Consider the following 56,857-nt stretch of genomic DNA (forward strand, 5'->3'; position numbering starts at 1 on the left):
GGCGGCTGCCGCACCGCCGGATCAAGGTCCGCCCGGCCGACGAGTCGCAGGCGGTGCTGCCGGACCACGACCGGCTGACCGACCGGGACCGCGCGCTGCTCAAGGCGCTCAAACGCCTCTCCCGCCCGCAGCGCCGGGCCCTGGTGCTGCACGACGGTCTGGGGCTGCCCGCAGCCGCGGTGGCCGTCGAGGTGGAGTCCACGATGGCGGCCGCCGAGGGCCGGGTCTGGGCCGCCCGAGCGGCGCTGGCGCAGTGGGTGCCGGAGCTGGCCGGGCCGGACCCGACGGCGGACGGCTTCGCGGACCGGCTCAGCGGGCTGCTGCACCGGGCGGCGGTCCGCGGCTGCCCGGAGCCGCACCGGCCGCCGGTGCCGGTACTGCGGGCCCGGTACGGACTGGCCAACGCGACCCGGACGGGGGCGGCGGCGCTGATCACGGTGGCGGTCGCCGGGGCGGCGGTGGCGACGCTGGCCGGTGGCGGACCGCGCGAGCTGTTCCGGCACGGCGGGGTGCCGCCCGCCCCGGCCGTCTGCGCTTCGGCACCGAACGACGCCGTCCCCGCGGCGCCGGACGCCCCGCCGACGGGCATCGTGAGCCTCTGGTGCAGCACGGCCCCGGGCGTCGAAGCGGTGGTGGTCGACCCGCCGCCGCCCGGGTCCCGCCCGTGGGAGCTGCCGGCCGCCGCCCGCGCCGGGGAGGCGCTGCCCCCGCCCGGTCCGGCCGCGACGGGGCCGGTGTCCTGCACCCGCTGGTCCCTGCACCCCTGCGCGACCGACCGCTGAACAGGCCCGACGCCGAACGGCCCGGGCCCCGGCAGCCCAAGTCCCGAGCGGCCCGGGCCCGAACAGCCCGCGCCCCGGCAGCCCGCAAACGCGAGCGCCCCCGCCCGGAGATCCGGACGGGGGCGCTCGACGAGCGGCTGGCGTCAGCCGATGAGCTCGCGCGCCAGGCGGGCGGTCTCGGACGGCGTCTTGCCGACCTTGACACCGGCGGCCTCGAGGGCCTCCTTCTTCGCCTGGGCGGTGCCCGAGGAGCCGGAGACGATGGCGCCGGCGTGGCCCATGGTCTTGCCCTCGGGGGCGGTGAAGCCCGCGACGTAGCCGACGACCGGCTTGGTGACGTGCTCGGCGATGTAGGCCGCGGCACGCTCCTCGGCGTCGCCGCCGATCTCACCGATCATGACGATGAGCTCGGTCTCCGGGTCCTCCTGGAACGCCTTGAGGGCGTCGATGTGGGTGGTGCCGATGACCGGGTCACCGCCGATGCCCACGGCCGAGGAGAAGCCGATGTCGCGCAGCTCGTACATGAGCTGGTAGGTCAGGGTGCCCGACTTCGAGACCAGACCGATCTTGCCGGAGGTGGTGATGTCGGCCGGGATGATGCCGGCGTTCGACTGTCCGGGGCTGATCAGGCCGGGGCAGTTCGGGCCGATGATCCGGGTCTTGTTGCCCTTCGAACCGGCGTACGCCCAGAAGGCGGCGGTGTCGTGCACCGGGACGCCCTCGGTGATGACGACGGCCAGGCCGATCTCGGCGTCGATGGCCTCGACGACGGCGTCCTTGGTGAACTTCGGCGGCACGAAGATGACGGTGACGTCGGCACCGGTCTTCTCGATGGCCTCGGCGACGGAGCCGAAGACGGGCACCTCGGTGCCGTCGACGTCGACCGTGGTGCCGGCCTTGCGCGGGTTCACACCGCCGACGATCTGGGTGCCGGAGGCGAGCATGCGGCGGGTGTGCTTCATGCCCTCGGAGCCGGTCATGCCCTGGACGATGACCTTGCTGTCCTTGGTAAGGAAGATAGCCATGGTTAAGTCCCCTTCCTTACTTGGCGTTGGCCAGCTCGGCGGCGCGGTCGGCCGCACCGTCCATGGTGTCCACGCGCTGGACCAGCGGGTGGTTCGCGTCGTCGAGGATCTTGCGACCCAGCTCCGCGTTGTTGCCGTCGAGGCGGACGACGAGCGGCTTGGTGACGGCCTCGCCCTTCGACGAGAGCAGCTCCAGGGCCTGCACGATGCCGTTGGCGACGGCGTCGCACGCGGTGATGCCACCGAAGACGTTGACGAAGACCGACTTGACGTCGGGGTCGCCCAGGATGATCTCCAGGCCGTTGGCCATCACCTCGGCGGAGGCGCCGCCACCGATGTCGAGGAAGTTGGCGGGCTTGACGCCGCCGTGCTTCTCGCCCGCGTAGGCGACCACGTCGAGGGTGCTCATGACGAGACCCGCGCCGTTGCCGATGATGCCGACCTCGCCGTCGAGCTTGACGTAGTTCAGGCCCTTGGCCTTCGCCGCCGCCTCGAGCGGGTTGGCGGCGGCCTTGTCCTCGAGCGCCTCGTGCTCGGGCTGGCGGAACTCGGCGTTCTCGTCCAGGGAGACCTTGCCGTCGAGCGCGATGATCTTGCCGTCGCCGGACTTGATCAGCGGGTTGACCTCGACCAGAAGGGCGTCCTCCTTGATGAAGACGACCCAGAGCTTCTGCAGGACGTCGGCGACCTGGTCCGCGATCTCGGCCGGGAACTTCGCGGCGGCGACGATCTCGGCGGCCTTCTCCGGGGTGACACCCTCGTTGGCGTCGACCGGGATCTTGGCGAGCGCGTCGGGGTTCTCCTCGGCGACGACCTCGATCTCCACACCGCCCTCGACGCTGGCCATGGCCAGGAAGGTGCGGTTGGTGCGGTCCAGCAGGAACGAGACGTAGTACTCGTCCTTGATGTCCGCGGTCTGGGCCAGCATCACCTTGTGAACGGTGTGGCCCTTGATGTCCATGCCGAGGATCGCCTCGGCCTTGGCGACGGCGTCCGCCGGGTCGGCGGCGAGCTTCACGCCACCGGCCTTGCCTCGGCCACCCACCTTCACCTGAGCCTTGACGACGGCGCGGCCGCCGAAGCGCTCCGCGATGGCGGCAGCGTCTGCGGCGGTCTCGATGACATCACCGTCAAGCACGGGCACACCGTGCTTGGCGAAGAGGTCCCTCGCCTGGTACTCGAACAGGTCCACGTGTTTGTCCTTGTTCGTGGTCGCGGATTGTGTCTCTACGAGCGTGCCACGGCAGGATCTTCGCTGCGGGTCGTCGGGGCGGTGCGGGTACGCAGAAGTACGGCCTTGCGGCCCACACAGCCACGGGCGCACACGTCAATCAACACGCGCGTCACGTCCGTCTGGCAGGTTATCCCCGGACGACGGGCGTGTTTCGCCCGGGACCGGCCCGTCTTGGGTGAGAACCGTCACAGAGAGCCTGCGACCGTGTGCCGCGCGCCCTGCTCAGCGGGCGGGCGGATCCGGGGCTGCGGGCGGGCGTGGGTTCGCTCGTTCGGGTGAACCCGAGCCCGGGTTGATCACACGCCCTGCTCCGGTACCGGGATCGGCCGCTTCTCGATCGCCGCCGCCATGACGTCCGGGAAGACGTCGGGGGTGCAGGCGAACGCCGGGGCTCCGAGCGCGGCCAGCGCCGCCGCGTGCGCGTGGTCGTACGAGGGCGCGCCCTCGTCGGAGAGCGCGAGCAGCGCGATGAACTGGACGCCGGCCGCCTTCATCGCCGCCACCCGCTTGAGCATCTCGTCCCGGATGCCGCCCTCGTAGAGGTCGCTGATCAGCACCACGATCGTCTCGGACGGGCGGGTGATCCTCGACTGGCAGTAGGCGAGCGCGCGGTTGATGTCGGTGCCGCCGCCGAGCTGGGTGGCGAACAGGACGTCCACCGGGTCGGCGAGCTGCTCGGTGAGGTCGACCACCGAGGTGTCGAAGACGACGAGCCGGGTGTCCAGCGACTTCATCGAGGCGAGCACCGCGCCGAAGACCGCCGAGTGCACGACGGACGGGGCCATCGAGCCCGACTGGTCGATGCAGAGGATGACGTCCTTCTTCACCGCGCGCTGGGCCCGGGCGTAGCCGACCAGCCGCTCGGGGACGACGGTGCCGTGCTCGGGCAGGTAGTTCTTCAGATTGGCCCGGATGGTGCGGTCCCAGTCGATGTCCCGGTGACGGGGGCGGTTCACCCTGGCGCTGCGGTCCAGCGCACCGCCGAGAGTGGCCCTCGTGCGGTCGGCGAGCCGGCGCTCCAGCTCGGCGACCACCTTGCCGACCACCGCGCGGGCGGTCTCCCGGGTGGTCTCGGGCAGTGCGTGCTTGAGCGAGAGCAGGGTGCCGACCAGGTGGACGTCGGGCTCGACGGCCTCCAGCATCTCCGGCTCCAGCAGCAGCCGCTCCAGCCCGAGCCGGGTGACGGCGTCCTGCTGCATCAGCTGGACGACGGTGGACGGGAAGTACTCGCGGATGTCGCCCAGCCAGCGCGCCACCTGCGGCGCCGAGCCGCCCAGGCCGGCGCTGCGGCGGCCGGGCCGCCCGGCGCGGCCCTCCTCCGGTGCCCCGCGGTAGAGCGCGGCGAGGGCGCCGTCCATCGCGGCGTCCCTGCCGCGCAGGGCGCAGCCCGTGCCGTCCGCCTCGCCGCCGAGCACCAGCCGCCAGCGGCGCAGCCGCTCCTCGGCGGCGGGGGTGGTGGTCACTGCCATCGGATGCTCCTTCACGAGGTCGGGGTCGGGTGTCGCGGCCGGGCGCCATGGTCGGGGGCCCGGGGCCGGGTGTCGCGGCCGGGGCCGGGCTCAGGTGTCGCGGCCGGTGGCCTGTTTCGGGATGCGCGCCGGGCCGCCGCCGGGGTGGGCCTGGCAGCCGGGCAGGCCGAGCAGGGTGGCGACCACCGGCAGGGCGGCGTCGGCGCGGCCCCGGTCGAGTGCCGGGCCGGCGCTCTCGTCCGCCGCCGGCCCGGTGCCGAACGGGCCGGCCGCGACCCGGCTGCCGATGGTGGTCCGGACACCCGCCTCCAGGGCGGAGAAGGTGCGGCGCAGCAGCGGCAGCACGTCGGTGAAGGCCTCGGCCGGCACCTCCGTCAGCCAGGCGTCGAGCAGGCCCAGCAGGCGAGGGTCGTGCAGGAGCAGGGCGCCGCCGCCGGTGAGGAAGCCCTCGACCCAGCCGGCCGCGTCCGCCGGGGCGCCGGCGGCGGAGAGGACCAGGCCCATCCGGCGGCCGGCCTCCTCGGAGTCGAGCCGTCCGTCGTCCAGCAGCAGCCGGACGGCGCGGCCGCGCAACACGCCGGGCACGCCGGTGGCGGGGCCGCCGTCCGGCTCGCGGCGGGCGAGCGCCCGCAGGGTGGCGGCCCACCGGTCGGCGAGGCCGCCGTCCGGCGCCAGCAGGCCGATCGCGCCGTGCACCTCGTCGAGGTGACCGCGCATCACCGCCGCGCCTGCCGCGTCCAGCCCGGTGCAGGCGGGCGGCAGGCCGACGCAGATCCGGTCGGCGAGGCCGGCCGCGACCTCGCCGAGCGCGCCGTCGTCGGTGCCGCGGACGTCGCCGTAGCGCAGGACGCGGACCAGGGCGGGCAGGGCGCCGGCGAGGTGGGCGACGTCGGTGTCCAGGGCGGCGCAGTCGGCGAGCACCCGCATCACCGCCGGCAGCGCGCTGCCGAGCCCGGCGAGCAGGCACGTCTCCACCAGCCCGGTCAGCTCGGCGAGCTCCGTCGCCGCCCGGGCCGTGCCGACGGCCTTCGCGCCGGCCGCGTCCTCGACCGTGGTGCCCCACTGGGCGGCCTCGGCGATCCGGACCGCGAACTCCGGCTGCCAGCAGAGCCGCCAGCTCTCCCGGAAGGTGCCGGTCGAGTTCACCGCGGACCGGCTGGGCACGCCCCAGTCGATGCCGAGCAGCCGCAGCCGGTGCAGCAGCCGGGAGCGGGCGGCGCCGGTCTCCTCGCGCAGGTCGAGGTCGAGCTCGCGCGGATCCGCCCCGGGCTTGAGCCGAAGCGAGCGCTGGAGGCGGGTGAGGTCCCGCTGGAGCGGCACCGCCGGGGCGCCCTCCGGGACCTCGCCGAGCGCGTCGCCGATCACCAGCCGGTCCTGCACGAGGGCGAGGGCGACGTCCGAACCGTCGCACATCACCGAGCGGACGGCGTCCAGCGTCTCGGTGAGGCCGGCCAGCGGGCGGCCGCGCATCACGGCGAGCGTGCGGGCCAACCGGACGGCCTCGATGACGTGGGCGGAGGAGACCGGGTGGTCCTCCGCCCGGAGCAGCTCGGCGGCCCTGGTCAGCCACTTCGGCAGCGGGTCGCCCGGCTCCGCGAACAGGTGGCGGTACCAGCCCGGCGAGACGATCCCGGCGCCGTAACCGCTCGACTGCGCGAGCCGCCGGTGCGTCCAGGGCACCCAGGTGATGTCGGTCCTGACCTTCTTCGGCAGGCCGGCCAGCAGGGCGCGGTCGTGGGCGACGGTCGGCATGCCGGCCAGCGCGGGGACGTGGAAGGCACCGCAGACCACCGCGATCCGCCGGTACCCGGCCCGCTTGGCGGCCCGGATCTGCCGGCGCATGTACGCCTCCCGGAGGTCGTCCCGCCGGGCGGTGCTGCCGACGGCCACCCCGGCCTCGCGCAGCGCCGTCATCGCCTCGGCGACCGCGGCGAACGGGGCCAGCGCGTCGGCGCCGGGCGAACGGTGCTCGATCACGTCCTCCCACCAGCGCTCCGGGTCGTCGTGGCCGGCGGCCTCGGCGAGCAGCGCGATCGGGTCACCCGGCCGCTCCTCCGCCGCCTCGCTCCCGCCGTCCGGCTCCCCCGGCTCCGAGGCGCCCTCGGCCTCGGCTGCCCCCTCGGCCCCCTCGGTCTCCGCGGCGAATCCGTACGCCGCCGGGAGGTCGATGAAGTGCACCGGCAGCCCGGCGTCGACGGCGTAACGGATCGCCACCCACTCCGGGGAGAACTCCGCGTACGGCCAGAACGCGGCCCGGGCCGGGTCGTCCACGGCATGGGCGAGCAGGGCGACCGGGGGCACCATCTCCTTCTCCGCAGCCAGCCCGATGATCGGATCGGCCTCCGGCGGGCCCTCGATCAGCACCACGTCCGGCTCCAGCAGCTCCAGCGCGGCCGCCACCGCACGGGCCGAACCGGGGCCGTGGTGCCGTACGCCCAGCAGCGTCACCTCTGCGCTGATCCGCTCACTCATCGCGCCCTCCCTCCTCCAACCTCGAACTGCGGTGCAATCAGCGGGCGTTCTCGCGGGCCGCGCGGTAGAAGTCCTTCCAGCCGTCGCGCTCCCGCAGCACGCCCTCGACGTACTCGCGCCACACCACCCGGTCGGCCGCCGGATCCCGGACGACGGCGCCGACCACACCGGCGGCGACGTCGCCGGCCCGCAGCACGCCGTCCCCGAAGTGCGCGGCCAGCGCCATCCCGTTGGTCACCACCGATATCGCCTCCGCCGTCGACAGGGTGCCGCTCGGCGACTTCACCTTCGTCCGGCCGTCCAGCGTGATCCCGGCCCGCAGCTCGCGGAAGACGGTGACCACGCGCCGGATCTCCTCGGCGCCGCCGGGCAGTTCGGGCAGCTCCAGCGAGCGGCCGAGCTGGTCGACCCGCCGGGTGACGATGTCCACCTCCTCCTCCAGCGAGCCGGGCAGGGGCAGCACCACGGTGTTGAACCGTCGACGCAGGGCGCTCGACAGCTCGTTCACGCCCCGGTCCCGGTCGTTGGCGGTGGCGATCAGGTTGAACCCCCGCACCGCCTGCGTCTCGCCGCCCAACTCCGGCACCGGCAGCGTCTTCTCCGACAGGATGGTGATCAGACTGTCCTGCACGTCGGCCGGGATGCGGGTCAGTTCCTCGACCCGGGCGATCTTCCCGTCCGCCATCGCCCGCATAAGCGGCGACGGCACCAGGGCCTCCCGGCTCGGCCCGTCGGTGAGCAGCCGGGCGTAGTTCCACCCGTAGCGGACGGCCTCCTCCGGCGTCCCGGCCGTGCCCTGGACGAGCAGCGTGGAATCACCGCTGATCGCGGCCGCGAGGTGCTCCGACACCCAGGTCTTCGCCGTCCCCGGCACGCCGAGCAACAGCAGCGCGCGGTCCGTCGCCAGCGTCGTCACGGCGACCTCGACGACCCGGCGCGGCCCGATGTACTTGGGCGTGATCACCGTGCCGTCGGACAGCTCGCCGCCCAGCAGGTAGGTGGCCACGGCCCACGGGGACAACCTCCATCGTTCGGGGCGCGGACGGTCGTCCTGCGCGGCCAGGGCGGCCAGCTCCGCCGCGAAGGCGTGCTCCGCGTGCTGCCGCAGAACGTCGGTCATAGGGGGGCTCCTTCGGGCCGGCCGCCGGACACACCTGTGGCAGGCGGCGAAGTGATCGGGGGGAGCCAGGCCGGCGTCCCGGCCTGCGAGAACAAGCCTGCACCGAGCCACTGACAATCCTGACCGGACCTCAGTTCGCCCACCGGGACTGTCAGTCCCTGCCCCTACCGTCGTCGCCATGGAGGAACGCTGGAGCACCGAACACGTCCTGTCCCTGGCGCCCGACGCCGCCTCGCAGAAGGCCGCGGGCAAGCTCTCCTCGCCCGCGCCCTGGTCGGCCACGGGCACCGACGGCGGCGCGCTCTGGGGCGAGTGCCGGGGCAGCGGCAGGACGCCGTACCGCACGGTCGTCGAGCTGGCTACCCCCGCCTACACCTGCACCTGCCCGAGCCGGAAGTTCCCGTGCAAGCACGCCCTCGGGCTGCTCCTGCTCTGGAGCGGCACCCCCGAGGCCGTCCCGGCCGCCGAGCCGGCCGACTGGGCCTCCGCGTGGCTGACGGCGCGCCAGGAGCGGGCCGGGCAGCGCGCCGCCGCGCCGGTGCCGCCCGCCGACCCGGCCGCCGCCCGCCGCCGCGCCGAGAAGCGCTCCGCCCGGGTCGCCGCCGGCGCCGCCGAGCTGCGGCTCCGGCTGGCCGACCGGATCCGCCACGGCCTGGCCGACCAGTCCACCGCCGGCCCCTGGGAGGAGGTCGCCGCCCGCATGGTCGACGCCCAGGCGCCCGGCCTCGCCGCCCGCGTCCGCGCCCTCGACACCACCCCCCAGCAGCACCTCCTGGAGGAGTACGCCATGCTCCACCTGCTCGCCACCGCCGCCACCCGGGTCGGTGAACTGCCCGCCCCGCTCGCCGCCACCGTCCGAGCCCGGATCGGCTACACCACCGACACCGCCGACCTCCTCGCCGGCCCCACCGTCCGCGACCGCTGGCACGTCCTCGGCAGCCGCACCTCCCCGCTGGAGGGCGGCGCCGACGACCGCCTCACCACCCGCCGCCTCTGGCTGCGCGGCGCCAAGACCGGCCGCCCCGCCCTCCTCCTCGCCTTCGGCCGCCCCGGCCAGGCCCCCGACCTCGCCCTCCCGACCGGGCACGTCCTCGAGGCCGAGCTCGCCTTCCACCCCGGCGCCCGCCCGCTGCGCGCAGCGCTGGGCACCCGCTACGGCGCCCCCGAACCCGGCCCCGCCACCCCACCGCCCGGCCTCACCGCCGCCGAAGCCGTCGCCGCCTACGGCACCGCCGTCGCCGACGACCCGTGGCTCGACGCCTGGCCCACCGTCCTCACCGACGCCGTCCCCGTCCTCACGCCCGACGGCTGGCACCTCACCGACGGCCGGCACACCCTCCCGGTCCACCGTGCCGCCACGCCCGAATCCGCACTCTGGCGTCTCGCCGCCGTCTCCACCGGCCGCGCCCTCACCGTCTTCGGCGAACACGGCCACCAGGGCTTCACCCCCGTCACCGCCTGGGGCCCGGACCACCGCCCGATCAACCTCACCACCCCGTAGCCCGGCGCCCCACCGCACGCCCGCACCGCCCACACCACAACCTCAGGAGCCCACGTGTCCGACCCCTGGGAGTCCCTCCACACCACCGCCCTCCTCGGCACCGACCGCCGCCCCCTGCCGCAGCCCACCGGCGAGTCCCCCGCCCACCGGGCCGTCGACCGCACCGACCCGGCCACCGCGCTCCTCGAACTCGCCGCCCTGGAGACCGTCCGCCGCCGCGCCGGCGCCCTCCCCGCCCCCGTCAGCGAGCCCCTCGCCGCCCCCGCTCCCGAGGACGACCGCCCCGAACTCCCCGCCCCCGCCGCCCGCCGCCTCTCCCTGCTCCTCGGCACCCGCGGCGGCGGCACCACCCTCGCCAACCTCACCGAGCTGCTCCCCCAGTGGCTCACCACCGCCCGCGCCCGCGGCTACCGCCCGCCCGCCGTCCTCGTCCCTGCGCTGCTCGACGCCGCCCGCGCCCGCAGCGAACTGCGCCCCGACGCGGTCGCCCTGGCCGGCCCGCTCGGCCGCTGGCTCGCCCCCCGCAACCCCGACTGGCGCTTCGTGCTGCGCACCACCGCCGGGGAGCCCGCGGAAGCGGCCGGCCCCGGCGACGACCGCCTCTGGCACGAAGGCCTCTTCGCCGAGCGCGTCACCCACCTGACGCTGCTGCGCCGCACCGACCCGGCCGCCGGTCTCGCCCTCCTCCGCAGCACCTGGTCCACCGAGCGCGCCGAGGACCGCCTGCTCTTCCTGGACGCGCTCCAGGACGGCCTCTCCCCCGCCGACGAGCCCTTCCTGGAGGCCGCCCTCGGCGACCGCAGCAAGAACGTCCGCGCCACCGCGGCCGAGCTGCTCTCGACGCTCCCCGGCTCCACCCTGGCCGGCCGCATGGCCGAGCGCGCCCGCGCCGCCGTCCGCCTCTCCGACCGCGGTACGCACCTGCTGGTCACCCCGCCCGCCGAATGCGATCCGGCGATGCAGCGTGACGGCATACCGCTCAAGTCGCCCACCGGGCGCGGCGAGCGGGCCTGGTGGTTCGGCGAGGTGATCGCCGCGGCACCACTGGCCCTCTGGCCCGAGTCCACCGGCCTGACGCCGGACCGGCTCCTCGCCCTGCGGGTCGGCGACAGCATCGACGAGACCAACAGCAGCTGGGCCGACGACCTGCGCGAGGCCTGGGCCCGGGCAGCCGTCCGCCAGCAGGACGCCGACTGGGCGCGGGCGCTCCTCGGCCCGGCCCCGGCCCCCTCCCCGGAAAGCCGGCGGGCCCGCCCGCCGCGGACCACCGGCGCCCCCGCCAAGCTGCTCTCCGTCCTGCCGCCCGCCGAACGCGCCGCCTGGACGGCCGCGTTCATCGAGGTGCACGGCCTCGGCGAGGCCTTCCAACTGCTCGGCGCCTGCGCGACCCCGTGGACGCCGCCGCTGTCCACCGCCGTGGTCGCCGCCCTCGCCCGGGCGGCCGCCTCCGGCGCGTACCCGTGGAGCCACAGCGGGGTGCTCGGGATGACCGAGCGTGCGCTCGCCCCCGAGACCGCCGCCGCCGTCGAGGCGCTGGTGGCCGACACCGCCCCCGCCACCGCCTGGGCCGAGACCTTCACCCGCCTCGCCGGCACCCTGCGCTTCCGCGAGGCCATGCTCGCCGAACTCGCCTCCTGACCCGTGACGCACCCGCGCCGGTACGGGAGAGACCCGTGACGCACCCGGGCCGGCACGGGAGGAGACCCGTACCGGCCCGAGAAGATGCAGACGTACCAGGGCTTTCTGACAATCCCTAGCTGGCGACCCGCAGGTTCGCCTCGACCCAGGCCACCACGTCCCGGGTCGGCGTGCCAGGGGTGAAGATGTCCGCGACGCCCATGGCCTTGAGCTCGACGATGTCCTCGTCCGGGATGATCCCGCCGCAGAAGACCTTGATGTCCTCCGCCTCGCGCTCCTTCAGCAGCTCCAGCACCCGCGCGCAGAGCGTCATGTGTGCGCCCGAGAGGACCGACAGCCCGATGCCGTCCGCGTCCTCCTGGATCGCGGTGTCGACGATCTGCTCGGGCGTCTGGTGCAGGCCGGTGTAGATGACCTCCATACCGGCGTCGCGCAGAGCGCGCGCGATGACCTTGGCGCCGCGGTCGTGACCGTCGAGCCCGGGCTTCGCGACCACCACACGGATCGGCCCTGACACACCCATCACTGCCTCCTGGACTTCGTCGTCCACCACCCCAGACCTCGTCGGGCACGGGCGCGGTTAACCAGCAATAACCAACCTGAGGGGAGGTTAGCGTCACCCGGCCCCCCTGGCCGTGCCGCCCCTCAAGAGGAGGGGAAAATCACAGCCCCGCCCCTTGCTACCAGTCGGTATACCCCGCAATTCCCACCCACAGCCCACCAACTCACCTCTTGACTTACGGACTTTTGTCCGCATGTCGGCGTTGCGGCTACAGTCTCGGCAGTTTTCCCCTCGTCTTTCCCCTCGCCCGACGACGTGCCGAAGGCCCACCGAGGAGGCAGCCCCCGATGGCTCCCGACGCAGCCGCCCGCCCGACCCGAGCGGAGCTGCGCATGGCCGCCCGCGAGCAGTCGCGTGCCCAGCGGCGCGGTGCCGCCAAGGCCGCCACCAGGACGGCGCTGCTGCGCGTGGCGCTGCCGTCGGTGGCCGCGCTCGGGGTGGCCGCGGCGGCCGCCGTGACCGTCCAGGGCGAGGCCGGCCAGCAGCGCCTCGAGGCGGCCGGCCGGGTGCCGCAGCAGGCCACGGCCGCCGACGCGCCGGACAACGCGGCCGCCCGGGCCTCCGCCCAGCAGGCCCTCGCGACGGACGGTGCCGGCCAGGCCTCCCGCAGCGACGCCCGCCAGCCGCTCTCCGGCGGCCAGCCGACCGCCGAACAGACCGCCGAACCGACGGCCGAACCGGCCGCGCCCAAGGTGGTCATGCCGGTCGCCGAGCACGGCCTCGGCGAGCTGTTCGGCGAGGCCGGCACCCACTGGGCCAACCGCCACACCGGCATCGACTTCCCGGTGGACGGCGGCTCGCAGGTCATGGCCGTCGCCGACGGCACGATCCGTACGCAGTGGAACCCGTCGTACGGCTACATGACGATCCTGAAGATGGCCGACGGCACCGAGGCCTGGTACTGCCACCTGCGCTCGTACAAGATCCGCAAGGGCACCGTGAAGCAGGGCGACGTCATCGCCTTCGTCGGCAGCAGCGGCAACAGCACCGGTCCGCACCTGCACTTCGAGATCCGGCCGCCCGGCAGCGGGCCGGTCGACCCGCTGCCGTGGTTCCTCTCGAACGGACTCGACCCGCGCTGAGCGGTCAGAGCTTCTCCACCGGCGCGTACCGCAGCAGCAGCTGCTTGCGCCCCTCCGTCCCGAAGTCGACGGTGGCCTGCGCCTTGTCCCCGACACCCGTGGTGGCCACCACCGTGCCCAGGCCGAAGGTGTCGTGGGTGACCCGGTCCCCGACCGCCAGCGCCACGACCTCCCGCTCGACCGCCGTACCGGACCGCCGCGCCGACTGCCCCCAGCCCGCCTTCGGCGAGGCCGCCGCGCCGCCGCGCGCGGAGCCGCCCGAACCACCCGAGCCGGCGGACCTCCCGCCCCAGGACGACCCCGAGGAGTACCCGCGCGAGGCCGGCACCGAGGCCGCCCCCGTCCGCTTCCACTCCACCAGCGTCTCCGGGATCTCCTCCAGGAACCGCGAGGCCGGGTTGTACGAGGGCTGCCCCCAGGCGCTGCGCAGCACCGAGCGGGTCAGGTAGAGCCGCTCCCGCGCCCGGGTGAGCCCGACGTACGCGAGGCGCCGCTCCTCCTCCAGCTCCTTGACCTGGTTGAGCGCCCGCATGTGCGGGAAGATCCCGTCCTCCATGCCGGTCAGGAAGACCACCGGGAACTCCAGGCCCTTGGCGGTGTGCAGGGTCATCATCGTGATGACGCCCTGCCCCTCCTCGTCCTCGTCCGGGATCTGGTCCGAGTCGGCGACCAGCGCGACCCGCTCCAGGAAGTCGGCGAGCGAGCCGACCGGCGGTGCGCCGTCCTCGCCGGCGTCGGGCCGCTCGCCCGGGTCCTGCTCGTACTCCAGCGCCACCGAGGCGAGCTCCTGGAGGTTCTCCACCCGGGTCTCGTCCTGCGGGTCGGTCGAGGACTGGAGCTCGGCGAGGTATCCCGTCTCCTCCAGCACCGCCTCCAGCACCGCGGCCGGCCCGGCGCCCGACTCGACGACCTGCCGCAGCCCGGCCATCAGCTCGTTGAACTTCCTCACCGCGTTCGCCGAGCGCGCGGCCATCCCGTACGCCTCGTCCACCCGCCGGAGCGCCTGGGCGAAGGAGATCCGCTCGCGCGCGGCCAGCGCGTCGATCATCGCCTCGGCGCGGTCGCCGATGCCGCGCTTGGGCACGTTGAGGATCCGGCGCAGCGGCACGGTGTCCTCCGGGTTGGAGAGCACCCGCAGGTACGCCAGGACGTCCCGGACCTCCTTGCGCTCGTAGAAGCGCACCCCGCCGACCACCTTGTACGGCAGGCCGACCCGGATGAACACCTCCTCGAACACGCGGGACTGCGCGTTGGTCCGGTAGAAGATGGCGACGTCGCCGGGCTTGGCGTCGCCCGCGTCGGTCAGCCGGTCGATCTCGTCGGCGATGAACTGGGCCTCGCCGTGCTCGTCGTCCGCGACGTAGCCGACCACCTTCTCGCCGTGGTCCCCGGCCGTCCAGAGCTTCTTCTCGCGGCGGCTGGTGTTCCGCTCGATGACGGCGTTGGCGGCGGTGAGGATGGTCTGCGTGGAGCGGTAGTTCTGCTCCAGCAGGATGGTGGTCGCGTTCGGGTAGTCCTCCTCGAACTGGAGGATGTTGCGGATCGTCGCGCCGCGGAAGGCGTAGATCGACTGGTCCGCGTCACCGACGACGCACAGCTCGGCGGGCGGCACCTCGGCCAGCCGCCCGGCCGCCGGGTTGACGAACTCGCCGTCCACGGTGCGCTTCGGCGCGGCGGCGACGGCGCCCCCGCTGAGCTCGCGCACCAGCATGTACTGGGCGTGGTTGGTGTCCTGGTACTCGTCGACCAGGATGTGCCGGAACCGGCGCCGGTAGTGCTCCGCGACGTCGGGGAAGGCCTGGAGCAGGTTCACCGTCGTCATGATGATGTCGTCGAAGTCGAGCGCGTTGGCCTCCCGCAGCCGCCGCTGGTAGAGGAAGTACGCCTCGGCGAGCTTCTTCTCCATCGGGTTGGCGGCCTGGTCGGCGTACGTCTCCTCGTCGATCAGCTCGTTCTTCAGGTTGCTGATCTTCGCGGTGAAGGACTTCGGCGGGAACTGCTTGGGGTCGAGGTCCAGGTCCCGGCAGACGAGCGACATCAGCCGCTGCGAGTCCGCCGAGTCGTAGATCGAGAACGACGAGGTGAAGCCGAGCAGCTTGGACTCGCGGCGCAGGATCCGCACGCAGGCGCTGTGGAAGGTGGAGACCCACATCGCCCGGGCCCGCGGGCCGACCAGCTGCTCGACGCGCTCGCGCATCTCGCCGGCCGCCTTGTTGGTGAAGGTGATCGCCAGGATCTCGCCCGGCTGCACCCCGCGGGCGCCCAGCAGGTGGGCGATCCGGTGGGTCAGCACCCGCGTCTTGCCGGAGCCGGCGCCGGCCACGATGAGCAGCGGCGAACCCGCGTGCAGCACCGCCTCGCGCTGCGGGTCGTTCATCCCCTCCAGCAGCTGCGCCGGGTCCACCACCGTCCGGGCGGCGCCGTTGCGGTACCAGGAGTCCCGCTCCGTCTCGGCGGCGTGGTCGGTGTGGAACAGCCCCTCCGGGATCGCCTCCTCGTACACGTCGTACGGGACGTCGTCCTCGTACGGCGGCGGCTCCTCGTCGATGGGCGCGGCGGCGTGCGGCTGCTTCGACCCGGCGGCGGGCCCGGCGGCGGGGGCCTCGAAACCGGGGAGCGGGAGGTCGTCAAAGAGGCTACTCATGGCACTCCGAGTCTATGGCCCCCCACCGACAAGCCCGCCCGGACCGGAGGGATCCGGACCGGGCGGGCGGGTGCGCGGGGCGTCAGACCAGGCGGCGGGCGGTGGCCCAGCGGGTCAGCTCGTGCCGGTTGCTGAGCTGGAGCTTGCGCAGCACCGCCGAGACGTGGCTCTCCACCGTCTTCACCGAGATGAAGAGCTGCTTGGCGATCTCCTTGTACGCGTAGCCGCGCGCGATCAGCCGCAGCACCTCCCGCTCGCGCTGGGTCAGCCGGTCGAGGTCCTCGTCCACCGGCGGGGTGTCGGTGGCGGCGAAGGCGTCCAGCACGAAGCCGGCCAGCCGGGGCGAGAACACCGCGTCGCCGTCGGAGATCCGGAAGATCGCGTCGACCAGGTCGGTGCCGGTGATGGTCTTGGTGACGTAGCCGCGGGCACCGCCGCGGATCACGCCGATCACGTCCTCGGCCGCGTCGGAGACGGAGAGCGCGAGGAACTTCACGCCCTCCCGCCGACCGCCGCCGCCCTTGTCCGAGCCGCTCCGCGCCGCCCCTCCCGACTGCTCACCCATCAGCCCGGCCGAGCGGCGCAGCACCTCGACCCCGCCGCCGCCGGGCAGGTGGACGTCGAGCAGCACCACGTCCGGCCTGGTCTCGGCGACCACCCGGACCGCCGACTCCACGTCGTCGGCCTCGCCGACCACGTCGATCCCGGTCACCTCGGTGCGCCCGATCTCTGCCCGGACCCCGGTGCGGAACATCCGGTGGTCGTCGACCAGGACGACGCGCGCGACCCTCCCCCCGCCGTCGGCCGGGACCCCCATCGGCGCTGCCTCAGTCATTCGTTCTCTCCATCTCCAGCTCGACCTCGGTCCCGCCGTCCGGCGCGGGCCGCACCCGTGCGGTGCCGCCGTTGCGCTTCATCCGGCCGAGGATCGACTCGCGGACACCCATCCGGTCCTCCGGCACCGTGTCGGGGTCGAAGCCGGGGCCGTGGTCGCGGACGAACACCATCACCGTCTTCCCCTCCACCTCGGCGTAGACCTGGACCGGTCCCCCGCCACCGTACTTGGCCGCATTGACCGTCGCCTCCCTCGCGGCCTGCATCTGGGCCGCGATCCGCTCGTCCATCGGGCAGTCGCCGACGATCACCAGCTCGACCGGCACCCCGTGGCGGTCCTCGACCTCGGCGACCACCGCGCGCAGGCTCTCCGCCATGGTGTCCGGCGCGGCCTCGGCGGCGGCCTCCGGGCGGTACAGCCAGAGCCGCAGCTCACGCTCCTGGGCACGGGCGAGCCGCAGCACCTCCTTCGGGTCCTCGGCCCGGCGCTGGATCAGGGTCAGCGTGTGCAGCACCGAGTCGTGGACGTGGGCGGCGATCTCGGCGCGCTCCTGGGCGCGGATACGGGCGGTCCGCTCGGCGCCGAGGTCCTGCCACATCCGCAGTGCGTAGGGGCCGACCAGCACCAGCACGCCGGCCAGCACCGCGAGCGAGGCCTCGATCACCGAGCCGAGCGTGGAGCCGCTGCCCTGCATCGCGAGGAAGGCGATGGTGCCGGCCACCACCAGCAGCACACCGCCGCCCACCCTGGTGTAGGCGCCGCGCCGCTTCTCGCCCTCCTCCAGGCCGAACCAGCGCTGCCAGCGCGAGTCGTCGGCCTGCCGCCAGACCAGCGCGACGCCGACGCCGATCGCCAGCAGCGGCCAGGTGTACGGCCGGGCGGTCTGCACGCCGAGCGCGTTCAGCAGGGCGATCAGGCCGATCACCACCATGACCAGCGCGGCGAGCTGCCCCAGGCCGCCCTGGCGCTTCGCGGCCGACCGGACCGGCGCCGTCTCCGTCCCCGGCACCGCGCCGGGCTCCGCGGCGGGCTCGCCCTGCAGCGCGTGCTGGAGCAGCTCCCGCAGCCGGCCGATCCGGCCGCGCCGGCCCTTGCTCAGCTCCGCGCCGAACGCGCCGGAGGCCTGCCAGGACCCGGCCGGAACGAAGGCCCCGTCGACGTACACCCAGTGCGCGCCGCCGCGCTGCGCGGGCTCGCCGATGCCGATCGGCACCACGAACCAGAACGCCGCGTACAGAAGCGCGCCGATCCCCTGCGCGAAGAAGAGCAGGACGAACGCGACCCGGACCCAGGCGACCGGCAGGCCCAGGTGCACCGCGAGACCGTGCGCGACACCGCCGAGCATCCGGCCCTGCGGGCTCCGGTAGAGCCGCCGGTACGGCGGCCGCCCGTCGCCGGGGACGGACGGGTCGGCGCCCGCCGACGGCGGGGCGTCGGGGACGAGCGGACGGGGATCGGTACCGGGGGCTGCCACGCCACCGATGGTTCCACGCGGGCGGGCCCGGACGCATCAGGGTGGAGCCCTACCCGTTCTCAGGGACAAGTCAGGGTACGGACAGGGACGGCACCGGTTGGGTGGGCGCGCCGGAGCCACCAGGATGGTGGGCATGACCGAGGACCACCGCACCCAGGAGGCCGGGCCGAGCGCCCCGCCCGAGCCGGACCGACCCCCGCTGAACCGGACCGAGCACCACCGCGTGGTCGCCGGCGTCTGCGGCGGACTGGGCCGGCACCTGGACATCGACCCGGTGGTCTTCCGCGTGGTGACGGTGGTGCTCTGCCTCTCCGGCGGGCTCGGCCTCTTCCTGTACGGGCTGGCCTGGCTGGTCGTCCCGACCGAGCCCGTCCCGGACGGCAAGGGCGGCAGCCGGTCGGGCCGGACCGAGCTCCAGCGGGTGCTCACCGGCCGGGTCGACGGCCAGTCGGTCGGAGCGGTGCTGCTGACCGTGATCGGCACCGGTGTCTTCTTCTCCTCGATGGGCGACGGCGACCAGCTGTTCCCGCTGCTGCTGCTCGGCGGACTGGTCTTCCTGGCCGTCCGCTACGACCCGGAGCGCCACCACAACCGGCTGCGCGGGCGCCGGCGCGGCCGCAACCGCCACGAGGGCCCGTACGACCGGTACTTCCCCGGGTCCGGGCCGGCCACCGCCTACTCCTGGCCGCTGACGGACGAGCAGCCGCCGCCCGGTGACGACGAGTCGGCCCGCGAGCGGCACGCCCGGGAGCGGGCGGCCGGCACGGTGCCGGCCGACACCCCGCACGCGGGCCCGAGCGGCTACCTCTGGGACCCTCGCCACCCCGAGCGCAACCCGTACGGCGACACCGGCGCCGCCCCGCACGGCGCCGCGGCCCCGCCGCCCGGCGGCCCGGCCCAGCCCTGGTGGCAGCGCGCCGACCTGCCGGAGGGGGACCCGCTGCGCAAGGGAGGCCCGGCCCGCCGGACCCGGCCGCCGGTGGCGGTGCGCCACCACCGCGAGCGCTCGCCGCTCGGCCTGATCGGGCTGCTGCTGGCGGTCGGCGCGGCCAGCGCGGTCTGGGGGGCCTCCGCCCACGGCGACACCGACGTGCTGACCGGCACCGTGCTGGCGACCGCCCTGCTGGTCATCGGGCTGACATTGCTGGTCGCCGCCAAGTTCGGCCGGGCCCGCAGGCTCGTCGTGCCGGGCCTGCTGCTCACCCTGGCGCTCGCGTTCACCCACGGCTCGTCGATCTCGGTGCACAACGCGTTCGGCGACCGCGACTGGAGTGCCGCCTCGGCCGGCGAGCTGCAGCCGCGGTACACGCTCGGGCTCGGCAACGCCCGGCTGGACCTCAGCCGGATCGACCCGGCCGGCAGCACCCTGCACAGCACCGTCGAGCTCGGCGCCGGCGAGCTGACCGTCCTGGTGCCGTCGAACGTGACGGTCGACCTGGAGACGAAGATCGGCCTCGGCAACGCCGCCGTGCCGGGGCAGGACGAGGTCAGCGGCAACAGCTCCCGCACGTTCCGGCTGGCCCCGGTGAACGGTCAGGCATCCAAGGGCACGCTCGACCTCAAGCTGATGGTCGGGCTCGGCAACATCAAGGTGGTCCAGTCGTGAGGAAGCACCAGCTCGATCTCTTCTCGCTGATCGCCGGGGGGTTGTTCACCGTCATCGCGGTGCTCTACCTGGTGGCGGCCGTGAACGACATCTCGGTGAACGGCCGGATCGTCATCCCGGTGACCTTCATCGTGCTGGGCCTGGGGGGCCTGATCGGGGCGGTCGCGGCGGCAGCCCGGCGCGGCCGGACGGACGCGCCGGACTGAGGCCGCGGCGTCAGCTCTGCAGCGGCCCGAGGTTCAGCTTGTCGCCGTCCTTGGTGACGCCGTACTTGGGCAGCGGCTTGGTGGCCGGGCCGTTGACCACGGCGCCGGTGGCCGCGTCGAACCGGGAGCCGTGGCAGGGGCAGTACAGCTGACCGTTCTTCGGTGCGTCGACCGCGCAGCCGGAGTGCGTGCAGACCGCGGAGAAGGCGCAGTACTGGCCGGCCTTGGGCTGGACGATGTAGACCGCGTCGCCGGTGGCCGGGTCCTTGACCTGGGCGGAGCCGCCGACCGGGACGCTCGCGGCGGCCACCGAGACGGGCGGCCCGGCGGGCGCCCTCCCGGCCGGGGCGGCGGACGGCCCGACCGCCTTCTTGTCCCGTCCGAAGGTGGCGGTCAGCGAGCCGGAGAGCAGGCCGGCGCCCCCGATCGCGACGGCCGCGATCCCGCCGTCCACCAGTGCCCGCCGGCGGGTGTGGGCCTCGCCCAGCCCGCGCTCACGGTCCCGGGCGGCCCGCTTGGCCAGGTAGCCGTCCAGCGAGAGGTACGGGGTGCCGGCCAGCAGCAGCGGGGTCCAGGCCATCAGGTAGGCGAGGTCGTTGCCGAGGTAGTACGGCGAGACGTTCCAGCTGACGGTCAGCCAGAGGCTCAGGTTGATCAGCGCGCCGCCGAGGGCCGCGACCCGGCCCCAGAGACCGAGCAGGGTGCCGAGGCCGACCGCCAGTTCGCCGAAGGCGATGGCGAGCGCGAACAGGGTGGGGGCGTCGAGGGCGGCGCCGAGCAGGAAGGAGATCGGGCTGGAGCCCTTCGCCGCCTGGGTCTGCGAGACGAAGGAGGCCGGGTCGCCCGCGCCCGCGAGGTAGTGCGTGTCGGAGAGCTTGTCGAGCGCCGCGTAGACGAAGGTGACGCCGAGGAACATCCGAAGCGGCAGCAGCGCGTACCGCGAGGCCACCGCCTTGCGCGCGGCCACCCACCCGGTACTGCCGTCCGCCGCCCGCACGCCGGCCGTCACGGAGCCGCCGGCCACCGTGGGGCTGCTGGCCTCCGTCATCCCTCACACCTTCCTTCACGGCCTGCCAACCGCCTGACAGGTCCGGTCGCATTCTGCACGTTTGTGAGCGCTTTCGGTGGGAGGTCCCACCCGGTGGGCCCCCGTCCACCGCGAACGGCCGCGCCGCCGCTCCCTTGTATACGGGAACGACGGCGCGGCCGTTCAATGCCGGTCGGGGGCCTTCTCAGGGCCGGCCGGCGGGAGTGATCACTCCCACTCGATGGTGCCCGGCGGCTTGCTGGTGCAGTCCAGCACCACGCGGTTGACGTCCTTGACCTCGTTGGTGATCCGGGTCGAGATCTTCGCCAGCACGTCGTACGGCAGACGCGACCAGTCGGCCGTCATGGCGTCCTCGGAGGAGACCGGGCGCAGCACGATCGGGTGGCCGTAGGTGCGGCCGTCGCCCTGGACGCCGACGCTGCGGACGTCCGCGAGCAGCACGACCGGGCACTGCCAGATCTTCCGGTCCAGGCCGGCCGCGGTCAGCTCCTCGCGGGCGATCGCGTCGGCCTCGCGCAGCAGGTCCAGGCGCTCCTTGGTGACCTCGCCGACGATCCGGATACCCAGGCCCGGGCCCGGGAACGGCTGGCGCTGGACGATCTCCTCCGGCAGGCCGAGCTCCTGGCCGACCATCCGGACCTCGTCCTTGAACAGCTTGCGCAGCGGCTCGACCAGCGCGAACTGGAGGTCCTCGGGCAGGCCGCCGACGTTGTGGTGGGACTTGATGTTGGCGGTGCCGGTACCGCCGCCGGACTCCACCACGTCCGGGTACAGGGTGCCCTGGACCAGGAACTCCACCGACTCGCCGTGCTCGCCGGCCTCGGCCACGATCTCCGCCTGGGCCTGCTCGAAGACCCGGATGAACTCACGGCCGATGATCTTGCGCTTCTCCTCGGGGTCGGAGACCCCGGCGAGCGCGTTCAGGAAGCGCTCCTGCGCGTCGACGACCTTCAGCTGCACGCCGGTGGCCGCGACGAAGTCCTTCTCGACCTGCTCCGTCTCGCCCTTGCGCATCAGGCCGTGGTCGACGTAGACGCAGGTCAGCTGGTCGCCGATGGCCTTGTTGACCAGGGCGGCCGCGACCGCGGAGTCCACGCCGCCGGAGAGGCCGCAGATCGCCCGCTTGTTCCCGACCTGGGCGCGGATCAGCGCGACCTGCTCGTCCACCACGTTGCCGGTGGTCCAGGTCGGCGCGATGCCGGCGCCGCGGTAGAGGAAGTGCTCCAGGATCTGCTGGCCGTGGTCGGAGTGCAGCACCTCGGGGTGGTACTGGACGCCGTAGAGCCGGGCCTCGTCGTTCTCGAAGGCCGCGACCGGCACCACGTCGGTGGAGGCGGTGACGGTGAAGCCCTCGGGGGCGGCCGAGCAGGCGTCGCCGTGCGACATCCAGACCGAGTGCTGCGCCGGGACGCCCTCGAACAGGGTGGAGCCGGTGCGGGAGACGGTCAGCGGGGTGCGGCCGTACTCACGGGCGCCGCTGTTGTCGACGGTGCCGCCGAGCGTCTTGGCCATCAGCTGGAAGCCGTAGCACATGCCGAAGACCGGCACCCCGGCCTCGAAGATCGCGCGGTCGAGCTGCGGTGCGCCCTCCTCGTAGACCGACGAGGGACCGCCGGAGAGGATGATCGCCTTCGGGTTCTTGGCGAGCATCTCGGCGACCGGCATGCTGCTCGGCACGATCTCGCTGTAGACCCGGGCCTCACGCACCCGGCGGGCGATGAGCTGGGCGTACTGGGCACCGAAGTCGACCACCAGGACGGTGTCGGTCTCAGGTACGGACTGGACGGGAATAGCAGAGGACACGGACGGCCTTCCGGCAGCGGTACGAAAGGTGTCGCGCGCAGCGCTTCCGTCGAAGGGCGGCGGCGGGCGACGAGCGGGGGTCTGTGGTCGAGTCTACCGGGCGGGCCGGTTTCACTCGTCTGCACGTCCAAGAGACCGTGACCGCCCCGGCCGCCGGTTCGTTGCTTCTGACGACCGTACGACCGCGCCGCGCCCGCCAGGTGCGCCGCCTCCGCCCCGGCCAGGGGCGCCGCCGTACGGGCTTGCAGGACCACGCGTGGAGCTCATCCCAGTCCACCGGCGCGCGTGGCGCCGCCGCTGTCCCGGCCCCGCCGGGAGCGGTGCGCCGTGGGACCGTGCGCGGGTGCAGCGGCCGGCCAGCAGGGGACAGCGACCCCGGCCGCGACTGGACCAACGAGGTGGGGTGGCCGGCCTCCGGGGACGCCCGGAAGCCGGCCGCCGCACCCCGGCGCAACCCAGGCGCACACCGTTCACCGTCCCGCGCCGCTACGCGCGTCCCCGTGCGCTCCGGCCGGCACCACTACGCACCGTGATCATCGACGTGGCCTTCCCGGACCTCCCCGCGGGCCGCCGGGCGGCCCCCGGCAGACCTCCCCGAACCGGTCCGGCCGAAAATGGACTGTGCCGAATCATGCCGAATCGGTTGCAGAGCAAGCCCTTCGTCCAGCACGATGCTGCTTGGAAGAGGTTCTCCCGGTGGCCGAAGGCCCACTGCGGAGGCCCGGCCCGGTGCCGCCGAGACCCTTGGTGGCAACGATTGTCACCTCACGCTCCGTGAGCGAAGGCCCGGCGCAGCCATGCGCGCCGGACCGGCCGCACCGCGCGCGTGCGCGCCCCGCGCGACCGGCACACCCACGCCGGTGCTGCGACGGCGCGGTCCCAGAAGCCAACCGACAGGACGGCGCTCCTCCCCCGGCGCCGTCACCCCAGCACCGGCGCAGCCCTGACGCCGCGTGCTGAACGACAAAGGGCCCCGTTCCCCCGCGGGGCCCTTTGCCCTTCTCCGGGCCCGGTCGGGTCCTGGTCCGACCTCCTCGTCCAGGCCTTCTCCGGCCCCTGTCCGGGCCTTGTCCGGGGCCGGGCGCAGCGGGGTGACCGCTGCGGCGGGCGGGCGCCGGGACGACGCGAGGGGGGCGGGCCGCCGAGGCGCACGCCCCCCGGCTCGCTACGGCTCCTTGCGCCAGACGCTCGCGTCGGCGGCATCCCCACCGTCCCCGGGGGCGGCGGTGCCGGGGGCCGGCGGCTGCTGGTCGTGCGAGCCGATCACCTCGCTCACCCCCGCCACCTGACCCGGCAGCAGCGGCCCGCCCTCGTGCACCACGCCCGCGGGCGCGGCGTCCGCGTGCGCCGTCTCCCGGGGCACCGCTCCCGCGTACGCCGCACCCTCGTACGGGCCGCCCTGCGGCGGCACCGCTCCGAGGGGGCCGCCGGCCGAACCGCCGCGGACGGCCGCCAGCAGCGGCGGCACGGCCAGCGCGCCGACCGCCGCCCAGATCACGTTGGCCGCCAGCTGGGAGCCGAAGAGCAGACCGACCGAGAACTCGCGGTCGGCGCCCGTCCGCCCGCCCGAGGACCCGCTGCCCGACGTCGCCACGAAGCCGGCCACCGCCATGAGCAGGGTCAGCCCGGTCGCGTACACCACGGCGAGCCGGATCCGGTCGGCCGCGTCGAGCCGGCGGCGGTGGGCCGTCCAGCCGAGGTAGGCCGTCGCGGCGAGGGCGAGCAGCAGGGTCCACCGCCAGTCGGCGGTCTCGCCGTGCAGGTCGAAGAGCGAGAACTCGTCGCGCGGGCCGCTCGACCCGTAGCCCGGGCCGTCCCCGTCGTAGCCGCCGTAGCGGCTGCTGCCGTCGCCCGCCCGCAGGGTCGCACCCGAGCCCAGGCCGAGCAGGCTCAGGCCGAGGTTCGGCAGGAAGGCCACCGAGACACCGGTCGCCCACCCCTCGTCCTGGACGGCGACCAGCACGAACCCGACCAGCGCGCCGAGCCCGACCGACACCGCCGCCGCCCGGCCCGCGGCCAGCCCGGCCACCGCCCACCCGCGCACCGCGCGGTTGCGCCAGGCCGCCCAGCGCAGCGCGTCCGTCCCGTACACGGTGAAGGCGAGCAGCCCGGCCAGCAGCGCGCTCCAGCCGACCGCCTCCAGCCAGCCGGAGTCGGACCGGTACTCCACAGCCCCGTAGTAGTCGCTGAAGCTCGCCCCCCGGCCGTTCGACGGGGACCAGGCGGCGCCGCCGACCAGGCCCACCAGCAGGGTCGCCGCGGCCACCACCAGGGCGGTGCGGACCGCCTCGCCGGCCGCCTGCGCCCGGGTCTGCTGCGCACCGCTGCGGGCCTGGCGCAGGCGTACGCCGGCCCGCAGACCGAGCCAGAGCGCGAACAGCCAGAGCGCGGTGACCGTCATCGGCACCGTCCGCACCAGGAGCGACGGGCCGCTCTCCCCCCGGAACAGCCGGCCGCTGAGGCCGAGCTTGAAGGGTGCGCCGAGAGCGGCCAGCGCCATGGCCAGGGCGGTGCCGAACCGGTCGCCGAAGTCGGGCGAGTCGTAGAGGTAGCCGACGTTGTAGTCGCCCGGGATCGCGGCGATCAGCGCCGCCAGCAGCAGCACCGCGGTCGGCGCGATCACCGCCTTCACCGCCGGCCGCCAGTCCTCGCCGGTGAGCCACCGCAGCGCGGCGGGCTGCGCGGCGGCCGCGTCGTACGGCCGGCCGGTGCCCCAACTGCCCACCGTCGGCGGGACGGCGGGCGGTGCGTACCCGGGCCGGCCGGGCGCCGCGGCCGTCGGGTACCCCGGCGCGGACGGTGGCGGCGGGGGCAGCACGGGCGGGGTGAGCGGTGCCGGGGCTGGCGGGGGCGGCGCCAGCGGCCGCCCGCAGGACGCGCAGCCGAGCGCCCCTTCCGCCGAAGCCGCGCCGCACGATGCGCAGATGGCCATGGACCGTGATCCCCCCGTGAGAACAAGCCCCTGGGCCCCCCAGGGAGCCCGTTTATCCCATCGTGCGCGGACGGCTGTCAACCGGCCCCGGCGCGTCGCGGGCCTGTCCCGGCGAGGCGTCAGGGAGCCTGCGTGCCACGCCTCTTCGGCACCTCGGGGACGGCCAGCAGCGGCAGGCGCAGCGCACCGAAGGCCTCCTTCGGCACCGCCGGGCGCACCGGCGCCACCGACTCGACCCGCCGGTACGCCTCGCCGGGGGCCGGGCGCCGGTCGTCCTCGCCCTTGTTCGGCCACATCGACATGGCCCGCTCGGCCTGCGCGGTGATCGTCAGTGACGGGTTCACCCCGAGGTTGGCGGAGACCGCCGAGCCGTCCACCACGCTGATCCCGGGGTGGCCGAAAAGCCGGTGGTACGGGTCGACCACGCCGGTCTCGGCGGAGTCGCCGATCGGGCAGCCGCCGAGGAAGTGGGCGGTCATCGGGATGTCGAAGATCTCGCCGACGGTGCTGCCCGCGAAGCCGTTGATCTCGTCGGCCAGCGCCTGGGCGCCCTGCTCGGCGGCCGGGATCCAGGTCGGGTTGGGTGCGCCGTGCCCCTGGGTGGAGGTCAGCTGGCCCTTGCCGAGGCCCTTCTTCTTCAGCGAGACGGTGATCGAGTTGTCCAGCGACTGCATCACCAGGCCGATGATCGTCTTCTCCGACCAGCGGTGCTGGTTCATCGAGCGGGCGAAGGTCACCGGGTGCCGCACCGACGAGCCCAGGTAACGCAGCCAGCGCGGGCCCTTGCCGCCCCCCTTGACCTGCGCGATCGACAGCGCGCCCATCGCGTTGGAGCCCTTGCCGTAGCGCACCGGCTCGATGTGGGTGTTCGCGTCCGGGTGGATCGAGGAGGTGATCGCGACGCCCTTGGTGAAGTCCGTCCGGGCGCCGTACAGACGGTCGGTGGTCTGCGCGCCGACCAGCGCCTCGGAGTTGGTCCGGGTCAGCTCGCCCAGCCGGCCGGAGATCCGGGGCAGGTGGCCGCCGTCGCGCATCCGGTGCAGCAGCGACTGGGTGCCGTAGGTGCCGGCCGCGATCACCACCCGGCCGGCGGTGATGGTCCGCGCCCCCGCCTTCACCGGGTCGGTGGTGGAGCGGGCGTCGGTCCGGCGGACGTCCACCTTGAAGCCCTGCGTGCCGCCGGCGCCGGTGTGCTCGCGGATCCGGGCCACCGTGGTGAGCGGGTGGATCTCGGCGCCGCCGCGCTCGGCCAGGTGGAGGTAGTTCTCGGTGAGCATGTTCTTGGCGCCGTGCCGGCAGCCGGTCATGCACTCGCCGCACTCCACGCAGGCCCGCCGCGCGGGGCCGGCGCCGCCGAAGTACGGGTCCGGGATCTCGTCGCCGGGCGCCGCCTCAGCCGCGCCCCCGGCGTCCTTGCCGTCACCGAAGAAGACCCCGACCGGCGCCATGTGGAAGGTGTCCCCGACGCCCATCTTCTCGGCCGCCGCCCGCAGATGGACGTCGGACGGGGTCATGGTCGGGTTGAGCCGGACGCCCAGCATCCGCTGCGCCTGGTCGTAGAACGGCGCCAACTCCTCCTGCCAGTCGGTGATGTGCGCCCACTGGCGGTCCTCGAAGAACGGCTTCGGCGGCACGTAGAGGGTGTTGGCGTAGTTCAGCGAGCCGCCGCCGACGCCGGCGCCCGCCAGGATCAGCACATTGGCCAGCAGGTGGATCCGCTGGATGCCGTACAGGCCGAGCTTGGGCGCCCACAGGTACTTCGCCAGGTCCCAGGAGTTCTTGGGCAGTTCGTCGCGCTCGAAGCGCCGCCCGGCCTCCAGGACGGCGACCCGGTAGCCCTTCTCGGTCAGCCGCAGCGCGGAGACCGACCCACCGAAGCCCGAGCCGATCACGACCACGTCGTAGTCGAACTCCGCCTCATCGCGGGACCCCACCATGTGCCACTGCTCCTTCGGGAAAAGAACTGACGTCGGGACGGACTGCCGTGAGCCGTCGGCTACTTGAAGCGCAGCGCCTTCAGCACCCGCAGGCCGCCGGTGAACACCGCGGCGAACTGCTTGTCGTCCAGCCCGAACGAGGGCGCGAGCGGCATCAGCCGCTGGCTGGCGACGGTCTGCGCCTCGGTGAACCGCAGGATGCCCTCGGCGCCGTGCCGCCGGCCGAGCCCGGACTCGCCCATGCCGCCCATCGGCGCGCCGACCGAGCCGTACGCCGCCGCGTAGGCCTCGTTGACGTTGACCGTGCCGGTGCGCAGCCGGGCCGCGACCGCCCGGCCGCGCCGCAGGTCCTTCGTCCAGACGCTGGAGTTGAGCCCGTACGGGGTGGAGTTGGCGGCGGCCACCGCCGCGTCCTCGGTGTCGAAGCGGTAGACCGAGACCACCGGGCCGAAGGTCTCCTCGCTGCAGACCGCCATCTCCGGGGTGACGCCGTCCAGGATGGTCGGCTCGTAGAAGAACGGGCCGAGATCCGGCCGGGGCCGGCCGCCGGTGACCACGGTGGCACCGGCCTTGACCGCCTCGTCCACGTGACGGGTGGTGGTGTCCAGCTGCCGGACGGAGACCAGCGAGCCCATGTCGGCGCCGTACGCGAGGCCGCCGCCGAGGCGCAGGGCGCGGGTCCGCTCGGCGAACTTCGCCAGGAACTCGTCCGCCACCGAGCGGTGCACCAGCAGCCGTTCGATCGAGATGCAGAGCTGGCCGGCCGAGGAGAAGCAGGCCCGGACGGCGCCCTCGGCGGCCCGGTCGAGGTCGGCGTCGGCCAGCACCAGCATGGCGTTCTTGCCGCCGAGTTCGAGCGAGACGCCGACCAGCCGGGCGGCGGCGCGCTGGGCGACCTCGCGGCCGGTCCGGGTGGAGCCGGTGAACGAGACGTAGTCGGCGTGCTCGACCACGGCCGGGCCGATCACCGGACCGTCGCCGATCACGACCTGCCAGAGGTCGGCCGGCAGCCCGGCCTCGATCAGCAGCTCGCGGGCCCAGAGCGCGGTCAGCGCGGTCTGCGTGTCCGGCTTGTTGACCACCGCGTTGCCGGCCACGAAGGCGGGCAGCGCGTCGCCGATGCACAGCTCCAGCGGGTAGTTCCACGGCGAGATGTGCCCGACCACGCCCTTGGGGCGGCGGGCCTCGATCGCCTGGGTGAGCAGCGGCAGCGCGCCGCCGCGCCGCTTGTCGCGCAGGTAGCCGTGCGCGGCGCGCCCGTAGTGCCGGGCGGCCATGGCGACGGCCAGCACCTCCTCGAAGGCGTGCAGCCGGGCCTTGCCGGTCTCGGCCTGGATCAGGTCGAGCACCTCGTCCTGGCGCTTCAGCAGCAGGTCGTGGAAGCGCAGCAGGACGGCGGCGCGACGGCGCACCGGCAGCGCGGCCCAGGCCGGCTGGGCGCGACGGGCCAGCTCGAAGGCGACCTCGACGTCGGCCGGGGTGGACTGCGGCAGGCCGGCCAGCCGCTCGCCGGTCAGCGGGGCGACGGTCTCCACCAGGCTGGGCTCGCCGGTCGCGGTGATCCCGCCGGCCAGGCGGGTGACCAGCGACGACGGGACGGCCGCGGCGACCGTGCGGCCGCCTCCGGGGGCGGCGGGGTTGCGGTCCGCCGCGCCTGCACCGGGCTGCTGGAGGGCCGAGGCATCTGCTGTGAGGTCCGTCATACGGCGCAGCCTAGGCGCTCGGCGGCCGGTTCGGTACCCGTGGGTAACAAGAAACTCCGAGTGGCCCACCCGGCCGGCCGGTCACCGGCTCGGCGCTTCTCGACGGCTCGGCAGCTCGGCGCTTCTCCGGGCCAGCGGGTCAGCGCTTCTCGGCGGCTCAGCGGGTCGGCGCTTCTCCGGGCCAGCGGGTCAGCGCTTCTCGGCGGCTCAGCGGGTCGGGGTGAAGTGACCGAGCACCGCGTTGAACCGCTGCTCCCCCTCCGGCCAGTCCTTGTCCGTCTCCGGGCAGGACAGGTAGATGGCGTAGCCGGTCCCGTCGTCGTCGATGAACTCCGCCTCGATCGCCCGCCGCCGGCCCCCCTCCTTGGCCGCGTAGCTGAACTCCCAGACCGCGGCGTCGTGGCCGTTCACCAGGACGCTGGTCAGCTTGTGCTGGCGGTACTCCTTCAGCTTGGAGACGGTGGTCTCCATCTGCCGCATGTGGTCCAGCGGCTTGACCGACTGGCCGACGGTGACGGCGAACTGGAGGTAGTGCGTCTTGTTGTCCGGGCTGTAGAAGATCTGGTTGGCGGTGTCGGTGCTGCGCTGCCAGGCCGGGGTGGCCACCGGCAGCGGGAAGCGGAAGCCCGCCGGGTCGTCCACCCAGCGGTAGCCGGTGGGCGCGGGGTCCGCGTCGCCGGACGCGGTGGGCTGCGGACCGCCGGTGGCGGTCGGGGTGGGGTCGGCGACCGGGGTGCCGGAGTGCCGGGTCACCAGGAAGGTCGCCCCCGCGGCCAGCACGGCGACGCCCAGCCCGATCGCGGCGATCCGCAGCACGTTGCGGCGTCCGGCCGGGCCGCGCGCGGGCGCGACGGGGTGCACCACCAGCGCGGGCCGCCCGGCGGGCGGCCCCACGGCGGCGGCTGCGGCGCCCACGGCGAGGGCTCCGGCGTCCGCCGCGGTGGCGGACGGCGCCGCCGGCGGTGCGACCGCACCGGGCGTCGTCTCCGGCTCGGAGTCAGGCTCCGGCCCGGGCGCCTCGGTCCGGTCCACCACCGGCACCGACTGGGTCGGCGTCTTCACCGGCGCGACCGGCTTGAAGCCCATGGTGTGCCCGGCCTGCACCTCGGCCAGCATGCGGGCCGCCTCGTCCGCGGTCGGCCGCTCGGCCGGGTCCTTGGCCATCAGCGCGGCGAGCACCGGCCCCAGCGCCCCCGCCCGGCGCGGCTCCGGCAGCGGATCGCCGACCACCGCGGCCAGCGTGGTCAGCGGCGACGTCCGGCGGAACGGCGACTGGCCCTCCACCGCCGCGTACAGCGTCGCCCCGAGGCCCCAGAGGTCGGAGGCCGGGCCCGGGCGGTCTCCCTGGGCGCGCTCGGGCGCCAGGTAGTCCGGCGAGCCGACCAGGTCACCGGGCCGGGTCAGCTCGGCCGAGCCCTCGTACGTCGCGATGCCGAAGTCGAGCAGGACCACCCGCCCGGTGCCGCGCTCCAGCAGCACGTTGGCCGGCTTCACGTCCCGGTGCAGCACACCCAGCTGGTGGCCCCGGTGCAGCGCTGCCAGCACCTGGCTGCCGACCTCGGCGGCGGCCCGCGGCTGCAGCGTGCCGTCCTGGCTGATCACGTCGGCCAGCGAGCGGCCGTCGACCAGCTCCATCACGATCCACGGCCGGCCGTCCTGCTCCAGCACGTCGTGCACGGTGATCACGCCGGGGTGCTTGATCCGGGCGGCCGCGCTGGCCTCCCGCTTCATCCGGGCGTGCAGGATCTGCAGCTCCTCCTCCGGGAGGTGGCTGACGGTCAGCTCCTTGACGGCGACCTCGCGGTCCAGCATCCGGTCCCAGGCCCGCCAGACCGTGCCCATGCCGCCGCGGCCCAGCCGGTCGCCCAGCTCGTAGCGTCCGGCCAGCAGCCGCTCCGCCTCGGCCGCCTCCGGCCGGTCCTGCACGCTCATCGGCGACCGCTCCCCCTCATTCACCTGCCGTCACCTCGACGGAGGGCCGGTGCAGACCATTTTTCGAACAGATCCCACGCACACATTAGGCGCCCCGCCCGCACCCCGGTAATCTCCCCCGCCCGTCCGGCCGGCGGGACGGCCCCGACAGGCACCGTCAGCCTGCGAACATCAGGCCGCGAACACCGGGGCCGCCACCATCAACCCGCGAACACCACGACGGCGACCACCCCGAGCACCAGCAGCAGGAAGACCCCGCCCACCAGCACCGGTCCGAGCAGCGCCGGCGGTATCAACGGACGCCGGACCGGCTCCGGCCCCGCGCCCGCCGCGACCGGCTCCGGGGCCGGCCCGCCCCGGCCGCGCCGACGCGGCGTCAGCGGCACCAGCGGCCCCTCCGGCCGCAACTCCAGCGCCCGCGCCGACCGCTCCTCGTCGGCCGGCTCCGGCGCACCCGCCAGGAGGCCTGCCAGCTCCCGCTGGACGGCCTCCGCGGTAGGACGCAGCGCGGGGTCGGGCTGGAGCAGCCGCTCCACCAGCGGCGCCAGCGGCCCGCACACCACCGACGGCTCCCGCCGGCCGTCCCGTACCGCCGTGACCAGCTCCGGCACACCGTGGTCCGGGAACGGCGAGCGGCCGGTCACCAGCCGCTGCACCAGCACCCCCAGCGCCCAGCAGTCCCCCGCCGGGCCGCCGTCCAGCGGCCAGCGCTCCGCCACCGGACCGACCAGGGTGGCCCGCACGTCGTACCGGCGGCGCCCGCCGGGCCCGCCCAGCTCCTCGGCCAGCGCCTCCTCGGCCACCCCCGGGAGCAGTCCGCCCAGCAGCGCCGCACCGTCCTCGCAGACCAGCACCGACGCGGTGGTCAGATTGCCGTGCGCGAGCCCGGCCTCGTGCAGGGCCCGCAGCGCACCGGCCAGGTCGGCCGCCAACTCGGCCGCCCGGTACGGCGGGACCGGCCCGGCCGCGACCAGCTCGGCCAGCGGCACCCCGGCCGGCCGTTCCTCGACCGTCCAGAGCAGATCGCCCTCGACGAAGGCCCCCGCCCCCTGCAACAGCCTGGGGTGCGAAGGCGCCGTCGACCCGGCCGCCGCCACCCGGCGGACCAGCCGCTCGCCCTGCTCGGGGACCGGCTCATCCGGATCGTGACCGCTCGTCAGCAACGCCGGCAGCTCCAGGCCGCGCAGCAGGACCGCACCCCCGGTCACCTCGTCCACGGCGGAGGCGCGCAGCGCCTCCGGACGGTCCGTCAGCCGGTAACGCCCTGCCAGCACCTGACCCGGACCCGCTCGCATGCGTGTTCCTCTCGCTCGCGCCCCAGCCTAGGGCGTGCGCATTACGCTCGGTCCCATGGACTGGACCGATCTGATCGAGGCGGCCTTCGACGTGGCCGGCAACAGCAACAGTGACACCCGGGCGCAGGCCCTGCGCACCGTCGAGGCGAACGTGGCCCCCGAGGAGAGGCCGGTCGCGTCCACGGCGGGGCGCCATCCCGACCATTTCCGCAAGGGCGTCCTGGTCCTCACCACGCACCGGCTGCTGTTCCTGAAGGACGGAAAACCGCCCGTCCCGGTTCCGCTTTCCGCGGTCACCGACGCGACCGTCGCCAAGTCCCGGATCAACGGCGAGGTGCTGCTGGTGGTCGCCCTCACCGGCTCGCACCGGTTCGAGGACGTGGTGAAGGGCGAGGTGTTCGCCGAGCAGATCCGGGCCGCCGCCCGGCTGGCCCGGACCGCCGCACAGAAGGCGCCGGCCAGGCCGGACGCCGCGCCCGCCGCCTCCGGCACCGAGCTGCTGGACCAGCTGGAACGCCTCGCCGCCCTGCGCACCGCCGGGGCGCTCACCGACGAGGAGTTCGGCCGCGCCAAGCAGCGCCTGATCGGCTGAGCCCGCCGGGAGGCCCCGCGGGCCCTCCTACGGCGCGGGCTGGAAGGAGTCGAAGGCGGTCTGGCGGGCCTGGGCGTTCGCCGGGGCGCTCCAGTCCGCGTCGGGGGTGATCCAGTAGATCGCGTAGCCGTACTTGGCGGGCGTGCCGGTGACGAAGCCCCGGTTGAGCGAGTGCGTCCGGGGGTTGCCGCTGATCCACTCCCAGTCGGCGGCGTTGGTCCACTCGCGGTAGGCGACGGCCTGCAGCTGCACGCGCTGGTAGTTGGAGACCTGGGCGCGCAGCCCGGGCTCGGACTCCTGCCAGTCGGCCACGGCACTCGCACCGGGGCTGGTGGTCCATTCGATCTTCAGGGTGCTGCCGTTGCCCTTGAAGGTGCGGCGGGTCGCCTCCGAGCCGGCCGGCTGGAGCCAGTCCGGCAGCACGACCGAGAAGCCGGTCGGGTCCTTGTACTCGTGGAAGCCGGCGGGCACGGCCGGGCCCGCCGGCGTGCCGGGAGCGGGCGTGACGGGAACCGGCAGGGCGGCTGCCGGGGTGCTCGGCGCCGCGGCGGTCGGTGCCGGGGCCGCCGCGCCGGTCGGCGCGGTCGCCGGGGTTCCGGTCGTCGGGGTTCCGGTCGCCGGCGCGCCGGTCGCCGGCGCGCCGGTCGCCGCCGGGCTCGCCGGGCCGCCCGCCGGGGCCGTGGCCACCGCGCCCTCCCCCTCCGGGGAGGTGGTGCCCGCCACCGGGGCGGGGCTGCCCGCGCCCTTGGCCGGCGGGTGGTCGGAGCCGCCGACGGCCTGGATCACCGCGACCACCCCGGCGATCAGCACCAGGACCAGGACCACGGTGACCACGGCGAGGCGCCGCCGTCCCGTGCGCGGGTCGGCACCGGCCGCCTGGGTCGCGCCCAGGGTCCACTCGCTGGTGACCGGCTTGATCGGGTCGGGGGCCGGCGCGCCGGCCCCGGCGGTTGCGGGCTTCTCCGCCGCCGCGGCGTCCTTGGCGGCCCCGGTCTCCCCGGTGACCGCGGCGTCCTTGGCCCGGCTCCCGACCCGGACGGTGCCGAGCAGCCCGCCGACCGGACGCTTCCCGGCCGGCTTCCCGGCGGCCGGCGTCTGCGCGGCCTGCTTCTCCGCGGCCGCGGCCACGGCCGCCTCGCCCTTGGCCTTCGCCGCGCCCTTGCTCTCCCCCGCCGACGGCTTCACCGGCATCGCGTGCTCGGTGGTCGACTCCGCCCGCGCGGTGGCGTCGGCCACCACCCGCTTCAGCATCGACCGCGTCTGCGAGGCGTCCAGCCGCTCGCCCGGGTCCTTCTCCAGCAGTCCCTCGATCACCGGCTTGAGCGGCCCGGCGTTCAGCGGCGTGCTGAGCTCCTCGGTCATCACCGCCGTCAGGGTGGCCAGCGCCGAGCCCCGGTCGTACGGCGGCCGGCCCTCGACCATCGCGTACAGCGTGCCGCCCAGCGACCAGAGGTCGGCCGGCGGGCCGGGCTTCTGCCCGCGGGCCCGCTCGGGGGATATGTACGAGGGCGCGCCGACCAGCATCCCGGTGGAGGTCACCGAGGCGTCGCCCTCCACGCTGGCGATGCCGAAGTCGGTGAGCACCACCCGGCCGTCCTCGCCGATCAGCACGTTGGACGGCTTCACGTCGCGGTGCAGGATGCCGAGCGCGTGCGCGGCGACCAGCACGCCCAGCACGTCGAGCGCGATCTCGGCGGCCCGGGCGGGCGCCAGCGGCCCGTCCTCCTTGATCACGTCCGCCAGCGAGCGGGACTCGACCAGCTCCATGACGATCCACGGCCGGTCGTCCTCCTCGACCACGTCGAAGACGGTGACCGCCGAGCCGTGACGGATCCTCGCCGTCGCCTTGGCCTCGCGCAGCGTACGGACGATCAGCCGGTGCTTCTCGTCCTCGTCGACGCTGCCGTTCATCCGCAGTTCCTTGACCGCGACGATCCGGCCCAGCATCTCGTCCTCGGCGCGCCAGACGGTGCCCATACCGCCGCGCCCGAGCACCGCGTCCAACCGGTAGCGTCCGGCCAGGAGGCGGCCGGTGGAACCCTGCGCCTGGGTCATTCGGAACGTTCCCCCATGTGGTGCTGGCCGGTCGAGGTGACGGCGCGTCGGCCCGACGCCGGGCCCGAACGCCAAGCCTCCATCATCCCCTGTCCCCGGGGCCCGCGGCCACCCGCCCCCCGGCCACCCCGGTGACGGCCCGGCCGAACGCGGCCGCTCCGTGCCCGATCTGTGATCGAAAACTCTGTTCGGCCGGCCCGGAGCGCTGCTAACGTTCGGCCGCTCACAGTCTTTTCCGGGGGGATTCGACGCCCATGACCGCACCCGCACCCGGCGCTGACGGCCACTCGGAACGGCCGCGAACGGCCCGGCACTTCTCCGTGGCGCCCGAGCGGGAGGTACCGGAGGGCTATGTCGCCCCCGGCATGCCCGGCGCCCCGGTGACCGGCTACCGGCCGGAGCCCGAGCACGCCGACGGGCCGGCGCGCCGTCGCCGGACCGGCACCGCCGTCGCGGCGGCCGTCGTCGCGATGCTGGCCGGCGCGCTCGCGTACGGCGCCGCCCTGGCCCGGGTCGAGGGCAGCATCGGCTGGCTGGCCATCGCCCTGGCCGCCGCCGTCGCCTGGCCGCTCGGCCGGCTCGGCGGCCGCAGCCGCGCGCTGCCCCCGCTGGGCGCGCTGCTGGCGGCCGGAGCGCTCTTCCTCGGCCAGCTGCTCGGCCAGACGCTGCGCCTGCACGACCTTGCCGGCACCCCGTACGGCGAGCTGCTCGGCGACGCCCTCCGGCTCTGGCGCGCCGACCGGCACCCGCTGGACCTCGTCTTCTACGGCATCGCCGCGATCGGCGGCTTCCTGCTCACCCGCCGCACGGCCACCCCCAGCTGAGGCCGGACGCGACAGGGCCCCCGCCGGACGGTGATCCGGCGGGGGCCCTGGTCCGTCACGGCACGGCGGCTCAGCGGTGGTTGAGCGCCGGGTTGACCGTGACCTCGACCCGCTGGAACTCCTTGAGCTCCGTGTAGCCGGTGGTGGCCATCGCCCGGCGCAGCGCGCCGAACAGGTTCATGGTGCCGTCGGGGGTGTGCGACGGACCGGCGAGGATCTCCTCGGTGGTGCCGACGGTGCCGAGGTCCACCCGCTTGCCGCGCGGCAGCTCCTCGTGCACGGCCTCCATGCCCCAGTGGAAGCCCTTGCCGGGCGCGTCGGTGGCACGGGCCAGCGCGGCACCGATCATCACCGCGTCGGCGCCGCAGGCGACGGCCTTCGGGATGTCGCCGCTGTAGCCGACGCCACCGTCCGCGATCACGTGCACGTAGCGGCCGCCGGACTCGTCCATGTAGTCGCGGCGGGCCGCGGCCACGTCGGCGACGGCGGTGGCCATCGGCACCTGGATGCCCAGGACGTTGCGGGTGGTGTGGGCGGCGCCGCCGCCGAAGCCGACCAGCACGCCGGCCGCGCCGGTGCGCATCAGGTGCAGCGCGGCGGTGTAGGTGGCACAGCCGCCGACGATGACCGGGACGTCCAGCTCGTAGATGAACTGCTTGAGGTTGAGCGGCTCGGCGGCGCCGGAGACGTGCTCGGCGGAGACGGTGGTGCCCCGGATGACGAAGACGTCGACGCCGGCGTCCACGACGGCCTTGGAGAACTCGGCGGTGCGCTGCGGCGAGAGCGCGGCGGCGGTGACCACACCGGAGTCGCGGACCTCCTGGATCCGCTGCTTGATCAGCTCGGCCCGGATCGGGGCGGCGTAGATCTCCTGCAGGCGGCGGGTCGCGGCGGCCTCGTCCTCCAGCGTGGCGATCTCGTCCAGCAGCGGCTGCGGGTCCTCGTAGCGGGTCCAGAGGCCTTCCAGGTTGAGCACGCCCAGGCCACCGAGGCGGCCGATGGCGATGGCCTGCTGCGGGGAGACCACGCTGTCCATGGGGGCGGCCAGGAACGGCAGCTCGAAACGGTAGGCGTCGATCTGCCAGGCGATCGAGACCTCCTTCGGGTCACGCGTACGCCGGCTGGGGACGACGGCGATGTCGTCGAATGCGTACGCCCGGCGGCCGCGCTTGCCTCGCCCGATCTCGATCTCAGTCACTTCGTTCGAGCCCTTCTGGTTTGTTGCTCATGCCCGCCGGGTCACCCCGGCCGCCCCCAGTATCCCGCACCCGCCCGTCGGCGCGCCGCGACGGCCCGCCCCCCGGACACGCACGAGGGACCCGCCGCTCGGAAGCGGCGGGTCCCTCGACGGACGACGGCGTCAGCGGCTGGTGTAGTTCGGCGCCTCGACGGTCATCTGGATGTCGTGCGGGTGGCTCTCCTTGAGGCCCGCCGAGGTGATCCGGACGAAGCGGCCCTTGCTCTCCATCTCCGCGACGGTGGCGGCACCGACGTAGCCCATGGTCTGGCGCAGGCCGCCGACCAGCTGGTACAGCACGGCCGACAGCGGGCCGCGGTACGGCACCTGGCCCTCGATGCCCTCGGCGATCAGCTTCTCGTCCGAGGTGACCTCGCCCTGGAAGTACCGGTCCTTGGAGAAGGACTTCGCCTGTCCGCGCGTCTGCATCGCGCCCAGCGAGCCCATGCCGCGGTAGGACTTGAACTGCTTGCCGTTGATGAACAGCAGCTCGCCGGGCGACTCCTCGCAGCCGGCCAGCAGCGAACCCAGCATCACGGTGTCGGCACCGGCGGCGAGCGCCTTGCCGATGTCGCCCGAGTACTGCAGGCCGCCGTCGCCGATGACCGGCACGCCGGCCGCCTGGCAGGCGAGCGCGGCCTCGTAGATCGCGGTGACCTGCGGGACGCCGATGCCGGCGACCACACGGGTGGTGCAGATCGAGCCGGGGCCGACGCCGACCTTGACGCCGTCCACGCCGGCGTCGATCAGCGCCTGGGCGCCGTCGCGGGTGGCGACGTTGCCGCCGACCACGTCGACGCCGACGGCCGCCTTGATCTTGGCGATCCAGGCCAGCGCGTTGTGGCTGTGGCCGTGCGAGGTGTCCACGACCAGGAAGTCGACGCCCGCCTCGACCAGGGCCTGGGCCCGGTCGAACGCCTCGGCGCTGGCGCCCACGGCGGCGCCGACCAGCAGGCGGCCCTCGGCGTCCTTGGCGGCGTTCGGGTACTTCTCGGCCTTGACGAAGTCCTTGACGGTGATCAGGCCCTTGATCCGGCCCTCGTCGTCGACCAGCGGGAGCTTCTCGATCTTGTGGCGGCGGAGCAGGCCGATCGCGTCCTCGCCGGAGATGCCGACCTTGCCGGTGATCAGCGGCATCGGGGTCATGATCTCGCGGACCTGGCGGCTGCGGTCCGACTCGAAGGCCATGTCGCGGTTGGTGACGATGCCGAGCAGCTTGCCCGCCTCGTCCGCGATCGGCACGCCGCTGATCCGGAACTTGGCACAGAGCGCGTCGGCCTCGGCCAGGGTGGTCTCCGGGCCGACCGTGATCGGGTCGGTGACCATGCCGGACTCGGAGCGCTTCACCAGGTCGACCTGGTTGGCCTGGTCCTCGACGGACAGGTTGCGGTGCAGCACGCCCACGCCGCCCTGGCGGGCCATCGCGATCGCCATCCGCGACTCGGTGACCTTGTCCATCGCCGCGGAGAGCAGCGGGATGTTGACGCGCACGTTCCGGGAGACCCGCGAGGAGGTGTCGACCTGGTTCGGCAGCACCTCGGAGGCCCCGGGCAGCAGCAGCACGTCGTCGTACGTGAGCCCGAGCATCGCGAACTTCTCGGGTACGCCTGCGGCGTTGTAGGACATTTGGGGGTACCTTCCGTGGCCGGCCTATTCCGCTCGCGCCCTGAGGGTGGGGGCGCTGTCATCGCTCACTCGCTCAGGCCGCCGAAAGCTCGGTGCCGTTGGAGGAACCTCCAGGGGAACCCCGCTCGCACCCACGAAACTTTGGCAACCCGCCCAGGCGCCGATACCCCATGGTACTGGCACCACGAATGTGCACTCGTGTGCCCTTGACAACACCCGGCACCCATGAGCCATTCCGGCGCGGGCGGGCCGGGGCCGGGATCAGGAGGATTCCTCCGCGAGCGCCCGCAGCCGGCTGAGCGCGCGGTGCTGGGCGACCCGGACGGCGCCGGGCGACATCCCGAGCACCTCGCCGGTCTCCTCCGCCGACAGCCCGGCGGCCACCCGCAGCAGCACCAGCTCACGCTGACGGGCCGGCAGGTTGGAGAGGAGCTCCTTGGCCCAGGCGGCGTCACTGCTCAGCAGCGCCCGCTCCTCCGGGCCGAGCGCCTCGTCCGGCACCTCCGGCAGGTCGTCCTGCGGGACGACGGTCGAGCCGGGCCCGCGCATCGCGGCCCGCTGCAGGTCGGCGATCTTGTGGGCGGCGATGCCGTAGACGAAGGCCTCGAACGGCCGCCCCTGGTCCCGGTAACGCGGCAGCGCGCAGAGCACCGCCACGCAGACCTCCTGGGCGACGTCGTCCACGTGGTGGCGGGCCCCGCCGGGCAGCCGGACCAGCCGGCCGCGGCAGTACCGCAACGCCAGCGGGTGGACGTAGGCGAGCAGCGCGTCGATCGCCGGGCCCTCGCCGCGGACGGCGGCCGCGACCAGCTCGCCGACCAGGGGGGAGCTGCCGGTACCGAGCACCGGCGCCCGGCCGATGCCGGCCCGGATGCCCGCCTCGCCGGCGCCCGTGTCCTCACCGGCTCCGTGGCCGGGCTCACCGTCACCGGGATCCGTGTACGACGGAGTGCCCGGGCCGGAGGGCTCGGCCTCCACCGGGTCCGCCTCGCCGGTAGCACCGGCAACGTCGTCACGCATCGGTCCATGGTGCCTGGTCGAACGGGAAAACGCGGCACCGCGTCCGGAGTTGTGCACCGGAACGTTATGCGGTGCGGCACCGGGCACCGCGCCACCGCGCACCACCGGCCCCTCCTGCACCGTGCCGCCTCCCGCCCCGCCGCCGTCAGTGGTCCCGTCCGTAGCGCCGTCCACCGAGTGTCCTGCGGCTTCGTGGTCCGCCGCAGTGCCTGTCCGCTGGTCCCCGAGGTGCTCCACTACTCCATGGTGCAACCTCGGGACCGTAACGTCACACGCCCCTGCGGGAGGAACCGCGAGCAGCGCGCCGCGAGCAGCGGCGCCGCCGGTGGTCAGCGGACCAGGCCCCAGCGGAAGCCCAGGGCCACCGCGTGCGCGCGGTCCGAGGCGCCGAGCTTCTTGAACAGCCGCCGGGCGTGGGTCTTGACGGTGTCCTCGGAGAGGAACAGCTCGCGGCCGATCTCGGCGTTGCTGCGGCCGTGGCTCATGCCCTCCAGCACCTGGATCTCACGCGCCGTCAGCGTCGGCGCGGCACCCATGTCCGGGCTGCGCAGCCGGCGCGGGGCGAGCCGCCAGGTCGGGTCGGCGAGGGCCTGGGTGACGGTGGCCCGCAGCTCGGCGCGCGAGGCGTCCTTGTGCAGGTACCCGCGGGCACCGGCGGCCACCGCGAGGGCCACACCGTCGAGGTCCTCGGCGACGGTGAGCATGATGATCCGCGCGCCCGGGTCGGCGGACAGCAGCCGCCGGACCGTCTCGACCCCACCGAGGCCGGGCATCCGGACGTCCATCAGAACGAGATCGGAGCGGTCGGCCACCCAGCGGCGGAGGACCTCCTCCCCGTTCGTCGCGGTGGTGACCCGGTCGACACCGGGTACGGTCGCGACCGCGCGGCGAAGCGCCTCGCGGGCGAGCGGGGAATCGTCGCAAACGAGAACGGAAGTCATGACCGTCGTCCTCCGCAGCTGATCCGCGTCACGTTGAGCCTCCTGGCTGGTACGAATCTCTCCGACACGGCCGATTGGCGACGGACTCCGTGCCGATCGCCTGAACTTCCCCGCGATCGTTCCCGACGTCCGGCGCCCGCTAACCGCCTCCGCACTTCCAACGACCGTCACTCGAATGAGTTACGGCCTTCAGGGCCATCTCCACCACTGTACGTGGCCGACCCGTTACCGATCAGCCGCATCGCGGTGCACACGCCGCACTTTTGTGCAGCTCGCGCGCGGTCGGCGTACGACCCGCACACCGGTCCGGAGCGTCGTGCGCCCGTCGGCCACCCGATTGCCACGCCTGCGCCCGCGGAAGTCCATGCCCACTTTGCCCGTTTTTATAGCTTTTGTACGGTCATTGACTGTTGTGCCACTCTGTGGGTGACTTGTCCATGGAGTTGCCGTAAGTCATATTTCCAGGTGTCCACACCAGCGCATCGAAGCCTCGCCGTGCCGCACCGCCCAGCCCGCTGGTGGCCGGCCGGTGGCCGGCGAGCCTCTGAAGGGAATGAGCCATGGCAGATTTCTCCCGCCTCCCCGGCCCCAACGCCGATCTCTGGGACTGGCAGCTCTCCGCGGCCTGCCGCGGCGTGGACAGCTCGCTCTTCTTCCACCCCGAGGGCGAGCGCGGGGCCGCGCGCAGTTCGCGCGAGGCCAGCGCCAAGGAGGTCTGCATGCGCTGCCCGGTACGGACCGAGTGCGCCGCGCACGCACTGGCGGTCCGGGAGCCGTACGGCGTCTGGGGAGGCCTGACCGAGGACGAGCGCGAGGAGATGATGGGCCGCTCGCGCAACCGTCTGGTGGAGGTGCCGCTGGCCGCGCCGACGGGGCTGCAGCGCTAGGCGCTCGCCCGCGCCGCGCCGTGAAGAAACGTTTCTTCGCGGCGCTTCACGCCGCCCGGCCCGGGACGAGACGTCCACGGCCCCGCGAGCCACGGTCAGCGCCCGGCGGCCGCCGCGCCCGCCAGCCGCTCCAGCATCAGCGCCACGGCCGGCACCTCGGCGAGGTCCGGCAGGGTCAGGGCGACCACCTGCCGCACCGCAGGCGCCCCCGAGGCGGTCCGCACCGGCACCGCCGACACGCCGTCAGGGCGCACCGACTCCAGCGCCAGCCCCGGCAGTACCGCCACCCCGAGCCCGGCCGCCACCAGGCCGACCACCGCCGGGTAGTCGTCGGTCGCGAAGTCGATCCGGGGCTCGAAGCCCGCTCCCGCACAGAGCTCCACCAGGTGCCCCCGGCACTGCGGGCAGCCGGCGATCCACTGCTCCCCGGCCAGCTCGGCCAGCTCCACCGGGCCGCCGCCGCCCCGCCCCGCCAGCGGGTGCGCGGCGGGCAGCAGGCCGACCAGCGGGTCGTCCAGCAGCGGGGTGACCACCAGATCGGACCAGTCGGTGCCGGCACTGAGCTGCTGGGCCTCCAGGTTGGCCTCGGCCCGCGCCTCGCGCGGCGTGCCGTGCGCGGGCGCGGGGGCCGGCGCCGGGGCGCCGCCGGGGGCCTGCGGGTAGCGGAAGGCCAGCGCGACCTCGCACTCGCCGCCGCGCAGCATCGCCAGCGACTCCGGCGGCTCGGCCTCGACCAGCGACACGCGGACCCCCGGATGGCTGTCCCGCAGCCGGGCGACGGCGGGCGGCACCAGAGTGGAACTCGCGGTCGGGAAGGAGACCAGCCGCACCCGCCCGGCCCGCAGCCCGGCGATCGCCGCCACCTCCTCCTCGGCGGCGGAGAGCCCGGCCAGGATCCCGGTGGCATGCTTGAGCAGCACCCGCCCGGCCTCGCTCAGCTGCATGCCGCGGCCCGAGCGGACCACCAGCGGGGTGTCGACGGCCTTCTCCAGGGCCTTCATCTGCTGGCTGATGGCGGGCTGCGTACAGCCCAGCTCGCGAGCGGCGGCGGAGAAGGAGCCGGTGCGGGCGACGGCACGCAGGACGCGCAGATGGCGGGCCTCGATCATGGCTCAGTTATAAGCCAAACTTTGCCGTATGCAAAATTCTGCTGATAGTTGAACGGTGAAGCACGTTCAACGCCGGAGGCCCGGCCCGGCTCCCGAAGGAGCGGGACCGGGCCTCCGGTCACTGATCAGGCGTCAGTGGGAGTGGCCGTGACCACCGTGCGAGTGGCCGTTGTCGGCCTCCTCTTCCTTCTTCTCCACCACGAGGGTCTCGGTGGTGAGCAGCAGGGAGGCGATCGACGCGGCGTTCTCCAGCGCGGAGCGGGTGACCTTGACCGGGTCGATGACGCCGGCCTTCAGCAGGTCGCCGTACTCGCCGGTGGCGGCGTTGAAGCCGTGACCGGCCTCCAGCTCCGCGACCTTGTGGGTGATGACGTAACCCTCGAGGCCGGCGTTCTGGGCGATCCAGCGCAGCGGCTCGGCGAGCGCCTTGCGGACGACCGCGACACCGGTCGCCTCGTCGCCCTCCAGGCCCAGGCCGCCCTCCAGCACCTTGGCGGCGTGGACGAGCGAGGCGCCACCACCGGCGACGATGCCCTCCTCGACCGCGGCACGGGTCGCCGAGATGGCGTCCTCCAGGCGGTGCTTGCGCTCCTTCAGCTCCACCTCGGTGGCGGCGCCGACCTTGATGACGCAGACGCCGCCGGCCAGCTTGGCCAGGCGCTCCTGCAGCTTCTCGCGGTCCCAGTCGGAGTCCGTGTTGGCGATCTCGCCCTTGATCTGGGCGACGCGGCCGGCCACGGCCTCGGAGTCACCGGCACCGTCGACGACGGTGGTCTCGTCCTTGGTGATGGTCACGCGGCGGGCGGTGCCCAGCACGTCCAGACCGGCCTGGTCGAGCTTGAGGCCGACCTCCTCGGAGATGACGGTGGCACCGGTCAGGGTGGCCAGGTCGCCCAGGATCGCCTTGCGGCGGTCACCGAAGCCCGGGGCCTTGACGGCGACCGCGTTGAAGGTGCCGCGGATCTTGTTCACCACGAGGGTGGACAGCGCCTCGCCGTCGACGTCCTCGGCGATGATCAGCAGCGGCTTCGAGGCACCGCCCTGCAGGATCTTCTCCAGCAGCGGCAGCAGCTCCTGGATGGAGGAGATCTTGCCCTGGTTGATCAGGATGTACGGGTCCTCGAGGACCGCCTCCTGACGCTCCGCGTCGGTGACGAAGTACGGCGACAGGTAGCCCTTGTCGAACTGCATGCCCTCGGTGAAGTCCAGCTCCACGCCGAAGGTGTTGGACTCCTCGACGGTGATGACACCGTCCTTGCCGACCTTGTCGATCGCCTCGGCGATCAGCTCGCCGACCTGGGTGTCCTGCGCGGAGAGGGACGCGACGGCGGCGACGTCGTCCTTGCCCTCGATCTCGCGGGCGACGGACAGCAGGTGCTCGGAGACGGCGGCGACGGCCTTGTCGATGCCCTTCTTCAGAGCGGCCGGGCCGGCACCGGCGGCGACGTTGCGCAGACCCTCGTTGACCAGGGCCTGGGCCAGCACGGTGGCGGTGGTGGTGCCGTCACCCGCGACGTCGTTGGTCTTGGTGGCGACCTCCTTGACGAGCTGCGCGCCAAGGTTCTCGTACGGGTCGTCCAGCTCGACCTCACGCGCGATGGTGACACCGTCGTTGGTGATGGTCGGAGCGCCGAACTTCTTGTCGATGACGACGTTGCGGCCCTTGGGGCCGATGGTCACCTTGACGGTGTCGGCCAGCTTGTTGACACCGCGCTCCAGCGAGCGGCGGGCGTCCTCGTCGAACTGCAGGATCTTCGCCATGTTCCCTATTCCCTCGGGGCTGCGGCCGGCATGCCGGCCGCCGGACTACGTGAACCAACAACCACGCCCCGGGCCCCTGTCACTGGGACACGGATCCGGGGCGGGCTGGAACGACTGACTTCTCGGTGCTGCTTACTTCTCGATGATGGCGAGAACGTCGCGCGCCGAGAGGACGAGGTACTCCTCGCCCTGGTACTTCACCTCGGTGCCGCCGTACTTCGAGTACAGGACGATGTCACCGACGGCGACGTCGAGCGGCAGACGCTGGCCGTCCTCGAAGCGGCCCGGGCCGACGGCCAGGACGACGCCCTCCTGGGGCTTCTCCTTGGCGGTGTCCGGGATAACCAGGCCGGAGGCCGTGGTGGTCTCGGCGTCGAGCGGCTGGACCACGATGCGGTCCTCGAGCGGCTTGATGGCAACCTTGCTGCTGGTGGTCACGTCCGAGCTCCCCTTCGGAGATTACGGGGTTGTCTAACGGGTAGTGGCGAACCTGCGGGCCTGCCGTCGCGGGGGTCAGACACGCTTCTTCGCGTTAGCACTCTCCTGGTGGAGAGTGCCAAGGACGACCATAGGCCGCGGTTAGCACTCAGTCAACCAGAGTGCCAACGGCGCGCCCGTCCGCTTCGGCAGCGGGATGATCAGCCGCACACATGTGCGACACCGGGGGCCTCCGTTGCTCCCGCCGGTCCGGGCCTTCGCGGGCTTCCCCGGCAGGTGACCGGCGAGAATGGCCCTGTGGAGACCGAGAACCTGCAGCCCCTGCTGACCCCCGAGGGCCAAGCCCTGCTCGCCGAGCTGCGCGAGTTCGCGCCCGAGGAGGAGCTGGCGCTGGCCACCCGGCTGCGGCGGGAGCACCCGGCCGGGCTGGTGTCGGCGGCGTTCGGGCAGGCACGGCTGCGGCAGCGGGCCCGGGCCAAGTTCGGCGAGGACGCCGACCTGATGTACTTCACGCCCAACGGGGTCGAGCAGTCCACCCGGCGCAGCGTCGCCGAATGGCGGGCGCGGCGCTTCGCCGAGCTGGGGGTTCGCCGGCTGGCCGACCTCTGCTGCGGGATCGGCGGGGACGTGCTGGCGCTGGCGCGGGCGGGGATCGAGGTGCTCGCGGTCGACAAGGACCCGGCGGCCTGCGCCGCCACCGCCGCCAACGCCGCCGCGCTGGGCCTGGACGGCCTGGTCGAGGTGCGCTGCGCGGACGTCGCGGAGGTCGACGTCACCGGCTTCGACGCGGTCTTCACCGACCCTGCCCGCCGTACCTCGCGCGGCCGGGTGTTCGACCCCGAGGCGTACGCCCCACCGCTCTCCTGGGCGATCGAGGCCGGCCGGCGCACCCCGATCGGCGCGCTGAAGGTGGCCCCCGGCATCCCGCACGAGGCCGTCCCGGCCGACGCCGAGGCCGAGTGGGTCTCCGACCACGGCGACGTCAAGGAGGCGGTGCTCTGGTTCGGCACCAGGGCCGAGCGCCCGCACCGGGCCACCCTGCTCCCCCGGCAGGCCAGCCTCGCCGGCGGCGACCTGCCCGACCCGCCGGCCGGCCCGGTCGGCCGCTACCTGTACGAGCCGGACGGCGCGGTGATCCGTGCCCACCTGGTCGCCGAGGTGGCCGGGCAGGTCAACGGCCGGCTGATCGACCCGAAGATCGCCTACCTCACCTCGGACGAGCTGGTCGCCACCCCGTACGCGCACGCCTTCGAGCTGACCGACGTACTGCCGTTCCACATCAAGAAGCTGAAGGCCCTGCTGCGCGAGCGGGCCGTCGGCACGGTGGTGATCAAGAAGCGCGGGATGGCGATCACCCCGGAGGAGCTGCGCCGCCAGCTGAAGCCGAGCGGCCCGAACTCCGTCACGGTGATCCTCAGCCGTACCGACCACGGCCCGCTGATGATGCTCGGTCAGCCGGTCACGTTCCCGTAGTGCCCGCTCAGCCGGCGGGCGCCTGGATGTAGTCCTCCAGCCGGGCCACCGCGAAGCCCTGCTCCTGGATCCGGGCCAGCATCTCGCCGAACATCTGCGTCATCGTCTCGCCCTTGAGGTCCTTCGGGCCGCGGAAGTGGGCGAGGACGATGTCGCCGGGCTTCAGCTTCTTGTCGGCGGCCTGGTATTGCATGTCGTGGATCTGCATCGACTCGCGCCAGAGCACGATCGCCCGCGGCCCGCACTGCTGCACCGAGGTGTTCAGCGCCGGCGTGTTGGCGCCGTCCCCGTACGGCGGGCGGAACAGCAGCGGCGCGGTGCCGTACTGCTGGGTGAGCGCGGCCTGGGCGTCGCAGATCTCGGACTTCTGCTTCTCCGGCGCGACCTTGCTCATCTGGGCGTGGTCCACGGTGTGGTTGTGGATGTGGTTGCCGAGCGCCTGGAGCGGCTTGAAGTAGCCGTAGTTGTCCTTGACTATGTCCCGGGTCAGGAACATCGAGACCGGCACCTTGAGCTCGGTCAGCATCTCGACGAACTTCGGGTCCTTCTCGGCGCCGTCGTCGATGGTGATGAAGACGACCTTGTCGGTGGTCTTCACCTCGCTGAACACCGGTACGGGGCCGGTCCGTTGGAGCTTGACCGGCTTGTCGGCGGGCGCCGCCGGCGCGGGCGCCAGCGGCTTGAGGTTCCACTTCGCCCAGGCCGCCGCGTCCCCGGCGGCGGGTGCCGCGGCGGGCGTGGTGGCGGCGGGAGCCTGGCCGTCCGGGGCGGGCGTCGCCGCGGACCGGGCGGCCGTCGGGGGCGGGGTGGCGACCATGGCCGCCTTGCCGGACCCGCCGCTGCTGCCGCACCCGGTGGCGGCGGCCAGCAGGGCCAGCGCCCCCACCGCGTACGTCCTCGTCCTGCTCCGCCCGTACCTCTTCACCGCGCCGCGCTCCCCGGTCCCGTCCAGCTTTCTCTCAGCTATGCACGGTAACGGTCGGGCGTTCGGTTCCCGGACAGGCCTACGAGCGGCTACTCCACATGCTCGCTGACGAAGGACCAGCGGTGCACCGGGCGGCCGACCAGTGCGGCGGGCGGCTCGGCCACCGGCACCGGCTCGCCCGTCCACCAGGTGATGAGCAGCACGCGGTCGCCCGGCGCGCCGAACAGCTCGGTGCGGACCAGGCCGCCTGAGCCGCGCAGCGCGGGCAGCGCGGTCCCGCGCACCCAGGCGGCCAGCTCGGCACCGCGCCCGTCGGCGGCGCGGGCCTCCCACATGGCGGCGGTCGTGGTCACTTCTCCCCGCCCAGCGCCCGGTACGCCTGGCCGTGGACGTCCCCGTGACCGGTCGGCACACCCGGCACGTGGACCTCGGTGACCGGCAGCGAGGAGTCGGCCGAGAGGTCGAAGGCGGACGGCGCACGGTCGCGCCAGACCATCTCGGAGCCCAGCGCGGCGACCATCGCGCCGTTGTCGGTGCACAGGCCCGGACGCGGCACCCGCAGCCGGATGCCGGCCTTGTCGCAGCGCTGCTGGGCCATCTCGCGCAGCCGCGAGTTGGCCGCGACCCCGCCGCCGATCATCAGGTGGTCGACGCCGTTGTCCCGGCAGGCCTTGACCGCCTTGCGGGTGAGCACGTCGGTCACCGCCTCCTGGAAGGACGCCGCCACGTCGGCGATCGGCACCTCCTCGCCCGCCCGGCGCTTGGCCTCCACCCAGCGGGCGACGGCGGTCTTCAAGCCGGAGAAGGAGAAGTCGAACTCAGGGTCCTTCGGGCCGGTCAGGCCGCGCGGGAAGGCGATCGCCTTCGGGTCGCCCTCGCGGGCGGTGCGGTCGACCACCGGGCCCCCGGGGAAGCCCAGCCCGAGCACGCGGGCCACCTTGTCGAAGGCCTCGCCGGCCGCGTCGTCGATGGTCGCGCCGAGCGGGCGGACGTCACTGGTGATGTCCTCGCTGAGCAGCAGCGAGGAGTGCCCGCCGGAGACCAGCAGGGCCATCGTGGGCGAGGGCAGCCGGCCGTGCTCCAGCTGGTCCACGCAGATGTGCGAGGCGAGGTGGTTGACCCCGTACAGCGGCTTGTCCAGCGCCCAGGCGTACGCCTTGGCCGCGCTGACGCCGACCAGCAGCGCGCCCGCCAGGCCGGGGCCGGCGGTGACGGCGATGCCGTCCAGGTCGCTCGCCTTGATGCCGGCGGTGTCGAGGGCGCGCTGGATGGTCGGGACCATCGCCTCCAGGTGCGCGCGGCTGGCGATCTCCGGCACCACGCCGCCGAAGCGGGCGTGGTCGTTGACGCTGGAGGCGACCGCGTCGGCGAGCAGGGTGGTGCCCCGCACGATGCCGACGCCGGTCTCGTCGCAGGAGGTCTCGATGCCGAGGACGAGCGGTTCGTCAGCCATGGCGGGTTTCCTTCAGGTCCTTCGGTTCGATGCTTGGGTGGTCGAGGCGCATCACCAGCGCGTCGACGTTGGCCGGTTGGTAGTAGCCGCGCCGGATGCCGACCGGTTCGAAGCCGAACCGCTCGTACAGCCGCTGGGCGCGCGGGTTGTCCACCCGCACCTCCAGCAGCAGCTCCGCGCAGCCGCGCCGGGCGGCCTCCCGGATCAGGTCGACGAGCAGCGCCGCGCCGAGACCGGAGCCCTGGTGGCGGTGGCCGACGGCGATGGTCTGCACGTCGCCCTCGCCGGCCACCACCATCAGCCCGGCGTACCCGGCGATCGCGCCGTCGGCGGTGGCGGCGACGGTGTAGTGGCGGGTGCCACCGGGGTGGGCCTCGGCGAGCTCGGACCAGTACATCCCGGTGGACCAGGCGTCCTCCGGGAAGAGCTCCAGCTCCAGCTCCATCACCGGGGCGATGTCCCACCAGCGCATCGGGCGCAGGGTGGCGGGGCTGGCAGGAGCGGCTTGCGAGGGGGCGGCCTGGTCGCCGGGGCTCGTGACGCTGGTCGGGCCGGTCAGGCTGCTCGGGCCGGTGACACCGGGCACGCCGGTCAGGCCGGTCACGCCGGGAGCACCGCCTTGTAGCCCGCCGGCACCTGGGCGTCCGGGCGGCGCAGGTAGAGAGGCACGTTGGGCAGCAGCTCACGGCCCGCGGCCAGCTCGGCGGCGGCGAAGTCCGCCAGCGCGCCGGCCGAGACGTGCTCGGGCCCGTGCGCACCGGGGAAGGCGTCCGGGTAGAGCAGCGCGCCGGCGCCGACCGCGCGCGGCTGCGGCGTCAGCTCGGCCGGGCGGTCCACCGCTGGGCCCTCGGTGCGGCGGCCGTCGGCGTCGTACGAGGCCCAGTAGACCTCCTTGCGGCGCGCGTCGGTGGCCACCGTGAACGGCTCGCCGGCCAAGCCCTCGGCGCGCGCCCGGTGGGCGATCGCGTCCAGGGTGCAGACGCCGTGCACCGGCACGCCGAGCGCGTGGCCGAGCGCGGCGGCGGTGACCAGGCCGACCCGCAGGCCGGTGTACGGGCCCGGGCCGACGCCCACGGCGATTCCGGTCAGCCGGTGCTTGTCGACGCCGGCCGTCCGCAGCACCCGGTCGATGGCGGGGAGGAGCAGTTCGCCGTGACGCCTGGCGTCGACCTGGTCGGTCTCGGCGAGGACGGCCGTGCCGTCATGGACGGCGGCGGTGACGGCGGGGGTAGCGGTGTCGAACGCGAGCAGCAGCACGGGTCAAGGTTAGACCGGTCGGGGCGGAGGACGGCCGCCGGTCCTGCTCCGCCCGTTCCTGCTCCGCCCGTCCGCGTCTTCCTGCCCCACCCGTCCGCCCGTTCCTGCTCCGCCCGATCGACAGGGTGTCCGGGTTCGGAACACACGTCCTACGTGGTGCGGGTCCGGGCGGACGGACCTGGCACGATGGGGCCGACGGGTTTTGGGACGGCGGTGGGAGCACACGTGGCGAAGATGGGTCCTGGAGTGGTGGTCACGGGGCTGACCCTGGGGGCCCTGGCGGTGGTGAGCCTGCTGGCCTTCCAGGCCAACGGCGCGCAGGGCCGCGCGGACGCCGCCCGGCCGAGCACCGCCGTCTCCGCGTCGTCGAGCGGACCGGCCGCCTCGGCCACCCCGACCGCTTCGGCCACCCCGACCATCCCGGCACTGCCGGCCAGCTCGGGCACCGGGCTGCGCGTCGTCTACTCGGTCGGCAGCCACCACGTCTGGCTGGTCGACCCCAGGAAGAACCCGCAGGTGGTGGCCGCCTTCGCGGTCACCCCGGGCTCGGTGGAGCCGACCCCCGGCAGCTATCCGGTGTACAGCCGGACGCCCACCGCCACCGGGACGGACGGGCGGCAGATCGAGCACGTGGTGCGCTTCGCCCAGCAGAACGGCGTGGTGTTCGGTTTCAGCGCGGCGATGGACGGCGCCACCCCCACCGCCGACCCGAAGGCCAAGACCGGCGGCATCCGCAGCGGGCGGCCGGAGGGCCAGTTGCTCTGGGACTTCGCGTCGAACGGCACCAAGGTGGTCGTGATCGCCTGACCGGCGCTGGCCGCCGTGGGGGCATCGCCGGTCTCGCGGGAGGGATTCAGGCCGCGCGCGGGGTGCCGACCGCCGGCCCGGCCGTCTCCGATGCCGCTGCCGCCTCCGCCGCCTCGGCGCCCTCGTGGCGTTCCGGCGGGGTGGAGACCGCCTCCGCGGCCGCACACGCGGCCAGCAGGGCTCGCATCGGCGCGCCCTGAACACTGCGGGCGGGCTCTCCGGCCCCGGTGCCGCGCGGCGCGCGCTCCGGGTCGGGGGTGGTGCTCGACATGGCGCCTCCCTAGTTAGGCAGACCTAACCGCAGCACCCATCCCATCACGCCCGGTCCCCCGCCCGCAACACTTTGCCGACAGCCTGTCGGCAACAACCGGCGACCGGGGAACCAGGGCCTGTCCGTCCGGCGCGGCTCAGGCGAGCTTCTCCAGCTCCACGCCCGCCCAACGCGGGCCGATGCCGGTCAGCACCACCCTGCGCGGATCCAGGTCGTCCTGGTCCGCCGTGTCGCCGATGGCGCGCTCGATCCGGACCTCCAGCCGGTCCTCGGACAGCCGCTCGACCTTGCCCTCACCCCACTCGACGACCACCACCGACTCCGGCAGCGAGACGTCCAGGTCGAGGTCCTCCATCTCGTCCAGGTCCCCGCCCAGCCGGTACGCGTCCACGTGCACCAGCGACGGCCCGCCCACCAGCGACGGGTGCACCCGCGCGATCACGAAGGTCGGCGAGGTGACCGCCCCGCGCACCCGCAGCCCCTCCCCCAGGCCCCGGGTCAGCGTGGTCTTCCCCGCTCCCAGCTCGCCGGAGAGCAGCACGAGGTCCCCCGGCCGCAGCAGCGCGGCCAGCTCCCGGCCGAGCCGGCCCATCCGCTCGGGGGTGGCGACGGTGAGGGTGGCGTGCGAGCCCATGCGCGAATCAAGCCCTTCGGTGCGTTCCGTACAGCGGCGCACCGACCGCCGGGCGCCCCCGCTACGGTGCCACATCCCCGCCCGCCCGCGCTCCGGGCCCGGTCCCACCCCGGTTCGCCCCCGGGTGGCCGTCTGCACGCCCCGGGCCGCCGCGTTGGTCGCGGCTCCCGTTTCGGACGCTCGCGCGGGCCGCCCGCACCGCGGCGCTCAGGCCAGTTCGCAGACCGAGGGCGGCAGCGGGGCCGCCCGCCGGAAGTCGACCGCCTGCTTGAGCAGGGCGGCCAGACGCTGGTCGACCAGGTCGGGGCGCTCCAGCATCACCAAGTGGCCGGCGTCCTCGACAAGGACCAGTTCGGCGCCGGGCAGCTGCTCGGCCATCGCCTCGCTGTGGCCGGGTGGGGTCAGCAGGTCCTTGGTGCCGGCCAGCACCAGGGTGGGGATGCCGCGCAGGGCGGCCAGCGCGGCGGACTTCTCGTGCGCGCCGAAGACCGGGTAGAACTCGGCCACCACGTCGATCGGGGTGGCGTCCAGCAGCTGCTCGGCGAACCGGACCACGCCCGGGTCGACGTCCTTCCCGCCGAACGAGAACTTCCGGTAGAAGACGGCGCTGACGTCCGCGCCGAGCCGGCGGGTCGCCTCCACCAGCTCGACCTGGCGGCCGAGCAGCTTCATCACGCCCGGCGCGACCTTCTTGAACAGCTTGGCCCCGGCGGCTGGAAGGCCGAGAGTGACGGCGTCCCAGTCACCCGCCAGGGTGCCGATGAGGGCGACCCCGGCGACCCGCTCCCGGAACAGCTCCGGGTGCTGGTCGGCCAGTGCCATCACCGTCATGCCGCCCATCGAGTGGCCGACCAGGACCAGCGGCCCGGCCGCCGCGACGGCGTCGATCACGGCCTTGAGGTCCCCGCCCAGCTGGTCGATGCTCGCGGGTTCGCCGGCCAGGTACGAGCGGGAGCGCTCGGAGCGGCCGTGGCTGCGCTGGTCCCAGAAGACCAGTCGCATGCCCTCGCGGAGGGCGGCGCGCTGGAAGTGCCAGCTGTCCTGGTTGAGGCAGTAGCCGTGGCAGAAGACCACGGTCAGCGGCTCGGCGTCGGGGGAGCCGGCGGAGGCCGGGGCGGCGGCGGAGGCCGGGGCGGCGGCAGCGGCAGCCGCGAGGCCGGATCGGCGGCCGGCCCGGACGAGTGCGCCCGAGCGGCCGAGCAGCCCCGGCAGACCGGTGCGGTCCACCGGGCCGTTGGGGTTGGGGTCGGGATTGGGGTGGCTGGTGGCGTTGTCGTCGGCGCCGACGGTGGCTTCCGTGGCGTCCGCGCGCCGACGGGTGAGCCGGCCTCGCCGGACCGGTGTGGCACCTGCCTCGTCGTCGGCCCGCCTCGACTCCGGCCCCGGCTCCACGTCCGATCCCGCCCCCGGCTCCGCGTCCGGCCCCGTGGGCGCGGGGCGCAGCCGGACGGGCTCGGGCCAGCCGGTGCCGTCCAGTTCGACGTACAGCTCGGTGCCGTCGGCGGTGGTCACCGTGCGGGGGCGTCCGCGCAGCGAGCCGTACGGGGCGTTGGCGTCCAGTTCGGCGCGGGCCCGGCGGCGGGTGGCCCGGCCGACCGTCAGCCGCTCGATCGCCACACCGGCGGCCGCGCCGGCCGCGACCACGCCGACCGAAATGCCGATCAGGCCGGCCCGGCTCACCCCGGACGCCGCGCCCGCGGCCTTGGCCACCGCCGCCACCGGCCCGGACCCGGCCTCCTCGCTCATGCGCGCGGGCCCTCGGCGAGCTGGTCCTGGCCGAGCGGGCCGTGGCCGAACGAACTCCGGGCGAGCCGGCCTGCGGCGAGCGGGTCCGTCGTGAGCGGGTCCGCGACGAGCCGGTCCGCAGCCAGCAGGTCCGCGACGAGCTGGTCCTCGGCGATGCCGCCGAGGTAGCGGCGCGGCACCCGGGCGCCGATCCGGGTGACGATCTCGTACGAGAGCGTGCCGCAGGCGCGACCCCAGTCCTCGGCGGTCGGCTCGCCCTGCTCGCCGTTGCCGAACAGCAGCACCTCGTCGCCGACCGGGGGGGTGTCCCCGCCGAGGTCGACGACGAACTGGTCCATCGCCACCCGGCCCGCCACCGTCCGCCACTTGCCCGCGATCTGCACCGGGCCGGTGCCGCTGGCGTGCCGGGGGATGCCGTCGCCGTAACCGACCGGGACGAGGCCCAGGGTGGTCGGCCCCGAGGTGGTGTAGTGGTGGCCGTAGCTGACCCCGTGCCCGCCGGGGACCTGCTTGACCAGTGCCAGCCGGGCGGTCAGCGCCATCACCGGGCGGAGCCCGAAGTCCGCGGGCGAGCCGACCTCCGGGACGGGCGACAGCCCGTACATCGCCAGGCCGGTGCGCACCATGTCGTAGTGCGACTGCGGGAGCAGCAGGGTGGCGGGCGAGTTGGCCAGGTGCCGGACCTCGGGGCGCAGCCCGGCCGCCTCGGCGAGGGCCAGGGCGTCGCGGTAGGAGTCCAGCTGGGCCTGGATGGAGGGGTGGCCGGGCTCGTCGGCGGCCGCGAAGTGCGACCAGATGCCGACCACGGTGAGCAGGCCCTCCGCCTCGGCGCGCCGGGCGGCGGCGACCAGCTCGGGCCAGTCGTGCGGCTGGCAGCCGTTGCGGCCGAGACCGGTGTCGGCCTTCAGATGCACCCGGGCCGGGACGCCGGTCGCACGGACGGCGGCCAGCAGTTCGTCCAGCGCCCACTGGCCGGACACGGAGATGTCGATGTCGGCGAGCAGCGCCTCGCGCCAGGGGCCCCCGGGCGTCCAGAGCCAGCAGAGGACGCGGGCCTGGTCGGGGCGGATGCCGGCGGCGCGCAGCGCCAGCGCCTCCTGCGGGAGCGCGGTGCCGAGCCAGCCGATCCCTGCGGCGACCGCCTCGCGGGCACACCGGACCGCGCCGTGGCCGTAGGCGTCCGCCTTGACCGTGGCCATCACCGTGGACCCGCCCACGCGCTCGCGCAGCGCGGCCAGGTTGCCGCGCAGGGCGGCCAGATCAATGGTCGCCTCGGCCCGTACGCCGTCGGTGAGGGTGGCCGTGCCGGTCGTCTTCGCTGTTGTCATCAGGTTCAGTCTCCCAGACGTCCCGGAGTCCTCGCCGAACGGCCCGTCGGCGCGGCGGCCCCCACACCCCACCCCGCTGCTCCGGACGCGCGCGAAGCGCCGCTGGTTGCACCGGCTGTCGGAGTGGGAAGTCGACCCCGCCGAGTTCCCACTCCACGGCCGCCACCCCGGCGCTCGACCCCGGGAAACTATGTAGACCGATCCATATATTCTCGCCAGCCCCCGACCCGCGACGCCGGCGCCCTCCCACCCCGGCACACCACCCACCCCGCACGAAAAGTCGGCCCGGCCGACTTCCCACTCCGCGCAAGCACCCACCCCAGCCCCCGGGGGGCGCCCGCGCCCCACGGCTCGAACTATGTAGACCGGTCGGTTCATTCGCCTTCCCGCCCCGCCGCAAGCACGCACCCCGCGCCGGGGTCACCCCCCCGGCGCTCACCCTATGTAGACCGGTCGGTCCATTCGCTCTCCCGCTCCCAAGCGCTCCCCGCCGAGGCCCGGACGTCGCGCCACACCACCGGGAGCGCCGCGGCCACCTGCAGCGCCGTGACCGGAGCCCCCGGGGCGCCCGCCGCGTGGCGGCCGGCGAGGCCGTGCAGGTAGGCGGCCACCGAGGCGGCGTCCAGGACCGGGAGGCCGGCCGCGAGCAGGGCGCCGGCCAGACCGGCCAGCACGTCCCCGCTGCCGGCGGTGGCCAGCCAGGGGGTACCGGTCGGGTTGACCCGCACCTGGCCGCCCGGGTCGGCGACCACCGTGGTGGAGCCCTTCAGCAGCACCGTCGCCCGGTACGCCGCGGCGAGCCGGCGGGCGGTCGCCAGCCGGCTCGCCGCCAGCTCGTCGGCGGCCGGCGGGGCGGTGCCGTCCACCCCGGCGAGCAGCCGCGCCGCCTCGCCGGTGTGCGGGGTGAGCAGCGTGGGCGCCGTCCGCCCCGCGAGCGCTCCCGGGCCGAGCCGGCCCAGCTCGGTCAGGCCGTCCGCGTCCACCAGCACCGGCACGTCGCTCGCCAGCGCCTCCGCGAGCGCCTGCCGCGCCCCCTCGCCGCCGCCCGGGCCGACCACCCAGGCCTGCACCCGCCCGGCGCCGGCCGGTCCGCCCTCGGTGACCAGCGCCTCCGGGAACCGCCGGACCACCTCCTCGGCCGCCGTCCCGACGTAGCGCACCGCGCCCGCGCCGCCGTGCAGCGCACCGGCGACCGCGAGCAGCGCAGCCCCCGGATACGTCGCCGAACCGGCCGCCACGCCGACGACGCCGCGCCGGTACTTGTCGCTCTCCGCCCCCGGGACGGGCAGCAGCGCCCCGGCCTCCGCGTGCTGCAAGGCCTCCACGCCGGCCGGCGGCAGGTCCAGCCCGATCCCCACCAGCTGCACCGCACCCGCGTACGCGGCGCCCGGGTCGATCAGGAGCCCCGGCTTGTACGTCCCGAAGCAGACCGTGACGTCCGCCCGCAGCGCCACGCCCGCCACCTCGCCGGTGTCGGCGTCCACCCCGCTGGGCACGTCCACGGCCACCACCACCCCGCGCCGCCGCGCCCGCGCGTACGGCTCCGCCTCCGGGCGCAGCCCGCCGCGCCCGCCGATGCCGACGATGCCGTCCAGCACCAGGTCCGCGTACGAGAAGTCGGCCAGGCCGGCTTCCTGCTCCAGCACCACCCGCCCGCGCGCCGCCCGCAGCGCGGCGAGACCCCCGGCGTGGGCGCGGGAGGGCGCGAGCAGCACCGCCGTCACCCCGGCCCCGCGCCGGGCCAGCGCGGCGCCGGCGTACAGCGCGTCACCACCGTTGTCGCCGCTGCCTGCGAGCACCACCACCCGACTGCCGTAGACCCGGCCGCGACGGCGCGTCAGCAGCCGGGCGCAGGTGGCGGCGAGGCCGGTGGCGGCCCGCTGCATCAGCGTGCCCTCCGGCAGTCGGGCCATCAGTTCGGCCTCGGCGGCCCGGACCTGTTCGACACGGTGAGCGCGGCGCATCCGCAAGCCCCTAACCCTCGGCTAACCCTCGGCGATGACTACCGCCGACGCTACGCCCGCGTCATGGCTGAGCGACACGTGCCACGACCCGACGCCCAGTTCGGCCGCCCGCGCGGCCACCGTCCCCCGCACCCTCAGCTCCGGCCGGCCCGAGCCGGCGCTCACCACCTCGGCGTCCGTCCAGCGCAGCCCGCCCGGCGCGCCGAGCG

45 protein-coding genes and 2 pseudogenes (2 of these 47 only partly in view) are annotated in these 56,857 nt (G+C 74.4%); 11 read left to right on the forward strand and 36 right to left on the reverse strand.

What is annotated here, in order from left to right; translation table 11 throughout:
* Window positions 1-782 carry the end of a LuxR C-terminal-related transcriptional regulator gene (locus tag ACZ3YO_RS15445; protein ID WP_465569417.1) on the forward strand. It extends 1,399 nt beyond the left edge of the window, so 782 of the gene's 2,181 nt are visible here — the last part of the coding sequence; its start codon lies beyond the left edge, outside the window; the stop codon is at window positions 780-782.
* A 143-nt stretch (window positions 783-925) separates the two neighbouring features.
* Here ACZ3YO_RS15445 and sucD read toward each other — a convergent pair whose 3' ends face one another.
* From sucD to ACZ3YO_RS15470, 5 genes are all read right to left on the reverse strand, one after another.
* On the reverse strand, window positions 926-1,807 hold the full coding sequence (gene sucD / locus ACZ3YO_RS15450) for a succinate--CoA ligase subunit alpha (RefSeq protein ID WP_396321412.1): 882 nt from the start codon (window positions 1,805-1,807) through the stop codon (window positions 926-928).
* Window positions 1,808-1,823: 16 nt separating this feature from the next.
* Window positions 1,824-2,999: an ADP-forming succinate--CoA ligase subunit beta gene (gene sucC / locus ACZ3YO_RS15455; protein WP_452155228.1), complete on the reverse strand. Its 1,176-nt coding sequence runs from the start codon at window positions 2,997-2,999 to the stop codon at window positions 1,824-1,826.
* Between the two features lie 338 nt (window positions 3,000-3,337).
* Window positions 3,338-4,510 carry a VWA domain-containing protein gene (locus tag ACZ3YO_RS15460; protein ID WP_465569419.1) on the reverse strand — a complete coding sequence of 391 codons (1,173 nt, stop codon included), beginning with the start codon at window positions 4,508-4,510 and terminating at the stop codon, window positions 3,338-3,340.
* A gap of 90 nt (window positions 4,511-4,600) precedes the next feature.
* Window positions 4,601-6,982 (reverse strand): DUF5682 family protein, encoded by a 2,382-nt coding sequence (locus ACZ3YO_RS15465; protein WP_465569421.1) that lies wholly within the window; start codon window positions 6,980-6,982, stop codon window positions 4,601-4,603.
* Between the two features lie 37 nt (window positions 6,983-7,019).
* On the reverse strand, window positions 7,020-8,102 hold the full coding sequence (locus tag ACZ3YO_RS15470; protein ID WP_465569423.1) for an ATP-binding protein: 1,083 nt from the start codon (window positions 8,100-8,102) through the stop codon (window positions 7,020-7,022).
* Between the two features lie 178 nt (window positions 8,103-8,280).
* Here ACZ3YO_RS15470 and ACZ3YO_RS15475 point away from each other — a divergent pair, with 178 nt between their 5' ends.
* Both ACZ3YO_RS15475 and ACZ3YO_RS15480 read left to right on the forward strand, forming a co-directional pair.
* Window positions 8,281-9,603, forward strand: coding sequence for an SWIM zinc finger family protein (locus tag ACZ3YO_RS15475; RefSeq protein WP_465569425.1), 1,323 nt, complete (start codon window positions 8,281-8,283; stop codon window positions 9,601-9,603).
* 54 nt (window positions 9,604-9,657) lie between these two features.
* Entirely contained in the window at window positions 9,658-11,241 is a 1,584-nt protein-coding gene (locus ACZ3YO_RS15480; protein ID WP_465569427.1) for a DUF5691 domain-containing protein, read from the forward strand.
* A gap of 115 nt (window positions 11,242-11,356) precedes the next feature.
* Here ACZ3YO_RS15480 and ACZ3YO_RS15485 read toward each other — a convergent pair whose 3' ends face one another.
* Complete coding sequence (locus ACZ3YO_RS15485) at window positions 11,357-11,764, reverse strand: cobalamin B12-binding domain-containing protein (protein WP_360191583.1); 408 nt, start codon at window positions 11,762-11,764, stop codon at window positions 11,357-11,359.
* A gap of 326 nt (window positions 11,765-12,090) precedes the next feature.
* On the opposite strand from ACZ3YO_RS15485, the gene ACZ3YO_RS15490 reads away from it, so the two are divergent.
* Window positions 12,091-12,885 (forward strand): M23 family metallopeptidase, encoded by a 795-nt coding sequence (locus ACZ3YO_RS15490; RefSeq protein WP_465569429.1) that lies wholly within the window; start codon window positions 12,091-12,093, stop codon window positions 12,883-12,885.
* A gap of 4 nt (window positions 12,886-12,889) precedes the next feature.
* Here ACZ3YO_RS15490 and pcrA read toward each other — a convergent pair whose 3' ends face one another.
* The 3 genes from pcrA to ACZ3YO_RS15505 all read right to left on the reverse strand — a co-directional run bounded on the left by pcrA (window position 12,890) and on the right by ACZ3YO_RS15505 (window position 17,838).
* Window positions 12,890-15,529 (reverse strand): DNA helicase PcrA, encoded by a 2,640-nt coding sequence (pcrA, locus tag ACZ3YO_RS15495; RefSeq protein WP_465569431.1) that lies wholly within the window; start codon window positions 15,527-15,529, stop codon window positions 12,890-12,892.
* An 82-nt stretch (window positions 15,530-15,611) separates the two neighbouring features.
* Window positions 15,612-16,364, reverse strand: a complete 753-nt coding sequence (locus tag ACZ3YO_RS15500) for a LuxR C-terminal-related transcriptional regulator (RefSeq protein WP_465548816.1) — start codon at window positions 16,362-16,364, stop codon at window positions 15,612-15,614.
* On the reverse strand, window positions 16,357-17,838 hold the full coding sequence (locus tag ACZ3YO_RS15505; protein WP_465569433.1) for a PspC domain-containing protein: 1,482 nt from the start codon (window positions 17,836-17,838) through the stop codon (window positions 16,357-16,359). The genes ACZ3YO_RS15500 and ACZ3YO_RS15505 overlap by 8 nt, the downstream gene beginning before the upstream one ends.
* Window positions 17,839-17,971: 133 nt before the next feature.
* On the opposite strand from ACZ3YO_RS15505, the gene ACZ3YO_RS15510 reads away from it, so the two are divergent.
* Entirely contained in the window at window positions 17,972-19,444 is a 1,473-nt protein-coding gene (locus tag ACZ3YO_RS15510; protein WP_465569435.1) for a PspC domain-containing protein, read from the forward strand.
* Complete coding sequence (locus ACZ3YO_RS15515; protein ID WP_396321426.1) at window positions 19,441-19,650, forward strand: hypothetical protein; 210 nt, start codon at window positions 19,441-19,443, stop codon at window positions 19,648-19,650. Before ACZ3YO_RS15510 ends, ACZ3YO_RS15515 begins: the two co-directional genes overlap by 4 nt.
* 10 nt (window positions 19,651-19,660) lie before the next feature.
* Here ACZ3YO_RS15515 and ACZ3YO_RS15520 read toward each other — a convergent pair whose 3' ends face one another.
* The 8 genes and pseudogenes from ACZ3YO_RS15520 to ACZ3YO_RS15555 all read right to left on the reverse strand — a co-directional run bounded on the left by ACZ3YO_RS15520 (window position 19,661) and on the right by ACZ3YO_RS15555 (window position 32,300).
* On the reverse strand, window positions 19,661-20,104 hold the full coding sequence (locus ACZ3YO_RS15520; RefSeq protein ID WP_465569618.1) for a QcrA and Rieske domain-containing protein: 444 nt from the start codon (window positions 20,102-20,104) through the stop codon (window positions 19,661-19,663).
* Between the two features lie 36 nt (window positions 20,105-20,140).
* Window positions 20,141-20,698 (reverse strand): annotated as a pseudogene (locus ACZ3YO_RS15525) (DoxX family membrane protein); the annotation flags it as partial.
* Between the two features lie 207 nt (window positions 20,699-20,905).
* A complete protein-coding gene (guaA, locus tag ACZ3YO_RS15530) occupies window positions 20,906-22,489 on the reverse strand; it encodes a glutamine-hydrolyzing GMP synthase (protein WP_465569619.1) in 1,584 nt (527 codons plus the stop codon).
* Window positions 22,490-23,666: 1,177 nt separating this feature from the next.
* Window positions 23,667-25,433 (reverse strand): hypothetical protein, encoded by a 1,767-nt coding sequence (locus tag ACZ3YO_RS15535; protein WP_465569437.1) that lies wholly within the window; start codon window positions 25,431-25,433, stop codon window positions 23,667-23,669.
* Window positions 25,434-25,552: 119 nt separating this feature from the next.
* Window positions 25,553-27,370 carry a GMC oxidoreductase gene (locus ACZ3YO_RS15540; protein ID WP_465569439.1) on the reverse strand — a complete coding sequence of 606 codons (1,818 nt, stop codon included), beginning with the start codon at window positions 27,368-27,370 and terminating at the stop codon, window positions 25,553-25,555.
* A gap of 59 nt (window positions 27,371-27,429) precedes the next feature.
* Complete coding sequence (locus tag ACZ3YO_RS15545) at window positions 27,430-29,073, reverse strand: succinic semialdehyde dehydrogenase (RefSeq protein WP_465548828.1); 1,644 nt, start codon at window positions 29,071-29,073, stop codon at window positions 27,430-27,432.
* 207 nt (window positions 29,074-29,280) lie between these two features.
* Window positions 29,281-31,005, reverse strand: a complete 1,725-nt coding sequence (locus tag ACZ3YO_RS15550) for a serine/threonine-protein kinase (RefSeq protein ID WP_465569441.1) — start codon at window positions 31,003-31,005, stop codon at window positions 29,281-29,283.
* Between the two features lie 200 nt (window positions 31,006-31,205).
* On the reverse strand, window positions 31,206-32,300 hold the full coding sequence (locus tag ACZ3YO_RS15555) for a protein kinase domain-containing protein (RefSeq protein ID WP_465569443.1): 1,095 nt from the start codon (window positions 32,298-32,300) through the stop codon (window positions 31,206-31,208).
* 55 nt (window positions 32,301-32,355) lie between these two features.
* Between ACZ3YO_RS15555 and ACZ3YO_RS15560 the strand changes: the two genes are divergently transcribed.
* A complete protein-coding gene (locus tag ACZ3YO_RS15560; protein WP_465569444.1) occupies window positions 32,356-32,892 on the forward strand; it encodes an SHOCT domain-containing protein in 537 nt (178 codons plus the stop codon).
* Between the two features lie 27 nt (window positions 32,893-32,919).
* Here ACZ3YO_RS15560 and ACZ3YO_RS15565 read toward each other — a convergent pair whose 3' ends face one another.
* Window positions 32,920-34,947, reverse strand: coding sequence for a serine/threonine-protein kinase (locus ACZ3YO_RS15565; protein ID WP_465569446.1), 2,028 nt, complete (start codon window positions 34,945-34,947; stop codon window positions 32,920-32,922).
* Between the two features lie 254 nt (window positions 34,948-35,201).
* Between ACZ3YO_RS15565 and ACZ3YO_RS15570 the strand changes: the two genes are divergently transcribed.
* A complete protein-coding gene (locus ACZ3YO_RS15570) occupies window positions 35,202-35,771 on the forward strand; it encodes a hypothetical protein (protein ID WP_465569448.1) in 570 nt (189 codons plus the stop codon).
* A gap of 70 nt (window positions 35,772-35,841) precedes the next feature.
* Here the strand turns inward: ACZ3YO_RS15570 and ACZ3YO_RS15575 are convergent, their stop codons facing one another.
* From ACZ3YO_RS15575 to ACZ3YO_RS15590, 4 genes are all read right to left on the reverse strand, one after another.
* Window positions 35,842-36,969 carry a GuaB3 family IMP dehydrogenase-related protein gene (locus tag ACZ3YO_RS15575; RefSeq protein WP_465569450.1) on the reverse strand — a complete coding sequence of 376 codons (1,128 nt, stop codon included), beginning with the start codon at window positions 36,967-36,969 and terminating at the stop codon, window positions 35,842-35,844.
* A gap of 162 nt (window positions 36,970-37,131) precedes the next feature.
* Window positions 37,132-38,634, reverse strand: a complete 1,503-nt coding sequence (gene guaB / locus ACZ3YO_RS15580; RefSeq protein WP_396321436.1) for an IMP dehydrogenase — start codon at window positions 38,632-38,634, stop codon at window positions 37,132-37,134.
* A gap of 261 nt (window positions 38,635-38,895) precedes the next feature.
* Window positions 38,896-39,480, reverse strand: coding sequence for an RNA polymerase sigma factor ShbA (gene shbA, locus ACZ3YO_RS15585; RefSeq protein ID WP_465548970.1), 585 nt, complete (start codon window positions 39,478-39,480; stop codon window positions 38,896-38,898).
* A 503-nt stretch (window positions 39,481-39,983) separates the two neighbouring features.
* Window positions 39,984-40,595, reverse strand: coding sequence for a response regulator transcription factor (locus ACZ3YO_RS15590; RefSeq protein ID WP_014136228.1), 612 nt, complete (start codon window positions 40,593-40,595; stop codon window positions 39,984-39,986).
* A 560-nt stretch (window positions 40,596-41,155) separates the two neighbouring features.
* On the opposite strand from ACZ3YO_RS15590, the gene ACZ3YO_RS15595 reads away from it, so the two are divergent.
* Window positions 41,156-41,482 carry a WhiB family transcriptional regulator gene (locus tag ACZ3YO_RS15595; protein ID WP_148644417.1) on the forward strand — a complete coding sequence of 109 codons (327 nt, stop codon included), beginning with the start codon at window positions 41,156-41,158 and terminating at the stop codon, window positions 41,480-41,482.
* Between the two features lie 95 nt (window positions 41,483-41,577).
* Here ACZ3YO_RS15595 and ACZ3YO_RS15600 read toward each other — a convergent pair whose 3' ends face one another.
* The 3 genes from ACZ3YO_RS15600 to groES form a co-directional block, all read right to left on the reverse strand.
* A complete protein-coding gene (locus ACZ3YO_RS15600) occupies window positions 41,578-42,591 on the reverse strand; it encodes a LysR family transcriptional regulator (protein ID WP_396321437.1) in 1,014 nt (337 codons plus the stop codon).
* A gap of 132 nt (window positions 42,592-42,723) precedes the next feature.
* Window positions 42,724-44,352 carry a chaperonin GroEL gene (gene groL, locus ACZ3YO_RS15605; protein WP_396321438.1) on the reverse strand — a complete coding sequence of 543 codons (1,629 nt, stop codon included), beginning with the start codon at window positions 44,350-44,352 and terminating at the stop codon, window positions 42,724-42,726.
* 132 nt (window positions 44,353-44,484) lie between these two features.
* Window positions 44,485-44,790, reverse strand: coding sequence for a co-chaperone GroES (gene groES / locus ACZ3YO_RS15610; protein WP_014136232.1), 306 nt, complete (start codon window positions 44,788-44,790; stop codon window positions 44,485-44,487).
* 297 nt (window positions 44,791-45,087) lie between these two features.
* On the opposite strand from groES, the gene ACZ3YO_RS15615 reads away from it, so the two are divergent.
* Complete coding sequence (locus ACZ3YO_RS15615; protein ID WP_465569453.1) at window positions 45,088-46,263, forward strand: THUMP-like domain-containing protein; 1,176 nt, start codon at window positions 45,088-45,090, stop codon at window positions 46,261-46,263.
* Window positions 46,264-46,270: 7 nt separating this feature from the next.
* Here ACZ3YO_RS15615 and ACZ3YO_RS15620 read toward each other — a convergent pair whose 3' ends face one another.
* The 5 genes from ACZ3YO_RS15620 to tsaB form a co-directional block, all read right to left on the reverse strand.
* Entirely contained in the window at window positions 46,271-47,188 is a 918-nt protein-coding gene (locus tag ACZ3YO_RS15620; RefSeq protein WP_465569456.1) for a polysaccharide deacetylase family protein, read from the reverse strand.
* Window positions 47,189-47,277: 89 nt separating this feature from the next.
* The gene (locus tag ACZ3YO_RS15625) at window positions 47,278-47,541 is read right to left on the reverse strand and encodes a hypothetical protein (RefSeq protein ID WP_465569458.1); all 264 of its coding nucleotides are present in this window, start codon (window positions 47,539-47,541) and stop codon (window positions 47,278-47,280) included.
* Complete coding sequence (gene tsaD, locus ACZ3YO_RS15630; protein ID WP_405360132.1) at window positions 47,538-48,641, reverse strand: tRNA (adenosine(37)-N6)-threonylcarbamoyltransferase complex transferase subunit TsaD; 1,104 nt, start codon at window positions 48,639-48,641, stop codon at window positions 47,538-47,540. Before tsaD ends, ACZ3YO_RS15625 begins: the two co-directional genes overlap by 4 nt.
* Window positions 48,634-49,113: a ribosomal protein S18-alanine N-acetyltransferase gene (rimI, locus tag ACZ3YO_RS15635; protein ID WP_465569620.1), complete on the reverse strand. Its 480-nt coding sequence runs from the start codon at window positions 49,111-49,113 to the stop codon at window positions 48,634-48,636. Before rimI ends, tsaD begins: the two co-directional genes overlap by 8 nt.
* Before the next feature lie 128 nt (window positions 49,114-49,241).
* Window positions 49,242-49,898 (reverse strand): tRNA (adenosine(37)-N6)-threonylcarbamoyltransferase complex dimerization subunit type 1 TsaB, encoded by a 657-nt coding sequence (tsaB, locus tag ACZ3YO_RS15640; protein ID WP_396321443.1) that lies wholly within the window; start codon window positions 49,896-49,898, stop codon window positions 49,242-49,244.
* 234 nt (window positions 49,899-50,132) lie between these two features.
* Between tsaB and ACZ3YO_RS15645 the strand changes: the two genes are divergently transcribed.
* A complete protein-coding gene (locus tag ACZ3YO_RS15645) occupies window positions 50,133-50,705 on the forward strand; it encodes a hypothetical protein (RefSeq protein WP_465569621.1) in 573 nt (190 codons plus the stop codon).
* A gap of 46 nt (window positions 50,706-50,751) precedes the next feature.
* On the opposite strand, the gene ACZ3YO_RS15650 is transcribed toward ACZ3YO_RS15645, so the two are convergent.
* From ACZ3YO_RS15650 to ACZ3YO_RS15675, 6 genes and pseudogenes are all read right to left on the reverse strand, one after another.
* Window positions 50,752-50,976 carry a hypothetical protein gene (locus ACZ3YO_RS15650; protein WP_465569461.1) on the reverse strand — a complete coding sequence of 75 codons (225 nt, stop codon included), beginning with the start codon at window positions 50,974-50,976 and terminating at the stop codon, window positions 50,752-50,754.
* Window positions 50,977-51,112: 136 nt separating this feature from the next.
* Window positions 51,113-51,610 carry a tRNA (adenosine(37)-N6)-threonylcarbamoyltransferase complex ATPase subunit type 1 TsaE gene (gene tsaE / locus ACZ3YO_RS15655; protein ID WP_465569463.1) on the reverse strand — a complete coding sequence of 166 codons (498 nt, stop codon included), beginning with the start codon at window positions 51,608-51,610 and terminating at the stop codon, window positions 51,113-51,115.
* 207 nt (window positions 51,611-51,817) lie between these two features.
* Window positions 51,818-53,356: an alpha/beta fold hydrolase gene (locus ACZ3YO_RS15660; RefSeq protein ID WP_465569465.1), complete on the reverse strand. Its 1,539-nt coding sequence runs from the start codon at window positions 53,354-53,356 to the stop codon at window positions 51,818-51,820.
* A gap of 161 nt (window positions 53,357-53,517) precedes the next feature.
* A pseudogene (alr, locus tag ACZ3YO_RS15665) lies at window positions 53,518-54,684 on the reverse strand (alanine racemase); the annotation flags it as partial.
* A 440-nt stretch (window positions 54,685-55,124) separates the two neighbouring features.
* Entirely contained in the window at window positions 55,125-56,648 is a 1,524-nt protein-coding gene (locus ACZ3YO_RS15670) for an NAD(P)H-hydrate dehydratase (RefSeq protein ID WP_465569467.1), read from the reverse strand.
* 21 nt (window positions 56,649-56,669) lie between these two features.
* Window positions 56,670-56,857 carry the 3' portion of a holo-ACP synthase gene (locus ACZ3YO_RS15675; RefSeq protein WP_465569469.1) on the reverse strand. 181 nt of this gene lie beyond the right edge of the window, so the window shows 188 of its 369 coding nt (coding positions 182-369); the start codon falls outside the window, past its right edge — the gene reads right to left on this strand; the stop codon is at window positions 56,670-56,672.

Source organism: Kitasatospora sp. NPDC022785, assembly GCF_055561295.1.

Bases quoted from the DNA above. Each gene is read 5' to 3' on its own strand.
- sucD (WP_396321412.1), bottom strand. From the start codon at position 1,807: ATGGCTATCTTCCTTACCAAGGACAGCAAGGTCATCGTCCAGGGCATG.
- ACZ3YO_RS15460 (WP_465569419.1), bottom strand. From the start codon at position 4,510: ATGGCAGTGACCACCACCCCCGCCGCCGAGGAGCGGCTGCGCCGCTGG.
- ACZ3YO_RS15465 (WP_465569421.1), bottom strand. From the start codon at position 6,982: ATGAGTGAGCGGATCAGCGCAGAGGTGACGCTGCTGGGCGTACGGCAC.
- ACZ3YO_RS15470 (WP_465569423.1), bottom strand. From the start codon at position 8,102: ATGACCGACGTTCTGCGGCAGCACGCGGAGCACGCCTTCGCGGCGGAG.
- ACZ3YO_RS15475 (WP_465569425.1), top strand. From the start codon at position 8,281: ATGGAGGAACGCTGGAGCACCGAACACGTCCTGTCCCTGGCGCCCGAC.
- ACZ3YO_RS15485 (WP_360191583.1), bottom strand. From the start codon at position 11,764: ATGGGTGTGTCAGGGCCGATCCGTGTGGTGGTCGCGAAGCCCGGGCTC.
- ACZ3YO_RS15490 (WP_465569429.1), top strand. From the start codon at position 12,091: ATGGCTCCCGACGCAGCCGCCCGCCCGACCCGAGCGGAGCTGCGCATG.
- pcrA (WP_465569431.1), bottom strand. From the start codon at position 15,529: ATGAGTAGCCTCTTTGACGACCTCCCGCTCCCCGGTTTCGAGGCCCCC.
- ACZ3YO_RS15500 (WP_465548816.1), bottom strand. From the start codon at position 16,364: ATGACTGAGGCAGCGCCGATGGGGGTCCCGGCCGACGGCGGGGGGAGG.
- ACZ3YO_RS15510 (WP_465569435.1), top strand. From the start codon at position 17,972: ATGACCGAGGACCACCGCACCCAGGAGGCCGGGCCGAGCGCCCCGCCC.
- ACZ3YO_RS15535 (WP_465569437.1), bottom strand. From the start codon at position 25,433: ATGGCCATCTGCGCATCGTGCGGCGCGGCTTCGGCGGAAGGGGCGCTC.
- ACZ3YO_RS15540 (WP_465569439.1), bottom strand. From the start codon at position 27,370: ATGGTGGGGTCCCGCGATGAGGCGGAGTTCGACTACGACGTGGTCGTG.
- ACZ3YO_RS15545 (WP_465548828.1), bottom strand. From the start codon at position 29,073: ATGACGGACCTCACAGCAGATGCCTCGGCCCTCCAGCAGCCCGGTGCA.
- ACZ3YO_RS15550 (WP_465569441.1), bottom strand. From the start codon at position 31,005: ATGAGCGTGCAGGACCGGCCGGAGGCGGCCGAGGCGGAGCGGCTGCTG.
- ACZ3YO_RS15555 (WP_465569443.1), bottom strand. From the start codon at position 32,300: ATGCGAGCGGGTCCGGGTCAGGTGCTGGCAGGGCGTTACCGGCTGACG.
- ACZ3YO_RS15560 (WP_465569444.1), top strand. From the start codon at position 32,356: ATGGACTGGACCGATCTGATCGAGGCGGCCTTCGACGTGGCCGGCAAC.
- ACZ3YO_RS15565 (WP_465569446.1), bottom strand. From the start codon at position 34,947: ATGACCCAGGCGCAGGGTTCCACCGGCCGCCTCCTGGCCGGACGCTAC.
- ACZ3YO_RS15570 (WP_465569448.1), top strand. From the start codon at position 35,202: ATGACCGCACCCGCACCCGGCGCTGACGGCCACTCGGAACGGCCGCGA.
- guaB (WP_396321436.1), bottom strand. From the start codon at position 38,634: ATGTCCTACAACGCCGCAGGCGTACCCGAGAAGTTCGCGATGCTCGGG.
- ACZ3YO_RS15590 (WP_014136228.1), bottom strand. From the start codon at position 40,595: ATGACTTCCGTTCTCGTTTGCGACGATTCCCCGCTCGCCCGCGAGGCG.
- ACZ3YO_RS15595 (WP_148644417.1), top strand. From the start codon at position 41,156: ATGGCAGATTTCTCCCGCCTCCCCGGCCCCAACGCCGATCTCTGGGAC.
- ACZ3YO_RS15600 (WP_396321437.1), bottom strand. From the start codon at position 42,591: ATGATCGAGGCCCGCCATCTGCGCGTCCTGCGTGCCGTCGCCCGCACC.
- groL (WP_396321438.1), bottom strand. From the start codon at position 44,352: ATGGCGAAGATCCTGCAGTTCGACGAGGACGCCCGCCGCTCGCTGGAG.
- tsaD (WP_405360132.1), bottom strand. From the start codon at position 48,641: ATGGCTGACGAACCGCTCGTCCTCGGCATCGAGACCTCCTGCGACGAG.
- rimI (WP_465569620.1), bottom strand. From the start codon at position 49,113: ATGCGCTGGTGGGACATCGCCCCGGTGATGGAGCTGGAGCTGGAGCTC.
- ACZ3YO_RS15645 (WP_465569621.1), top strand. From the start codon at position 50,133: ATGGGTCCTGGAGTGGTGGTCACGGGGCTGACCCTGGGGGCCCTGGCG.
- ACZ3YO_RS15650 (WP_465569461.1), bottom strand. From the start codon at position 50,976: ATGTCGAGCACCACCCCCGACCCGGAGCGCGCGCCGCGCGGCACCGGG.
- tsaE (WP_465569463.1), bottom strand. From the start codon at position 51,610: ATGGGCTCGCACGCCACCCTCACCGTCGCCACCCCCGAGCGGATGGGC.
- ACZ3YO_RS15660 (WP_465569465.1), bottom strand. From the start codon at position 53,356: ATGAGCGAGGAGGCCGGGTCCGGGCCGGTGGCGGCGGTGGCCAAGGCC.
- ACZ3YO_RS15670 (WP_465569467.1), bottom strand. From the start codon at position 56,648: ATGCGCCGCGCTCACCGTGTCGAACAGGTCCGGGCCGCCGAGGCCGAA.